General features: G+C 71.1%; 46 protein-coding genes. 24 read left to right on the top strand and 22 right to left on the bottom strand.

The features are described from left to right. Positions 1-122: 122 nt before the first annotated feature. A complete protein-coding gene (locus ACFW3L_RS25575; protein ID WP_378747810.1) occupies positions 123-1,715 on the bottom strand; it encodes an OmpA family protein in 1,593 nt (530 codons plus the stop codon). Between the two features lie 294 nt (positions 1,716-2,009). On the opposite strand from ACFW3L_RS25575, the gene ACFW3L_RS25570 reads away from it, so the two are divergent. The 5 genes from ACFW3L_RS25570 (at position 2,010) to ACFW3L_RS25550 (ending at position 6,653) form a co-directional block, all read left to right on the top strand. After that, a complete protein-coding gene (locus ACFW3L_RS25570; RefSeq protein WP_378747806.1) occupies positions 2,010-2,624 on the top strand; it encodes a fasciclin domain-containing protein in 615 nt (204 codons plus the stop codon). A gap of 112 nt (positions 2,625-2,736) precedes the next feature. Beyond that, positions 2,737-4,431, top strand: coding sequence for a molybdopterin-dependent oxidoreductase (locus ACFW3L_RS25565; RefSeq protein WP_378747803.1), 1,695 nt, complete (start codon positions 2,737-2,739; stop codon positions 4,429-4,431). Between the two features lie 83 nt (positions 4,432-4,514). Then, positions 4,515-5,177, top strand: a complete 663-nt coding sequence (locus ACFW3L_RS25560) for a fasciclin domain-containing protein (protein ID WP_378747797.1) — start codon at positions 4,515-4,517, stop codon at positions 5,175-5,177. A 145-nt stretch (positions 5,178-5,322) separates the two neighbouring features. After that, entirely contained in the window at positions 5,323-5,916 is a 594-nt protein-coding gene (locus tag ACFW3L_RS25555; protein WP_378747794.1) for a sigma-70 family RNA polymerase sigma factor, read from the top strand. 8 nt (positions 5,917-5,924) lie between these two features. Then, a complete protein-coding gene (locus ACFW3L_RS25550; RefSeq protein WP_352388059.1) occupies positions 5,925-6,653 on the top strand; it encodes an anti-sigma factor in 729 nt (242 codons plus the stop codon). Positions 6,654-6,863: 210 nt separating this feature from the next. Here ACFW3L_RS25550 and ACFW3L_RS25545 read toward each other — a convergent pair whose 3' ends face one another. Together ACFW3L_RS25545 and ACFW3L_RS25540 are read right to left on the bottom strand one after the other, a co-directional pair. After that, a complete protein-coding gene (locus ACFW3L_RS25545) occupies positions 6,864-8,147 on the bottom strand; it encodes an MFS transporter (protein WP_378747789.1) in 1,284 nt (427 codons plus the stop codon). Between the two features lie 256 nt (positions 8,148-8,403). Next, positions 8,404-9,681: a CynX/NimT family MFS transporter gene (locus ACFW3L_RS25540; RefSeq protein WP_378747727.1), complete on the bottom strand. Its 1,278-nt coding sequence runs from the start codon at positions 9,679-9,681 to the stop codon at positions 8,404-8,406. Between the two features lie 187 nt (positions 9,682-9,868). Between ACFW3L_RS25540 and ACFW3L_RS25535 the strand changes: the two genes are divergently transcribed. The 4 genes from ACFW3L_RS25535 to ACFW3L_RS25520 all read left to right on the top strand — a co-directional run bounded on the left by ACFW3L_RS25535 (position 9,869) and on the right by ACFW3L_RS25520 (position 14,004). Continuing rightward, positions 9,869-10,351, top strand: a complete 483-nt coding sequence (locus ACFW3L_RS25535) for an Lrp/AsnC family transcriptional regulator (RefSeq protein ID WP_378747701.1) — start codon at positions 9,869-9,871, stop codon at positions 10,349-10,351. A 213-nt stretch (positions 10,352-10,564) separates the two neighbouring features. Then, positions 10,565-11,404 (top strand): EamA family transporter, encoded by an 840-nt coding sequence (locus tag ACFW3L_RS25530; protein ID WP_378747693.1) that lies wholly within the window; start codon positions 10,565-10,567, stop codon positions 11,402-11,404. 78 nt (positions 11,405-11,482) lie between these two features. After that, a complete protein-coding gene (locus ACFW3L_RS25525) occupies positions 11,483-12,448 on the top strand; it encodes an amidohydrolase family protein (protein WP_378747689.1) in 966 nt (321 codons plus the stop codon). Next, positions 12,433-14,004: a long-chain-fatty-acid--CoA ligase gene (locus ACFW3L_RS25520; RefSeq protein ID WP_378747683.1), complete on the top strand. Its 1,572-nt coding sequence runs from the start codon at positions 12,433-12,435 to the stop codon at positions 14,002-14,004. The genes ACFW3L_RS25525 and ACFW3L_RS25520 overlap by 16 nt, the downstream gene beginning before the upstream one ends. A 44-nt stretch (positions 14,005-14,048) precedes the next feature. Here ACFW3L_RS25520 and ACFW3L_RS25515 read toward each other — a convergent pair whose 3' ends face one another. Further along, the gene (locus ACFW3L_RS25515) at positions 14,049-14,843 is read right to left on the bottom strand and encodes a VOC family protein (RefSeq protein ID WP_378747681.1); all 795 of its coding nucleotides are present in this window, start codon (positions 14,841-14,843) and stop codon (positions 14,049-14,051) included. A 105-nt stretch (positions 14,844-14,948) separates the two neighbouring features. Between ACFW3L_RS25515 and ACFW3L_RS25510 the strand changes: the two genes are divergently transcribed. Further along, positions 14,949-15,875, top strand: coding sequence for a PfkB family carbohydrate kinase (locus ACFW3L_RS25510; RefSeq protein WP_378747676.1), 927 nt, complete (start codon positions 14,949-14,951; stop codon positions 15,873-15,875). Positions 15,876-15,916: 41 nt separating this feature from the next. Here ACFW3L_RS25510 and ACFW3L_RS25505 read toward each other — a convergent pair whose 3' ends face one another. From ACFW3L_RS25505 to ACFW3L_RS25495, 3 genes are all read right to left on the bottom strand, one after another. Further along, complete coding sequence (locus tag ACFW3L_RS25505; protein ID WP_378747672.1) at positions 15,917-16,156, bottom strand: DUF397 domain-containing protein; 240 nt, start codon at positions 16,154-16,156, stop codon at positions 15,917-15,919. A gap of 171 nt (positions 16,157-16,327) precedes the next feature. Further along, on the bottom strand, positions 16,328-16,522 hold the full coding sequence (locus ACFW3L_RS25500) for a DUF397 domain-containing protein (RefSeq protein WP_378747669.1): 195 nt from the start codon (positions 16,520-16,522) through the stop codon (positions 16,328-16,330). Between the two features lie 17 nt (positions 16,523-16,539). After that, entirely contained in the window at positions 16,540-17,385 is an 846-nt protein-coding gene (locus ACFW3L_RS25495) for a helix-turn-helix domain-containing protein (protein WP_378747666.1), read from the bottom strand. A 438-nt stretch (positions 17,386-17,823) separates the two neighbouring features. Between ACFW3L_RS25495 and ACFW3L_RS25490 the strand changes: the two genes are divergently transcribed. From ACFW3L_RS25490 to ACFW3L_RS25475, 4 genes are all read left to right on the top strand, one after another. After that, positions 17,824-18,396: an ATP-binding protein gene (locus tag ACFW3L_RS25490; RefSeq protein WP_378747661.1), complete on the top strand. Its 573-nt coding sequence runs from the start codon at positions 17,824-17,826 to the stop codon at positions 18,394-18,396. After that, a complete protein-coding gene (locus ACFW3L_RS25485) occupies positions 18,396-18,914 on the top strand; it encodes a hypothetical protein (RefSeq protein ID WP_378747657.1) in 519 nt (172 codons plus the stop codon). The genes ACFW3L_RS25490 and ACFW3L_RS25485 overlap by 1 nt, the downstream gene beginning before the upstream one ends. 100 nt (positions 18,915-19,014) lie before the next feature. Then, positions 19,015-19,557, top strand: a complete 543-nt coding sequence (locus tag ACFW3L_RS25480; RefSeq protein WP_378747653.1) for an ATP-binding protein — start codon at positions 19,015-19,017, stop codon at positions 19,555-19,557. Between the two features lie 167 nt (positions 19,558-19,724). Continuing rightward, positions 19,725-20,009 (top strand): hypothetical protein, encoded by a 285-nt coding sequence (locus ACFW3L_RS25475; protein WP_378747650.1) that lies wholly within the window; start codon positions 19,725-19,727, stop codon positions 20,007-20,009. Between the two features lie 305 nt (positions 20,010-20,314). On the opposite strand, the gene ACFW3L_RS25470 is transcribed toward ACFW3L_RS25475, so the two are convergent. Beyond that, positions 20,315-20,878, bottom strand: a complete 564-nt coding sequence (locus tag ACFW3L_RS25470; protein ID WP_378747648.1) for a TetR/AcrR family transcriptional regulator — start codon at positions 20,876-20,878, stop codon at positions 20,315-20,317. 105 nt (positions 20,879-20,983) lie between these two features. On the opposite strand from ACFW3L_RS25470, the gene ACFW3L_RS25465 reads away from it, so the two are divergent. After that, positions 20,984-21,907: an NmrA/HSCARG family protein gene (locus ACFW3L_RS25465; protein ID WP_378747645.1), complete on the top strand. Its 924-nt coding sequence runs from the start codon at positions 20,984-20,986 to the stop codon at positions 21,905-21,907. Between the two features lie 140 nt (positions 21,908-22,047). Here ACFW3L_RS25465 and ACFW3L_RS25460 read toward each other — a convergent pair whose 3' ends face one another. From ACFW3L_RS25460 to ACFW3L_RS25445, 4 genes are all read right to left on the bottom strand, one after another. Then, positions 22,048-22,959: a MerR family transcriptional regulator gene (locus tag ACFW3L_RS25460; RefSeq protein WP_378747639.1), complete on the bottom strand. Its 912-nt coding sequence runs from the start codon at positions 22,957-22,959 to the stop codon at positions 22,048-22,050. 118 nt (positions 22,960-23,077) lie between these two features. Further along, positions 23,078-23,329 carry a Smr/MutS family protein gene (locus ACFW3L_RS25455; protein WP_049577193.1) on the bottom strand — a complete coding sequence of 84 codons (252 nt, stop codon included), beginning with the start codon at positions 23,327-23,329 and terminating at the stop codon, positions 23,078-23,080. 157 nt (positions 23,330-23,486) lie between these two features. Then, positions 23,487-23,972 carry a GNAT family N-acetyltransferase gene (locus ACFW3L_RS25450; RefSeq protein WP_378747628.1) on the bottom strand — a complete coding sequence of 162 codons (486 nt, stop codon included), beginning with the start codon at positions 23,970-23,972 and terminating at the stop codon, positions 23,487-23,489. Then, a complete protein-coding gene (locus ACFW3L_RS25445; RefSeq protein WP_378747617.1) occupies positions 23,953-24,777 on the bottom strand; it encodes a TIGR02452 family protein in 825 nt (274 codons plus the stop codon). The genes ACFW3L_RS25450 and ACFW3L_RS25445 overlap by 20 nt, the downstream gene beginning before the upstream one ends. A gap of 195 nt (positions 24,778-24,972) precedes the next feature. Between ACFW3L_RS25445 and ACFW3L_RS25440 the strand changes: the two genes are divergently transcribed. Next, on the top strand, positions 24,973-25,425 hold the full coding sequence (locus ACFW3L_RS25440) for a hypothetical protein (RefSeq protein ID WP_378747614.1): 453 nt from the start codon (positions 24,973-24,975) through the stop codon (positions 25,423-25,425). A gap of 12 nt (positions 25,426-25,437) precedes the next feature. Here the strand turns inward: ACFW3L_RS25440 and ACFW3L_RS25435 are convergent, their stop codons facing one another. From ACFW3L_RS25435 to ACFW3L_RS25415, 5 genes are all read right to left on the bottom strand, one after another. Next, positions 25,438-26,262: a class I SAM-dependent methyltransferase gene (locus tag ACFW3L_RS25435; RefSeq protein WP_378747610.1), complete on the bottom strand. Its 825-nt coding sequence runs from the start codon at positions 26,260-26,262 to the stop codon at positions 25,438-25,440. A gap of 26 nt (positions 26,263-26,288) precedes the next feature. Continuing rightward, on the bottom strand, positions 26,289-27,143 hold the full coding sequence (locus tag ACFW3L_RS25430; RefSeq protein WP_378747604.1) for an SURF1 family protein: 855 nt from the start codon (positions 27,141-27,143) through the stop codon (positions 26,289-26,291). Between the two features lie 222 nt (positions 27,144-27,365). After that, positions 27,366-28,403: a chaplin family protein gene (locus ACFW3L_RS25425; protein ID WP_378747600.1), complete on the bottom strand. Its 1,038-nt coding sequence runs from the start codon at positions 28,401-28,403 to the stop codon at positions 27,366-27,368. 555 nt (positions 28,404-28,958) lie between these two features. Next, positions 28,959-30,941, bottom strand: coding sequence for an amino acid transporter (locus tag ACFW3L_RS25420; RefSeq protein WP_378747594.1), 1,983 nt, complete (start codon positions 30,939-30,941; stop codon positions 28,959-28,961). A gap of 147 nt (positions 30,942-31,088) precedes the next feature. After that, a complete protein-coding gene (locus tag ACFW3L_RS25415) occupies positions 31,089-32,234 on the bottom strand; it encodes a GntR family transcriptional regulator (RefSeq protein WP_378747590.1) in 1,146 nt (381 codons plus the stop codon). Positions 32,235-32,513: 279 nt separating this feature from the next. On the opposite strand from ACFW3L_RS25415, the gene ACFW3L_RS25410 reads away from it, so the two are divergent. Then, complete coding sequence (locus tag ACFW3L_RS25410) at positions 32,514-33,686, top strand: DUF418 domain-containing protein (protein WP_378747581.1); 1,173 nt, start codon at positions 32,514-32,516, stop codon at positions 33,684-33,686. 41 nt (positions 33,687-33,727) lie between these two features. On the opposite strand, the gene add is transcribed toward ACFW3L_RS25410, so the two are convergent. Further along, positions 33,728-34,756 carry an adenosine deaminase gene (gene add / locus ACFW3L_RS25405; RefSeq protein ID WP_378747576.1) on the bottom strand — a complete coding sequence of 343 codons (1,029 nt, stop codon included), beginning with the start codon at positions 34,754-34,756 and terminating at the stop codon, positions 33,728-33,730. 164 nt (positions 34,757-34,920) lie between these two features. On the opposite strand from add, the gene ACFW3L_RS25400 reads away from it, so the two are divergent. Then, positions 34,921-35,550 (top strand): hypothetical protein, encoded by a 630-nt coding sequence (locus tag ACFW3L_RS25400; protein WP_378747572.1) that lies wholly within the window; start codon positions 34,921-34,923, stop codon positions 35,548-35,550. A gap of 231 nt (positions 35,551-35,781) precedes the next feature. Here ACFW3L_RS25400 and ACFW3L_RS25395 read toward each other — a convergent pair whose 3' ends face one another. Further along, the gene (locus tag ACFW3L_RS25395) at positions 35,782-37,242 is read right to left on the bottom strand and encodes an aldehyde dehydrogenase (NADP(+)) (protein ID WP_378747567.1); all 1,461 of its coding nucleotides are present in this window, start codon (positions 37,240-37,242) and stop codon (positions 35,782-35,784) included. 462 nt (positions 37,243-37,704) lie between these two features. Between ACFW3L_RS25395 and ACFW3L_RS25390 the strand changes: the two genes are divergently transcribed. From ACFW3L_RS25390 to ACFW3L_RS25380, 3 genes are all read left to right on the top strand, one after another. Beyond that, complete coding sequence (locus ACFW3L_RS25390) at positions 37,705-38,295, top strand: TetR/AcrR family transcriptional regulator (RefSeq protein ID WP_378747827.1); 591 nt, start codon at positions 37,705-37,707, stop codon at positions 38,293-38,295. After that, complete coding sequence (locus ACFW3L_RS25385) at positions 38,289-39,173, top strand: alpha/beta hydrolase family protein (protein WP_378747564.1); 885 nt, start codon at positions 38,289-38,291, stop codon at positions 39,171-39,173. Before ACFW3L_RS25390 ends, ACFW3L_RS25385 begins: the two co-directional genes overlap by 7 nt. Before the next feature lie 204 nt (positions 39,174-39,377). Further along, positions 39,378-40,001 (top strand): HD family hydrolase, encoded by a 624-nt coding sequence (locus ACFW3L_RS25380; protein WP_378747560.1) that lies wholly within the window; start codon positions 39,378-39,380, stop codon positions 39,999-40,001. 44 nt (positions 40,002-40,045) lie between these two features. On the opposite strand, the gene ACFW3L_RS25375 is transcribed toward ACFW3L_RS25380, so the two are convergent. The 3 genes from ACFW3L_RS25375 to ACFW3L_RS25365 all read right to left on the bottom strand — a co-directional run bounded on the left by ACFW3L_RS25375 (position 40,046) and on the right by ACFW3L_RS25365 (position 42,954). Further along, a complete protein-coding gene (locus tag ACFW3L_RS25375; protein ID WP_378747555.1) occupies positions 40,046-40,804 on the bottom strand; it encodes a sulfite exporter TauE/SafE family protein in 759 nt (252 codons plus the stop codon). Between the two features lie 163 nt (positions 40,805-40,967). Beyond that, positions 40,968-41,894: an SPFH domain-containing protein gene (locus ACFW3L_RS25370; protein ID WP_378747552.1), complete on the bottom strand. Its 927-nt coding sequence runs from the start codon at positions 41,892-41,894 to the stop codon at positions 40,968-40,970. A 274-nt stretch (positions 41,895-42,168) separates the two neighbouring features. Beyond that, positions 42,169-42,954, bottom strand: coding sequence for an ABC transporter ATP-binding protein (locus ACFW3L_RS25365; RefSeq protein ID WP_378747820.1), 786 nt, complete (start codon positions 42,952-42,954; stop codon positions 42,169-42,171). Between the two features lie 55 nt (positions 42,955-43,009). Here ACFW3L_RS25365 and ACFW3L_RS25360 point away from each other — a divergent pair, with 55 nt between their 5' ends. The 3 genes from ACFW3L_RS25360 (at position 43,010) to serB (ending at position 45,908) form a co-directional block, all read left to right on the top strand. Continuing rightward, on the top strand, positions 43,010-43,774 hold the full coding sequence (locus ACFW3L_RS25360) for a hypothetical protein (protein WP_378747545.1): 765 nt from the start codon (positions 43,010-43,012) through the stop codon (positions 43,772-43,774). Positions 43,775-43,949: 175 nt separating this feature from the next. Beyond that, entirely contained in the window at positions 43,950-44,606 is a 657-nt protein-coding gene (locus ACFW3L_RS25355; protein WP_378747542.1) for a DUF1707 domain-containing protein, read from the top strand. Positions 44,607-44,696: 90 nt separating this feature from the next. Further along, entirely contained in the window at positions 44,697-45,908 is a 1,212-nt protein-coding gene (gene serB, locus ACFW3L_RS25350; RefSeq protein WP_378747538.1) for a phosphoserine phosphatase SerB, read from the top strand. The last annotated feature ends 347 nt before the right edge of the window (positions 45,909-46,255 follow it).

Genomic DNA, 46,255 nt, shown 5'->3' with positions numbered 1-46,255 from the left:
CCAACCCGCCCCCGGTTCCGACCCGGGGGGCCCCCCCGCCCCACCGGGGGGCCCCCCGCGCCCCGCCCCGAACGCGCGGGGGGCCCCCCCCCCCGCGGGCCCCCCCCCCCCTCGGTCCCGGGTCAGTACTCGACCGGGATCTCCTCGAACTCACCGAACGGACCCGCGCGCAGGGTCAGTTCCTCCACGTCCACGGGGGGCGCGGGGTAGACCGCGACCAGCTCGTGGGTGTTGCCGGGCTGGATCATGTGGACCTCCTCGGCGAAGCTGCTGTAGCGCCCGTCCCCGAAGTCCATCTGGGCCACGTAGCGGACCAGGCCGTTCTCCGGCTCGAAGAGCTGGAAGCCGCCGAGGGTTCCCTTGTTGAACTGCTCGGGTCCGCCCGCGACCGTCTCGGAGCCCCCGAGTTCGGGGGTGAGCGGCTCGTCCGTGGTGTTGGTCATCGCCACCGTGCCGATGACGTACGCACCGTCGCGGCGGAGCGCGTGGATCTCCAGGCGGATGCCGTCCTTCTCCCCCTCGGCGACCACGGAGCCCGGGTCGTCGCTGTACGGCGCGGGCCACGTGACGTTGCGCTGGGCCACGCCCAGGCCGTCGTCGTCGTACTCCTCGTCCTCGGTGGCCTCGACGGTGGGGTTGAAGACGTACGAGAACTCGACGCGGCGGTTGCGGGCGCGGGCCTCCTCGTCGTCGGGACCGCCCTCACGGGCGATCGGCTCGCGCTTGCCCCGGCCCTCGACCTCCAGCTGGTAGTCGGTGCCGAGTTCCTCCGCGAGGAGGTTGCGCACGGTCTCGGCGCGCTCCACGGACAGGTTGTCGTTGTACGAGGCGTCCCCGATGCCGTCGGTGTGGCCGATGACGGTGATGGTGGGGTCGTCGGGGTCGACGTTGTTGGCCAGCGTGGTCGCGGCCCGGCGCACGACGTCGGCGGCGGTGTCGGTCAGGTCCGAGCGGTCGAACTCGAACATGACGTCCGAGTGCAGCGAGATGATCTCGCGGTCGCCGTCACGCGTGGTGGAGGCGATCTCGGAGTCCACGAAGCTCTGCACCCAGCCCTCGTCGGCCACCGCGTCCTCGTCGGGACGGCGGTTGGCGAAGGTCAGGTTCTCGCCGCGCCCGGGCGGGTCGTCGAGGCTGAGGTGGTCCGGCCCGTTCGGGTTCTCGGGGTCCGCCCTCTCCTCGTCCACGTCCTGGACGGGGATGCCGGTCATCGCGCCCAGACCGCTGCCGACGAAGGTCACCTGGGACACCTCGTCGGGGATCCGGGGGAAGTACCGGGTGTACTCGTTGGTCACACCGTCGTGCACGGGGTAGAGGCCGTCCTCGTTCGGGCTCTCGGATCCGTACTTGAGTCCCCCCTCGTCGAGGAACTGCCGGTACACGCGACCGGTCAGGGGGTCGACGAGCGTGTGGGCCATGCTCAGGTTCCGGTTGGGTCCGGCGAAGTCGTCCAGGTAGGTGACCTCGTAGTGCATGACCGTGTACTCGTCGGTGCGCTCCAGGCCGGTGATCGAGAAGCGCATCTCGGCGTCCTGCCCGGTGTCCTGGAAGATCCGGCCCTCGCGGACGTAGGGGAACTCCTCCTTCACCTCCGGCGGGCCCGACGCGTCGCCGAAGGTCTCCGACCACCAGTCGGACACGGGGGTACAGCCGCTGAGCAGGAGGCTGCCAGAGACCATGAGCGCGACCACGGTGAGGGGCGTCTTCCGCGCCATGTGGGGGAACTCCGATCGTTGAGGAGACGTACGGGCAACATCCTCCAGCACTCACGGGGTCGAACCGACCACTGCGTCCCCCTAGGGGCGCCGTCAACCTCCCTGGCCAGGGGTGACCCGTATGGGGGATTCTTCCGCCGTGGCACCGGGCCGCCGCCTCCACCGGGGTGGTCCGCCGGGCGGAGGCGCGGTGTGTTCGTGCCCGTGGAGCGTGAGTCGGGGGCCTCTCGACAACCTACCGACACGTAGCGTCGTATCTCGGTGACGGAAGGGCATCATTCGAAGGAGTGACGCATGCTCAGTTCCACTCTCGCCGCGACGACGACCGCCGTGGCACTCACCCTCACCCTGGGAGCCTGTGGCTCCGGGGGCGACGACGAGGAGCCCCGGGCGGAGCGGGAGACCGGGAGGGGCACGGCCGGTGTCGGGAGCGCGGCCGAGCACTTCGGCCCCGGATGCTCCGACTTCCCCTCCAAGGGCGGGGCCAGCCTCGACGCGATGGCCGACCAGCCCTTCGCCACCGCCATCACCGGAAGTCCGGTGCTGGGCCGCCTGTCCGACGCCCTGAAGCGGGCCGGACTCGACGGGGAACTGGACGCGGTGGAGGACATGACCGTGTTCGCCCCCACCAACGAGGCCTTCGACATGTACCCGGACCAGGAGATCGACGACCTCCTGGCCAACCCCGACGGCCTGGCGTACCTGCTCACCTACCACGTCGTCGCGGGCAGGGTGGGCAGCGCGGAGCTGGAGGGAGGCGTGTTCGACGCCCTCAACGGCGGCCGGGTGCGCACCTCCGGCACGACCGGCGAGTACACAGTGGACGACTACTCGCCCGTGGTCTGCGCGGACGTGCGGACCGCCAACGCCACCGTGCACGTGGTGGACATGCTCCTCCTGCCCTCCTGACCGGGGCTGGCCGGGGGGAGCGCACCGGGAGCACGGAGAACGCACCGGGGGCGCGGAGAAGAGGTCCCGAAAAACCCGCCCGTCGACCAATCCGGTTCCCTACCGGCCCCGAATGCCCCATGTGACTACCGGGACACGCGGGGAACAGCCCCCGCCACACGACGGGCGGCGCCGGGGCGCCGGGGCGGCTCTCGGCCTGCTCGTCGTGGGGGCCGCGCTCGGCTTCGGCGAACTCGCCGCCGGGCTCCTTCGCGTGACCTCCCCGGTGGTGACGGTCGGCGACGCGCTCGTCGACAACAGTCCCCCGTTCCTCATGTCATGGGCGATCGCGCTCTTCGGCACGGCCGACAAGGCCGTGCTGGTCACCGGAGTGCTGCTCGTGCTGGTCCTGTCCGGGGCGGCCCTGGGTGTCGTGGCTTCGCGCCGCCCCGTGGCGGGATACGTGGGACTGGGGCTGTTCACGGCGGCGGGGCTGACCGCCGTGGCCCTGCGCCGCGCCGACGACCTGGGGGCGGCCGCGGCCGTGGTCGTCGGCGGGGTCGCGGGTGCCGTCGCCCTCGCCCTGCTGCTGCGGCGCCTGGACCCGGCTCCGTCCCGTGCGCAGGGACCGGCCGCCGAGCCGGAGCACGGGACGGACGCCGAGCGGGCGCCCGCAGAGGGCGCTGAGGTCGACGATCAGGACCGGGAGCCGCACGGGAGGGATGACGCCCCCGGCGTCCCCCAGGCGGGTCCCGACCGGGGACCGGGCCGGAGGGGCTTCGTGCTCACCGCGGCCGGGGTCCTGGCCGCCTCCGGCACCGCCGGTGCCCTCGGACGCGCGCTGCCGACCCTCCTGGGAGGTTCGGGCTCGGGACCCCAGCTGTCCCTGCCCGCCCCGGCCGCCCCGCTGCCCGCCCTGCCGTCCGGCGCCGACCTCGGCGTTCCGGGACTGGCACCCTTCACCACCCCCAACACGGACTTCTACCGGATCGACACCGCCCTGACGGTCCCCCGGCCGGACCCCGCCCAGTGGACACTGCGCGTGCACGGCAGGGTGGACCGCCCGTTCGAGATCACCATGGACGAGCTGCTCTCCCGCGACCTCGTCGAGGCCGACATCACCCTGGCGTGCGTGTCCAACCAGGTCGGCGGGGACCTGGTCGGCAACGCCCGCTGGCTCGGCTTCCCCCTGGCCGACCTCCTGCGCGAGGCCGGGGTGCACTCGGGAGCGGACCAGATCCTCAGCACCTCCAGCGACGGCTGGACCTGCGGCACCCCCACCGAGGTGGTCATGGACGGCCGCGACGCCCTCCTGGCCGTGGGCATGAACGGGGAGCCGCTCCCCCACGAACACGGCCACCCCGCCCGCCTGGTGGTCCCCGGCCTGTACGGGTTCGTCAGCGCCACCAAGTGGGTCACCGACATCCGGCTGACCCGCTTCGCCGACGACGAGGCCTACTGGGCCCGGCGCGGCTGGGGCGTGCGGGCTCCGATCAAGACCATGTCCCGGATCGACGTGCCCGCCCCCCTGGGCCGGGTCGGGTCCGGCGAGGTGGTCCTGGCCGGGGTCGCCTGGGCCCAGCACACCGGGATCGCCGGAGTGGAGGTGCGCGTGGACGACGGCGACTGGTGGGAGGCCGAGCTCGCCGCCGTCCCCGGGATCGACACCTGGGTCCAGTGGGTCACCGAGACCACCGTCGACCCCGGCACCCACTCGGTGGAGGTCCGGGCCACCGACGCCACCGGCTTCACCCAACCCTCCGAACGCGTGGACCCGATCCCCGACGGTGCCACCGGCTGGCACCGGATCCGGTTCACGGCCACCTGAGGCGAACGGCTCCGAGCCGCCGCCCCCGCAGACCGACGTCCCTCCGACCGACAAGAACGCAGTCACCGACAAGGGAGTTCACGATGAACCGCATGACCGCCACCGCCCGCAGGAACACGCTCGCCGCCACCGCCGCGGCCGCCGCGCTCGCCTTCGGCCTGTCCGCCTGTGGCGGCATGGACGACTCCGGTGAGAACACGGACGCCGGGGCGGCCGAGGAGACCGAGGGCACCGGCATGGAGGAGGAGACGGACGAGGGCACCGCCACCGCCGGGGAGAACTTCGGTCCGGGCTGCGCCGAGGTCCCCGAGGACGGCGACGGCAGCTTCGAGGGCATGGCTCAGGACCCGGTCGCCACGGCCGCGTCCAACAACCCGCTGCTGTCCACCCTGGTCACGGCGGTGGGCGAGGCCGACCTCGTCGACACGCTCAACTCGGCTGAGGACATCACCGTGTTCGCGCCCACCAACGAGGCCTTCGACAAGATCCCCGAGGAGGACCTCAACGCCCTGCTGGACGACCAGGAGCAGCTCACCGAGGTGCTGACCTACCACGTGGTCGAGGGCGAGCAGGCTCCCGAGGCCCTGGAGGACGGTACCTTCACCTCGCTCCAGGGCGACGACGTCACCGCCGAGGGCTCCGGCGAGGACTTCACCGTCAACGGCGACTCGCGCGTGGTCTGCGGCAACGTGCAGACCTCCAACGCGACCGTCTACATCGTCGACACGGTGCTGATGCCCTCCTGATGAGAGGCTTTCCCGAAGGACACCCGGGCGGTCCGCGCGTTGAGGCCGGGCCGTCCGGGTCCCACGGGGGACCCGACCGGGCCTCCTCCCGGAGCCCGGTCGAGCAGTGAACGAGCACCACATCCCCGAGACGAGAAGGGTCCGGATGGACAGGGCAGCCGCTGTACCGCACGACGCGGCGCACGACGCCGACCCGCCCGGGTTGGAGGAGCTGCTGGGCCTCGTGGCGCGCGGCGACGAGCAGGCCTTCGGCCGGGTCTACGACCTCATCAGCCCCACCGTGTACGGGCTGGTGCGGCGCATCCTGCGTGATCCCGCCCAGTCGGAGGAGGTCACGCAGGAGGTGCTCGTGGAGGTGTGGCGCAGCGCCTGCCGCTACGACGCCCGCCGGGGCAGCCCCCAGGCCTGGGTGATGACCCTCGCCCACCGCAGGGCCGTGGACCGGGTGCGGTCCGAGCAGGCCAGCAGCGACCGGGAGGCCCGTGCGGCGGCGGCCGACACCCAGCGGCCCTACGACGAGGTGGCCGAGGAGGCCACCGACCGCCTCGAACGAGAACGGGTGCGCCGGTGTCTGGACACGCTGACCGAGCTCCAGGAGCAGTCGGTGCGGCTGGCCTTCTACGGTGGCTACTCCTACCGTGAGGTGGCCGGGCTGCTGTCGGCGCCCCTGGGCACCATCAAGACGCGCATGCGCGACGGGCTGATCAGGCTCAGGGACTGTCTGGGGGTGGACTGGTGAGGGGAACGATGGGTCAGGACACGCACACGTTGACGGGGGCCTACGCCCTCAACGCCCTCTCCCCGACCGAGAGCGTCCGGTTCGAGGACCATCTGGCCGACTGCGACTCCTGCGTCCAGGAGGTGCGGGGATTCGCCGAGACCTCCGCGCGGCTGGCCGCCGCGACCGTGCAGGCCCCGCCCGCCGAGCTCAGGGCACGGGTGCTGGAGGAGGTCGCCCGGACCCGGCAGCTCGCCCCGGCGCCCGAACGCCTCCCCGAGCCGCGTGCCCGTCGGACCTGGCCGTGGCTGCTGGGGCTGGCCCTGGCGGCGTGCGTGGCCACGATCATCGCGCTGGGCGCGGTGGTGCTGGACCAGGGCCGCCAGGTGGACGAGCTCCACGCCAACGAGCAGCGGATCGCCGCGGTGATCTCGGCTCCGGACGCGGTCTCCACCAGCGCCGAGCCCATGGAGGGCGTGAGCGTGACGGTGGTGAGCTCCGAGACCCTGGGCGACCTGGTGTTCAGTGCGCACGGCCTGGAGGACCTGCACGAGGAGGACTACCAGCTCTGGCTGACCCGCGACGACGGCAGCGTGTACTCGGCGGGCGTGCTCTCCGTGGACGAGGCAGGGTTCGTGCTGCCGGTCCTGGCGGAGCCGGACGAGGGCACCGAGGGTGTGGCGGTGACCGTCGAGCCTGAGGGCGGTTCGGACCAGCCCACGTCCGATCCGGTGATGGCGATGCCGGTCACCGGCTGACCGGAGTGGCCCCGCCGCCGTGCGGGGTCCGGAGACCGCGGCCCCCGTCCCCCCCGGCGGGGGCCGCACCGTGCCCGGGGAGCGTCGCGGCGTGCGGGCGCCCTGCGCGGCGGCCGGGACCCCACACCGGACTGCCTCCACGGGCGGGCAGGACACGCACGGCGGGGGCCGAGCGTGCACTGTCCGGTCCCGGGGAGCGGGCCGAGGACCTCACCACCGGGCGACGTCCTCCGGGCGGGGCAGGTCGCGCATGGTGGGGCCGAGCGTGAACAGGGCGGCCAGCGCCGACACCACCGCCATCATCAGGAACACCAGGGTGGGTCCGGCGAGGTCGAAGAGCAGCCCGACCATGAGGATCCCGATCGGCTGGGAGAGCAGCGACATGAACGTCACCGCGCCCAGGGCCCGCCCCTGGTAGCGGTCGGGGACCGACGTCGCGACGTAGCTGTAGAACACGGCGTTCACACAGGGCACGGCGGCGAACACGCACCCCACGATCAGTCCGAGCGGCAGCACCCCCGGGGCGACCAGGAGCGCGAGCGCGCACACGGGGGCCGCCCACGCCGTGCAGAGGAAGATCGTGCTGGGCCGCACCTGGCGCACGACCACCCCGGCGGCCAGGGCGCCGAGCAGCCCGCCGGTGCCAGCGAGCGAAACGGTGAGGCCGACCACCAGGTGCGAGGCGCCCCGGTCGTCGGCGGTGGCGATCAGCGCCAGGAACGCTCCCGTCTGTGTGAAGGCGAGGTTGAAGCAGACGATCCACGCGAGCATCGGCCGCAGGATCGGGTGCCGGGCGAGCAGCACGAAACCCAGCACCGCGCCGCGCGGGCCCATCCGCTCGGTCCCCTCGTGGCGGGCCTGCATGGGGCGCCGGATGCGCAGGATCAGCGCCCCCGACACCAGGTACAGGAGCGCCTCCGCCAGGAAGGGGTAGGCGCGGCCCAGGCTGAACAGGAACCCGGCGAGGGGCGCTCCCAGGGCGGTCGTGGTGAAGAAGCGGATCTGGTTCTGCGCGGCGGCTTCGGCCATCTGGGCGGGCGGCACCAGCTGTTTGATCGCGGCCATGGCGACCGGGTTGGACACACCCATGAACGCCGACGACACCACCGCCGTGCCGATCACCGTCGGCGCCGTGGCGTGCCCGCTGAGCAGGGTTCCGGCGAAGGCGAGCAGGAGCAGCAGGCGGCCGAGGTCGCACACCAACAGCACGGCGCGGCGGTTGACGCGGTCGGCGAGGGAGCCCCCGACGACCGCCGCGACCATGGTGGTGGCCACCTGCGCGGCGCCGACGAGCCCGGCCTCGGCGGCCGAACCGGCCAGCGTCAGCATGAGCAGGGGGTAGGCGACCTCGCCGCTCTCCTTGCCCAGCCCGGCGAGGAACCGGCTGGACCACAGGGACTGGAAGTCCTGGTTGCGCAGGAGCGGGGTCGTCGCGGCCGGTCCCGCCACTGCCGTGTCCGGTGGCAGGAGGGGGCGCCGGTGTTCGATCGTCATGGTGTCGGACCACCCGTCGTGATACCCGGTGGGTCCCGGGATGCCCCGAGGCCCCGCTCCGAGCGTCGCCTCGGGCACCCCCGTCGCGGAGTGCGTGCGGGTCGCGGGCGTCAGGAGGGGAAGGCGGGGATCACGAAGGAGGGTCTTTCGGGGGTGGGTTGCTCAGATCGACATTATGCGCCCGTTGGGGGCATTGCGAGCTTCTGAGGCACATCAGTCACATATCCGACTATGTGGCCACTACCGGCCGCACCGCTCACGCGTGGACGCGCGGGAGAGCGGACGGCGCGACCGGGCCCTGACGCTGGGCCGCAGCCTCGATCGTCCAGGGGGTGCGTTCCACGTAGGCGACCACGAGGGCCACCGCCAGCGAACCGCCCGCGATCACCGCGTAGGAGAGGGTCCAGCCGCCGGTCAGCTCGTTGAACAGGCCGAACAGCAGCGGGCCGCCCAGGGCGATCCCGCTGCCCGCGCCCTGCACGAAGCCGGACAGGGCCGCCGCGCCCTGCGGTGTGGAGCTGCGGGCGTTGATCATGGTCATGACGACCACGAACAGGCTGGTGCCGAGCCCGAGGAAAAGCACCCACAGCACGGCGTACCCGGGGGCCACGGCCACGCCGAGGTACCCCACGCCGTAGCCGGCCAGCCCGAGGGCGACGATCGGGAAGGTGTTGGCCGCGCGGAGGGTGACGACCGGCGCGACCAGGCCGAACATCAGGCTGGCGCCGACCATCAGGGAGACCAGGCTCCCGGCCAGGGCGGGGCTGTGACCGGCGTCGTCCAGCAGGGCGGGCAGCCACGTGAACAGCGTGAAGACGTTCCAGGTGACCATGCCGAACAGCAGCGCCATCCGCCAGGCCATGCCCACGCGCCAGATCGGGCGGGCCAGAGCGGGCCCTCCGGAGGGCACCACGGCGCGCGGGGCGCCGCCGGAGCGCCGCCACTGGACGGTCCACAGGAGCGCGGCGACCAGGGCCAGGACGGACCAGGTGCCGAGGGCCACCCGCCATCCGGCGACCTCGGCCAGGGGGATGGCGACCAGCGGCGGGAAGAGGGCGCCCAGGTGGATGGCGACCATCTGCACGGTGCTGAGGGCGGCGAGGCGGTCCGGGAAGTACTGCTTGATCAGCGGCGGCACCACGACGTTGCCCAGGGCGGCGCCGACGAGCGCGACCCCGGTGAGCGCCAGCAGGGTTCCGGTGTCGGGCGCGAAGGAGCGCATCACCTGGCCCGCTCCGGCGAGCAGCATGCTGAGCGCGGCCGTGGCCTCGGGGCCCAGACGGCGCATGACGGCCGGGGTGATCAGGCCGAACACGGCGAAGGCGACCAGCGGCAGGGTGCCGAAGACCCCCACGACAGTGGCGGTGAAGCCGAACTCCGCGCCGATGGTGGTCAGGAGCGGGGAGAGCGCGGTGACCACGAGGCGCAGGTTGAGCGCCGCGCAGACGATGGCGAGCAGGGCCAGGGTGCGGCCCCGCGCTTGCGGGCCCACCGACGGTCGGTCGGTGACGGCCACGACGGAGGAAGGTCTCACGGTGACGGACGTCCCTTGTGTTGCGGTGGTGCGACGGTGCACCAGTGCTGGGCCGACCGGCGGGCGACACTGCCGACCGGGAAAGGATCACTTCCCGGCGAGCCAAATACGACCTTTTCGCTCAGATGTTACGCATGCTCCGGAGTCAAACACAACAACCCGTATTAAATACGGGTAAACTCCGGTCATGGCTGATCTTGACGAACTAGATACGGCGATCCTGGCCGAACTCCAGTCAGACGCACGAAAAACCAACCGGGACGTGGCCGCGGCGGTCGGCGCGTCGCCCACGACGACGCTGGATCGGACCCGCGCGCTGCGAGAAAGGGGTGTGATTCGTGGCTCACTGCTGGACGTGGACCTCGAACTCATCGGCCGCCCCGTCCAGGCGCTCATCACCGTCAGCGTCGTGAAGCCCTCGCGCCACAACATCGAGGCCTTCCGCGACTGGGTGCGTGCACTGCCGGACACCCTGTCGGTCTTCGTCACGTCGGGCAACGAGGACTTCCTGGTGCACGTGGCGCTGCCGGACAACAACAGCCTGTACGCCTTCGTGGTGGACAAGCTGACCGAACGCCCGGAGGTGGCCGACGTGCGCGCGTCGATCGTCTACGAGCACCTGCGCAACAGCCGCATCGCCCCGACCAACGTCCGGGCGGACCGCCCCTGACCTCCGACGCCGCGCACAGGTGAGGGCAGGGGTGACCTGCCCGACCGAGCGGGGGTCGGGGCACCCCGACCCCCGGCGCCGCGTCCTGACCGCAACGGGACCACCGCCCCGACCTTCGGCGCGGCGAACGGGTGGGGCCAGGGGCGCCCCCGACCGCCGGAGGGGGTGGGGGCTAGCCTTGCGGGGTTCCCCATCCCCTCTCCGAGACATCCAATGACCACACCAATCGTCGTCGCGGTGCTGGTGGCGGCCCTGCTGCACGCGGCGTGGAACGCGATCGCGCACGCGATCACCGACCGCCTGCTCGGCTTCGCGCTCATCGGGCTCGGCGGGATGTTCGTGACCCTCCCGCTGCTGCTTGTGGTCGGGATGCCCCCGCCCGAGGCCTGGCCCCTCCTCCTGGGCTCCCTGGCCACCCACCTGCTCTACCTGACCCTGCTGATGGTGTCCTACCGGACCGGCGACTTCGGTCAGGTCTACCCCCTCGCGCGCGGCACCGCCCCCTGGGTGGTCGCCCTCATCGGGGCGCTCCTGCTCGGTGAGCACCTACCACCCCGGGAACTCGTCGGGGTCCTGGTCATCTCGGCCGGGCTGATGATCCTGGTGTTCGCGGGCGGCCTGCCGAAGCGGCACCACGTGCCCGCGCTCCTGGCCGCCTTCGCGACCGGCCTGGCGATCGCCTCCTACACCGTGGTGGACGCCTACGGCGTGCGCCTGACCCAGGACCCGCTCGGGTACATCACGTGGATCATGATGCTCCAGGGGCCCGTGTTCTTCCTCGTGGCCCTGGCCACCCGGCGGGGGAGGCTGGTCGAGCAGCTGCGGCCGATCTGGAAGGTCGGCCTGTTCGGCGGCGCGGTCAGCGCGGGCGCCTACGGGTTGGTCCTGTGGGCCCAGCTGTCCGGCGCGGTCGCCGGGATCGCCGCCCTGCGGGAGACCAGCATCGTCTTCGCGGCGCTGATCGGGCTGGTGTTCTTCAAGGAGCGCGTGGGACCGATCCGGATCGTCGCCTCGACGGTGGTCGTGGCGGGCGTCCTCCTCCTGACCCTCTGACACTCCCCTGCGGCGGCCCCGACCAGTGGGCCCGCCCCGGTCCCGAGCCCGGTTCGGATCGGTCGTAGGCTGGCGGATGTGACTGGAATCTCACCGCCCTCCGAGGGCGACGAGGAGGCCGAGCTCCGCCGGATCCTGGGCGGGCTCGGGCTCCCCGGCCTCGTGGACGTGCACACCCACTTCATGCCGGACAACGTGCTGCGCAAGGTCCAGGCCTACTTCGACGCCCTGGGCCCGGGGGTCTGGCCCCTGCACCCCCGTTACCGGGTGTCCGAGGAGGAACGGGTCGCCCTCCTGCGCGGGTTCGGCGTCCTGGCCTTCACCGCGCTCTCCTACCCCCACCGTCCGGCCATGGCCACCTGGCTCAACGGGTGGGCGGCCGACTTCGCGGAGCGGCACCCCGACTCCCTGCGCAGTGCCACGTTCTTCGCCGAGCCCGAGGCGGCCGAGTACGTGGCCGAGGCGATCCGTTCCGGCGCCCGCGTCTTCAAGGCCCACCTCCAGGTCGGCGCCTACGACCCGCGCGACCCCCTGCTCTCCGGCGTCTGGGGCGCCCTCGCGGACTCCGGGACACCCGTGGTCGTCCACTGCGGCTCCGGCCCGACACCCGGGAACTTCACCGGGCCCGGGCCGTTCTCCGAGGTGCTCCGCCAGCACCCGCGACTCACCGCCGTGATCGCCCACGCGGGCGCACCCGAGTACACGGCCTTCCTGGACCTCGTCGAACGGTACGAGCGCGTCCACCTGGACACCACCATGACGTTCACCCCGTTCACGGAGCGGCAGTCGCCCTTCCCCCGCGCCGAACTGCCGCGCCTCCGGGAGTTCGGACACCGCGTGCTCCTGGGTACCGACTTCCCGAACATCCCGTACCGCTACCTCGACCAGATCCGGAGTCTGGTCGGGCTGGACCTGGGCGACGACTGGCTGCGCGGGGTGCTGCACGACAACGCGGCCGCGCTGTTCGGCCTCCGCACCGGTTCCGACCAGGCCCCCGTCACCAGGCAGCACCACACAGAGAGGGCACGATGGAACTCACCCTGACTCCCCTGGAGTTCGCCCGCCGGACCCGCAGACTGCACCCGCACCGGGAGGCGGTGGTCGACCGGGAGCTCCGGCTCACCTACGAGCAGTTCTTCGACCGCTGCGACCGCTGGTCGACCGCGCTCCAGGGCATGGGGGTGGAGCAGGGCGACCGGGTCGCCTACATCGCGCCCAACACCCACGCGCAGCTGGAGTCCTTCTACGCGGTCCCGCAGCTGGGCGCGGTCCTGGTCCCGGTGAACTTCCGGCTGACCGCCGAGGACTTCGTGTACATCGTCAACCACTCCGGCGCCAGGGTGCTGTGCGTGCACGCCGACCAGCTCGACGCCGTCGACGGGGTGCGCGACCGCATGCCCGGCGTGGAGCGGTTCGTGGCCCTGGAGGGCGCCCGCGACGGGTGGGAGGACTACGAGTCCCTGGTCGCGGCCTCCTCCCCCGACTTCGCGCGCCCGGAGATCGCGGAGACGGACCTGCTCACGATCAACTACACCTCCGGGACCACCGCGCGCCCCAAGGGGGTGATGATCACCCACCGCAACGCGTACATGAACTCGGTGGGCACCCTGCTGCACCTGCGGATCGGGCTCGGTGAGCGGTACCTGTGGACGCTGCCGATGTTCCACGCCAACGGCTGGACCTACACGTGGACGGTCACGGCGGCCGGGGGCACCCACGTCTGCCTGCCCGCCATGGACCCCGAGCGGGTGTTCGAGCTCATCCGCACCGAGGAGGTCACCTGGCTGTGCGCGGCACCCACGGTGCTGATCATGCTCTCCAACACGCCCGAGGCCGTGCGCGGGGCGGTCCCGCCGGGGGTGCACGTGGTCACGGCCGGGGCCTCTCCCGCCGCCGAGACCATCGAGCGGCTGGAGGAGGACTTCGGCTGGACCGTCACGCACGTCTACGGCCTGACCGAGACCACGCCCTTCATCACGGTCTGCGAGCCCCGGCCCGAGCACCGGGACCTGTCCGTGCGTGAACGGGGCGCCCTCAAGGCCCGCCAGGGGGTCGAGCTCATCACCTCCGGCGAGCTGCGGGTGGTCGACGCGACCGGCGCCGAGGTGCCCTGGGACGGGGCCACCGTCGGGCAGATCACCGTGCGCGGCAACGTGGTGATGAAGGGCTACTACAACGACCCCGAGGCCACCGAACAGGCCATGGGCGACGGCTGGTTCCGGACCGGGGACGCCGCAGTCACCCACCCGGACGGCTACGTGGAGATCCAGGACCGCATCAAGGACGTGATCATCTCCGGCGGCGAGAACATCTCCTCCGTCGAGGTGGAGGGGGTGCTGCTCCGGCATCCGGCCGTGCTGGAGGTGGCGATCGTGGGCGTGCCGCACGAGCGCTGGGGCGAGACCCCGCGCGCCTCCGTGGTGCTACGGGAAGGGGCCTCCGCCACCGAGGAGGAGATCATCGCCTTCACCCGCGAGCACCTGGCGCACTTCAAGGCGCCGACCCAGGTGGAGTTCGTGGAGCAGCTGCCCAAGACCGCCACTGGCAAGATCCAGAAGTTCGTGCTGCGCGGCGGGGCCTCGGCCGTCTCACGCCAGTAGGAGCCGGTCCCCGCTCCGTGTGCCCCACGGAGCGGGGGCGCGGCCTACCCCGGGTTCGGGGTGAGCAGCACGTACCCGGCGCCGAACGGGTCGGCGCCCACGGCCAGGCGTCCCACGCCCGGGACGTCGTCCGGACCCATGTGGATGTGGCCGCCGGCGGCGGTCATCTCCGCCACGGTCGCGTCGCAGTCGGTGACGTGGAAGACGGGGTGCCAGTCGGCCGCGCCACGGGTGGCGGGCAGGTCGGCGGCGTCGACCCCCATGATCCCGCCGAAGGCGCGGTCGTCCCCCAGGCCCGCCGGGCGGGCCACGGCGTACACGCCCCCGTCGCCGGGGAGTTCGAAGTCGGCGAACTCCCATCCGAAGAGGCCGCCGTAGAAGTCCCTGGCGCCCTGTGCCGAGGGGGTCCACAGTTCGGCCCACACGAGGGTGTTCGGGTCGTCGGTGCGTTCCATGCCCGGGAGGGTTCCAGCCTCCCAGAGCGAGACCGAGCCGCCCTGCGGGTCGGCCACGTAGGCCATCCTGCCCAGGCCCATGACGTCCGTGGGTTCCACGTAGGGTGTGGCGCCCAGTTCCCGCGCGCGGTTGAACGTCGCGTCCAGGTCAGGGGTGTTGAAGTAGAGGGACCAGCTGACGGGCTGGTCCTCGGCCATCTTCGGCCCGAGGCCGCCGATCAGGGATCCTTCGTATCTGATCAGCATGTAGCCGCCGGTGTCCGGGCCCGCGGACTCCGTCGTCCAGCCGAACACGCGGCCGTAGAAGTCGGTCGCACGGTCCACGTCGGCGGTGGTCAGTTCGATCCAGCAGGGCGAACCGATCACGTAGTCGGTGGTGATCATGGTGCCTCCCGTCGTGACTCCACATTCGAGTCTGCTCCCGGGCGCTGACATACCGGGGCTGAGCAGGGCAAAGTCTTGACAACATGCCGAGGAAAGGGCCCAGGAATGACCGTTCGCCTGCACCATGTGGGACCGGTGATCGTCGACGTCGTCATGACCGTCGACCACCTGCCGGAGCGGGGTGGGGGTGTGCTCGCCAGCAGTGCGCGGTCCCTCCCCGGTGGGGGGTTCAACGTGATCGCGGCGGCGACGCGGGCGGGGATGGAGGTGGTCTACGGGGGTGCGCACGGGACGGGTCCGCACGGTGACCTGGTCCGGTCGGCCCTGAATGACGCGGGGGTCGCGTGCGCGCACCCGCCTCGTCCCGAGGACACGGGGTTCTGTGTGGCGCTGGTGGACGCCTCCGCTGAACGGAGCTTCGTCACTCGTCTGGGTGCCGAGACTGATCTGCCGCTGGCGGACCTGCGCACCCTGCGTCCGGAGCCGGGGGACTTCGTCTACACGGTGGGGTACTCGCTGCTGCCGGGGGCTCGCGCCGACGAGCTGGTCACCTGGATCAGTGAGCTTCCTCCCGGGGTGCGGCTGGTGCTGGACCCGGCGCCGGTGGTGGGCGATGTTCCGGCCGCGACGCTGGCGACGGTGCTGGGACGGACGGACGTGCTCAGCCTGAGCGCCGCCGAGGCCGTCACGGTCACCGGGACTGCTGACCTGCACGCCGCAGCGGCGATGCTGGTGGAGCGTGTGGCCCCTGGTGGCGTGGTGGTGCTGCGTGATTCGGCCGAGGGCTGCCTCGTCGCCACGAGGGAAGCGGAGCCCGTCCGGGTCCCGGGGTTCGCTGTGGCCGCGGTGGACACCACCGGCGCGGGCGACGCGCACGTGGGGGTGTTCACCGCCGCTCTGGCCTCGGGGAGTTCGGTGCGGGAGGCCGCCCGCCGGGCCAACGCGGCTGCGGCGCTCGCTGTCACCCGCCCCGGCCCCGCGACGTCCCCCGATCGGGAGGAGTTGGAGAAGTTCCTCAGTGCTCGGGGTTGAGGAAGGCCCCGGCAACCACGGTCGGGGCCTTCGGTGCCTGGCTACTCGGAGGCGCGAAGCAGCGCGGACCACTCGTGGGAGGGGAAGGTCAGCGTGCCGAGGTCCCTGTTCTGGGTGTCGCGGACAGCAGACATCCCAGGAGCGTCAGCTACCTCCACGCAGTTCTCGGTGCGCGCGCCGCTAAAACTCGACTTGCGGAAACGGGCGACTTCGACGCAGTTGCCGTTACCGCCGCTGTAGCTGGACTTGTTGAAGACGAGTTCGTCGGTGTGGGGGTGCATCTCGGGGACCTCCGCTGGGGGTGAGGGTACTGACTGACTCATACACAGGCCTGCCCGCTGTTTCACCCCGCGCCCAGGAGAGAACGTCCCGATCCCCTGTCCACCTGTGGACAGGGGATCCTGGACAAGGTCCGCGACTCAGTTAAGTCGGGGACCTTCCTCAATACTCAGCTATGGCTGGGTGGTGGACCGCAGCATCGCGGTCCACTCCTTCCCGGGGAAGACCAAGCAGGCCAATTCCCGGTTTTGAGTGTCGCGCACAGCGGCGCCAGACGGTAGATCAGCGACCTCGACACAGTTCTGCGGGGTGCTGTAGCTCGACTTGCGGAAGGCCAGCTGGTCAACGGGTGTGGGAGCTAGACGCATGGGATTTCGGCTTTCTTCTATGTGGTGAGACCGTGCATCAGTTGGACTGAGTCCTGAGGCCCCAAGGCGACGGACTGAGCCTGCTCAAAGAGCCTCCGATACCTGCTGACCTCTTCCTCGCGCTCCAGGTACAGCCCATCGGTGTCAGTCTCAAGGAACACGAACGGCGCAATGTCCTCATCGGCGTACTCCAGGATGACAAACGGCCCTACAAGTCCGCTGTGGAAGGACGTTGCGACCGGTAGGACTTGAACGGTGATCGCGTTGGTGAGGTCTTCGGAGACCGTGATCAGATGATCGATCTGACCCCGCATGACCTCCTGGTCAACCACCATGCGGCGAAGAGCGTTCTCATCGATGATCATCCACAGCTCTGGCGCTGAGCCCTGGAGTACTTCCTCTTGTCGCTGCACCCGTGCTTCGACGGTTCGGTCGATCTCGCTATCGACACGCGGAGCGGATGCCGACTGCATGTGCAGTCGCGCGTACTCCGGAGTCTGGAGAAGTCCAGGGATGACAATCGGCTCGTAGCTGGAGATCCGCGAGGCTTCCTCTTCAAGACCGGCGTACTCACCCGTAAGGACATCTCCGTACTGAGCCCAGCGGCCCCGCTGACGTGACTGCCTCACGAGAGCAAGGATCGCTCTGTCCTCGGGTGACCCCGCTGAGATGTCGTACACGCGAAGAAGTGCACTCACATCCGTCACTGATGGCTTCGCGGTCCTACCAGTCTCGAAGTTTGAGACCTTCGCGGTTGACCACTCCAGACGCTCAGCCACCTGCTCCAACGTCATCTGTCGTTCACGACGCAGGCGCCGGAGCACACCGGACAGCTGTCTCCTGCTGATCGTGGGACCTGCCAAGGTGACCTCCTCCTGAGATCTCTGATCGTATCGCCGTCGCCATCATTGGTCCCAACCTTCATCTTTCGGACCTAAATGATTGTGTGGCGAATTTCAGGCATGTACTTGAGATTCTAAATTTTCGAAACGATGATTGATGGTACGTCGAACTCCCGCTGGGCTCCCACCCGGCAACCGTCCCAGGAGGTGTGCGCCCGTGGCGCCCCGTTCCCAGAAGCTCTCCGCGCTGGCATGTGTGTGCCATCTCGCGGCCTTGGCGTTCCATCGCCGTCGTCCCAGGCAGGCCGCGCGAGTGCGAGCCTTCGCCACGAACCCCCGCACCACCACGTCTCGCTCTCGCGGACCGTTGATCCCCTCACCCCGAAGGCCGATCGACTCCGCACCCATGCAGGTCCTGGAGGTCGTCCTGTCCGGGCTGCGACGGTTGGCGGTGGCCACGTGAGCGTGTTCTCCCCCGAACTGACCGCCCGCGAGGCCACAGTCCCTCTGGCCAGCTTCATCAAGCCGTTCCACGCCCACTACTTCTCCCGGACCGTGGGCACCCCGTTCCGTAAGCGCAAGTACGCCTTCGCCGGTCTCCCCAGCCTGATGCCGCTGGTGCGGGCGTTCCTGGACACCAGCGCCGCCGAACGCAGCAAGGACTACCGGTACCTGTTCACCCTCCTGGGGTCGGAGTTGGCCAACAACGCCCTCGCCCACTCGCGCTCCAGCGACCACGGCCAGACCTACTCACTGACCGTGGACCGAGGCGCGACCGGCATGACCCTGACCTGCCAGGACCAAGGCGCCCGGCACCCCGTCGAACCGGGCCCGTTCACCGCTGCGACTCCCCAGGAGATCGGGTCGGGGACTGCGAAAGGCAAAGGGCTCGCTCTCATCGACGCCCTCGCGGATCGGTGGGGGGACAACGGCAACCCGAAGTTCCGGCAGGTGTGGTTCCACCTGTCCTACGACCTGACCGACAACCCGTGGTCGCGGATCGACACCGAAGAGGACGAGGTGGAGTGCTGATGTTGGATGTGGACACCCGGGACCTGCTGGCCGTGGCCGAGGACGCCCTCACAGCCCCGACTCATCTGACCCCGGCGCAGGTGGATGTGTGGCACAACCACACTCTGCGCAGCCGCCTCCCCTTGGTCCTGGAGGCTCTGCGGATCGCGCGGGAGGAGAGCGATGGGGAACTGGCGGTCCGGTTGATTGACCAGGCGATTCACGATCACCCCGCGCCCACCCGGGTGCCCGGCAACCGGCCCGTGGCAGGAAAGGTTCCGAAACACAAGGACTCCAATTCCGGGCTCCCGGTCCCTGAACACGTGCTCTGCGCCCTGCTGCACAAGCACTGGAACATGACCGTGGAGGGCCAGGTCCCCAACGAGACCTTCGTGGCCCGCCGCCCCCTCGGATGGACCGGTGACGGCGACCCCTACGAGCGCATCACCGCACCCAACCGCACCGAACTCCTTCGGCTGCTCGCTCACCGGCACCTGGGTGTTCACCGGAGCGACCCGGAACCTCCGCCCGCTGCCTGAGAGGCCCCGAAGCCAGTCCATGAAAAAGCTCTGGCGGGTGCAGGAACACCCCCAGAGCAGGCCGACAACAACCACACCTTGAAGAGAAGAGATTGCCGACATGGCCATTGTGCCGCACACCCCTGCCCTCAACCACACGAACAGCCCACCCTCCGAGTCCCGGTGGGAGTGCCGCGTCTATCCCGGGCACCTCTCCCAGACCAGCCGGGTCCGCACCGACCTCACCATGGACCTGGACCGGATGACCAGCCTGCCGGTCGAGGCTCGGGAGGACATGGTGTTGTGTCTGAGCGAGATGTTCGCCAACGCCTGCGAACACTCCCGCTCCGGACAGGACCCCGACGGCAGGGTGGTCCGCACCCTGGACCTGCCCCGGCCGGGCGCTGTGCGGGTCTCGATCATCGACGACGGCACCAACTCCAACACCGTTCCGAGGGTCCCGCGCAGGCGCACCAGGCGCCAGCAGGAGCGCGCCGAACGCGGACGCGGCCTGCTCATCCTCGACCACCTAGCCACCCGTTGGGGGTTCCGCCCGGTACTGGACTTCCCGTTCTGCGCCGGGCTCGGCACCGTCATCTGGGCCGAGTTCACCCACCCCACCCTCACCGCCGCTGGTGGGGACGCCTGTGGTGGTGTCCGATGAACCGGCCCCAGGTCAGGGAGGAGATCAGGTCGGTCCTGACCGCACCCCGAGGCCACCGCTTCCCCCGGACCAACACACGCCCACCCCAGCCAGGAGTCCCGGCCCTGGAATCAGCGTCCACCTGGACCGAGACCCACCAGGACCGACAAGAACGTCTCCTGCGTCAGATGGGCGACAACCCCCGAGTGGCGTACATGCTCGAACACGGGCCCCTCCCGCACTGGGTCAAGGTGGCCCGCCACCACCGCGAACAAGCCGCACAAGAAGCGGCCGAAGCCGCGTCCCACGCCGAATCCGAGCCGGAACCGGTTCCGCCCCGGGGCCGCCACCGCGCGCCCCGCCCCTGGTGGGGATGGCCCGCCACCGCCATCAGCTCCACCCTCCTCCTGGGCCTCAACGCCCTCGACGTCCTGGGCCAGAACCTCACCCACCACATCAGCTTCCTGACCTGAACCACCCACAAGCCGGGGCCCGACATACGTCGGGCCCCACGCATCCCCCGCAGTCGCGGGTCACAGAGCCTTGACGCGTGTCGCGTGATCTCGGGAGACGCGTGCGTGATCCGCCCGGGCCGTTGTAGCTGCTTGAGCGACCGGTGGCCGCCATCGAAGCTACCGAAGCCGAGACCCTTCGTTCGACGACAGGTGGTGCGCGGACACACCTCGGCCGCCCCCGCTGTCGGATCCGCTCCGGGGACCGCCCTCGTGGGCAGGTCACAGCACCGGGCCAGGGCTGTGACGGTGCCGCGCACGAGCGCTCAGGTGTCGTTGGCCCCGAGCCCCGCGACCACGAGCCGGAGAGCGCGGTCCGCCCGCATCGCCGGGTCGGTGTGATTCTCGGTGGCCAGAGCGATTCCGACGATCACTGTGAGTAGATCGTCCATGGTGATGTCCGTCCGGACAGTCCGGTCGTCAATGGCCCTGCGTAGCAGCGCGGCGCCAGCCGCACCGATGGATGCCGCACAGGAGTCCTGGGCGGCCTCGTCCTGGAGTGGCTCGTAGGAGAGGACGTCTGCCAGGCCGCGTGCGGCGAGTGCGTAGGCGAGCAGCTCGCGCAGCCATTCCTCCAGCGCGGAGCGGCTGTCGTGCTCGGCGCAGAGCGCGTGAGCGCGATCGCACAGAGCGCGGACGCGCTGCTTGAAGACGGCTTCGAGCAGGGCTTCGCGGGTGGGGAAGTGGCGCCGCACAGTGGCTGATCCGACGCCTGCGACGCGGGCGATCTGCTCCAGGGATGCCTGGGCTCCATGGGCCGCCACCTCGGCTTCGGCCACGGCGAGGATGCGCGTGTGGTTACGGCGGGCATCCGAGCGCTGGCCGGTCATGTTCTCTCCAGTATTGATAAGTGGCGGGCCCCGCCGTATTGTAGCGAACCTGAAACGGCGGGCCCCGCCGTTTGTGGTGTGCGTGACCACCGAGGAGATGTACACATGACCACTGCCGCAACACCGGTTCTCGTCGCCGGTGCCACTGGCCGCCAAGGCGGCGCCACCGCCCGCGCCCTGCTCGCGCAGGGGACACCGGTGCGCGCCCTGGTACGCGACCCGAGCACGCCGCGAGCACGGGCCGTGGAAGAACGCGGCGCCAGCCTGTTCGTGGGCGATCTCACCGAGCCCGCGACCCTTGAGGCGGCTGTGGACGGCGTGCGGGCCGTCTTCTCCGTGCAGATGCCCGCGTACACCGAGCAGGGGTTCGACTTCGCCGGTGAGGTCAGCCAGGCGGAGAACCTCATGAAGGCCGCTCGGGCCGCCGGTGTCGAGCAGTTCGTCCAGTCCTCCACCAGCGGCGTGGGACAGCACGTCGAGGCTCCAGGCTGGGCCGAAGGACGGTGGGCGGTGATGGAGGCCCCGCTCGGGACGAAGGCCGCGATCCAGGACCGGCTGCGGGAACTCGACTTCCCCTACTGGACGTTGCTCAAGCCGTCGTTCTTCATGGAGAACTTCGAGCCGTCCATGCGGTTCTACTTCCCCCGTGGCGTCGAAGGGGGTCTGGTCACCGTCGTCAAACCGAGCACGCACCTGGCACTCGTGGCAGCCAAGGACCTGGGCCGAGCAGCGGTGGCCGCCCTGTCCTCCCCCGCCGAGTTCCACCGCGTGGAACTGGAGCTCGCCAGCGACTACCTGACCATGACCGAGATCGCCGAGACCCTCTCGCGCGCCCTGGGTGTCCCACTGACGGCGCCGGACATGACGGAGGAACAGGCGCGCGCCGCCGGCATGGGAGACATGGGTGCCACGCACGAGTTCATGGATGTGGTCGGCCAGCCAGCCCGGCCACGGTTCGCTCGTGCGCTGGGCATTGACCTGACCAGCTTCGAAGAGTGGGCGCACGAACACCTGCGGCCCTCCGCCTGAGCAGGGCAGTGTGACGTCAGCCCGCCCGGACGCTCAGGACTCCCTCCGCCCGCGTCGATCGTCTCCGAGGATGGTGAACGGTTCCTCCATCGCCTCTGGTGCGAACCTCCGTGCCGCCCCTGGTCCTCCGGAACCATGCCTCAGCTGGCGGGCGAGCCCTGGAAGGAGAGTTCCAAGGCCAGTTCCATGCAGCGTTGGCGGGCCGGGGAGAAGTCATAGGGCATCTTGCCGACAGCTTCGACCGCACTCATGGAGCCTTCCTCCCGCCTGCCCGAGCCGGGGTCGTCCTCGTCCTCGCCGTCGTGAGCCGGATCGGGGTGCAGAGCGTCCCAGGCGTCGAAGAGGGCATCGTCGTCCTCGTCCAGGCCGGACTCCTCGATGACGGCGTGCAGGGCGCTTTCGAAGGCGTGCCGTTCGGCGGCCACCCGAGCCACCCGTGGATCATCGACAGCGACCCCGTCGTCGAGTGCCTCCTCGGCGGCGTCGACGCGGTCGGAGTCCTCCCGCAGAGTGGGATGCGTGGCCAGGGCGATGAAGCGGGTGGCCTGGACGGCCGCGCCGAGCGGGCCGAAGATCCGCTCCGTGACCAGCAGAGCGTCCAGGTCCGCCTGCCGCAGAGTGCCCTCGGGCAGGTTCCTGAGACGATCAGTGACGAAGTCGGAGAGCAGGCCCATCCGGCTGCCCTCGGTGCGCATCCGCTCCACAGCGGCCCGTTGCCGCCGCAGTTCCGCCTCCCGCTCCGTGAGTGTCTCCTCCAACCGCTCCAGGACGTCCGCGACCCCGCCGCCACCCTCAGCGCCGCCGGAGGTGGTACCGGTCTGGAGGGAGTCGCGGATGTCCTCCAGGGCGATCCCGGCGTCGGCCATCCTGCGAATCCACAGCAGGCGGATCATGTCCTCGTACCCGTAGCGGCGGCGGCCGTCGACGCCCCGCTCGGGCTCGGGGAGCAGGCCGATCTCGTGGTAGTGACGGATCGCCCGTGGAGTGGTGCCGACGAAGGCCGCCGCATCACCGATCCTGACCTGGCGGGGTGGCACGAAGGACGCGTGCATGAGCGGGGACCTTTCTCCAGGGGTCGGGGCGTGAATCCACCAGACCACATGCCGCTACGGAAGGTGCAACCCCCTGCTCACCGCCGACTTGGTCCGGTTGGCCGCTCCGTTGGACCTCTCAGTGCTTGAAGTGGACGAACAGGCGACCGAAGTTCTTCGAGTCCTTCTCGACGCGGTGGTAACGAGCCTTGACGTCCTTGCGGTCGAGGAAGCGCAGCACCCGCTTCTTCAACTGTCCCGAGCCCTTGCCCGGGATGATCTCGATGGTCTTGGCCCGCTTCCGTTCGGCCTCGTCCATGATGTCGTTCAGGGCCTTGTCGATGCTCGTGCCCTTGTTGAAGATGTCGTGCAAATCGAGCTTGAGTCGCACTCCCGCCCCTTCTCCGCCAGCCCGGATGACGTGCGGGGAGACGGCTGTCCTGCCTACGCCGACTCCCACGCACATCGCCACCTTCACCAAGCAGCCGGAAATCGTCAAGGCCCCGCTCCCGAAGCGCGGCGCCCCCTGTGGCGGCACGACCCCGAGCCTAGAGCTGGAGCGCGAAGCACACCCGGTCGTCGCCGGGGCCGTCGTAGTCCGCGAACGGGCCGGTCACCGCGAACCCGAGCGACCGGTGGAACGCGATCGAGCGCTCGTTGGAAGGCGAGGTGACCGCGCGCACCAGGGAACGCCCGTCGGCCCGGGCGGCGTCGGTGAACAGGCGGTACATCTCCCGGCCCAGTCCCGAACGCCGATGCCTCGGGGCCACCCCGGTGAAGTGCACGTAGGCCTCCTCCGCCCGGTCGGGGCTGCGGAACCCCACCAGGAAGCCAGCGATCCCCTCGTCGTCCTCGACGGCCAGGGACGTCCCGCCGAAGTGGTCGAGGAACAGCCGGGGCAGGATGTGCGCGACCGGCCTCCCCCACCAGTCGTCGCACACGGCGATGATCCGCCCGTGGTCGTCGGGCACCGCGTTCCGCACCGTGACCCCGCCGGGTCCACGGCTCTCGAACTCACCGCTCCATGCGTTCATCGAAGGCCTCCTCGAAGGGTCTGCGTACCCCGGGGTCCCGGTCCAACACCGCGAAGACCACCCGATCGAACACCCCCGCGAAGTCCCCCCTCAGGTGCTTGGCGAACGCCGCGGCCACCGCCTCGGGACGGTTGCCGAACACCCCGCAGCCCCACGCACCCAGCACGAGCCGGGTGGTGCCGTGATGGGCCGCCACGGCCAGCACCGCGCGGGCCCGTACGTCCAGGGCGGGCGGCACCAGCGGCAGGAGCTCGGGCTGGTTGCGCTGGACCATGCGCCGGTTGGGCGCGGCCGCGGTGAGGAAGTCCACCAGCACCGGCTCCGGCAGCCACCCCGCGCGGTCGTCGCGGAACACCGGCACGCTCGGTGACCAGATCACCCGGTCGCTGTAGAGCAGACTCCGCTCCGCCACATGGTGGTCGTAGTACTCGGGGCAGCGGATCAGCGAGTCGTAGAGCGCGCTGGACCGGGCCAGGCTCTCCTCCTGGGCCTTCGCACCGTTGGCCACCCCGCCCCCGGGCCTGCGGGCCGAGGCGAAGTTCAGCGCCGCCACCCGGCCCGGCTCCGCCGCGACCAGCCTGCGCGCCGCCGCCAGGGTGCTCTCCCCGGTGACCTCGAAGCGGGTGTCACGCCCCGCCGCCGGGACGGGCAGCTCCGCGACCTCCTCGGGCAGGTGGAGCCGCGTGCCCGCGCGCATCGCAGCCAGGGGCCCGGACAGATCCACCCGAGCGCCGTCGACCCGGTAGTCCTCCCGCTCGTAGGCGGCACGGGTCTGGTTCCACACCTCACGCAGTCGCTGGGACACACGGCTCCTCTCGTAGAGCCCCGAAGCTACCGCCCGACCCCGACCGCCCCCAAGGGATTTCCGGGCCGGGCCACAGGAGATCTTCGAGACCGCCACAGGAAGCGCCGCATCCTCGGCCGGACGGCCCACGCCTACGCGACCCCTGGGACCGTTGTGCGGCTGTCAGGGGCAGGGCCCTTCGCTAACCTGCTCCGCGTGACTGTCTACGTGCGCTTCCAGAGCGTGGCCCCCAACCGCAGTGGCCGGTTTCCAGGGGTCTTCGCCCTCGCGAACGGTCTGGCCCGCAGCGGTGGTCTGTCACCGGAGGACGCCGCCTGGCACCGCGCGGCGAACGGCCGCGCGAACGCGATGTACACCGATCCGACGACGGTCGAACCCGACTGCTACGACCCTGTTCTGCACCCCGGAGCCCGGGCCTGGTTCAGATCCTCCTCGGTGGATCTCCTGGACATGACCAGGGCGTATCTGGACCTGCTCGACCGCTACGGCGTCGGCTGGATGGAACTGCGGACCACCTCGCCGGGGCGCATCACCTACTCGGACGAGGTCCAGTGCGTCGCCGTGCCCCCGACCTTCGAGGAGGGCGGGCTCCTCGTCCCGGGGCCGAAGGTCCCCGGGTCCGCCCCGCCGGTGCACCCGCGCGGCTGAACGCGGGCGCGGCTACCCCGGCTTGACCGCCGAGAAGATCGCCGTCCCGGGGATCATCCGGCCGCGCTCCGGCCCCCAGCCGCCCCACACCTGGTCGTTCTCCTCCGGCCACTCCGGCTCGACCATGTCCCGGAGCTCCAGCCCGGCCGCCACGATCCCCCGCAGCCAGTCCCCCACGGTGTGGTGGTGCTCCACGTAGACCGCCCGGCCCTCGTCGTCCTCCTCCACGTAGGCGCGGCGGTCGAAGTAGGACTGCCGGACCGTCATCCCGTGCACGGTGGGGTCGTCCGGGAAGCACCACCGGATCGGGTGCGTCACCGAGAACACGAACCGCCCGCCGGGCCTGAGCACCCGCGCGGCCTCGGCCAGCGCGGTCTCGGCGGCGGGCACGAACGGGAACGCCCCGAACGAGGAGAAGACGACGTCGAAGGAGTCCGCGGCGAACGGCATGCGCTGCGCGTCGGCCTGCACGGCGGGCAGCCGGTACCCGGTCTGCTCGTCGATCCTCCGGGAGTGCTGGAGCTGCCGCCAGGCCAGGTCGAACCCCACGACCTCGCGCACGCCCCGGGCCCGCAGCCACCGGCCGCACTGCCCGGCGCCGCAACCGATCTCCAGGACCCGCTCGCCGTCCAGGTCCCCGAGCAGCCGCACGTCGGCCTCGTCCACGCCCTCGGGCGACCAGACGAACCCCACGTCACGCAGGAAGTCACCGTGTTCGGCCTGGTAGGCGTCGGCGGCGCCGTCCCACCAGAGCCGCCCGGCCCGGGCGCTCTCGTCGCCCCGCACCGTGCGCCGCTCCACCCAGCCGGGAGCCGGGTAGTCCCTCTGATCGTCCACGTCGCTCCTCGGGCCGCTGTCGGGGCTCAGGTCCGGGACGGCCGACCGCTCTGGGCCGGTGCGACCGGGTCGCGGGGCCCCTCCGGGTCCTGGGCGCTTGCGTCACCAGTCTCCCCGTTCCCCGGGCCCCTCGCGTCGGCCTCGCGGGCGTCGCGCAGCTCACGGCGGATCAGGACGACCCACCCCACCACCGCGACGACGCTGAACACCCACCACTGGAAGGCGTAGGACGCGCTCATCCCGGTGTTCTCCTCGCGCAGGGCGATCCGCTCGGGGGCCACCTCGGGCACCGGGTCCTGGTCGGTGAGCTCCACGTACCCGCCGTAGATCGGGTACGGCAGCTCCTCGGCCAACCGGTCCACGTCCACGAACATGATCTGGCCCTCGGGCATGCCGCCGCGCTCGCGCAGCCCGGTGTTCTCCTCGGTCTCCCCGAACTGGAGGCGGCCGGTCACGTGGACCTCGCCCTCGGGGACGGCGGGCGCCTCGGGGGTGTCCTGGGCGTTCTCGCCGCGCTCGATCCACCCCCGGTTGACCAGGACGGCCGTGCCGTCCCCGGTGACCAGCGGGGTGAGGACGTGGAAGCCGACCCCCTGGGAGCCGTCCCGGTTGCGGAGCAGGAGCTCGTGCTCCTGGTCCCAGGTGCCGGTGGCCTCGACGGTGCGCCAGCGGTCCTCGGGTGGGACGTCCGCGCCCACGGAGGTGAGCTGGTCCACGGCCACGGGCTCGGCGGCGACGTTGTCCCGTTGGAGGTTGACCGCGGCGCTGCGGGTCTCGGCCCGGTCCAGCTGCCAGAACCCCAGCCAGACGAAGGCGGGCACCAGGACCACGACCAGCGCGTGGAAGGCCAGCATGCGTGAGGAGAACAGGACTTTGAGCACGTCTTCGAGGTTATGAGACGTTCCCGGCCGCCCCGCACCGGCCCCGCCCACGCGGACGGGGCCGCCTCAGGGCGGTCCACCCGTCCCGCCTCGTCCCCTCCGGCCCGCCCACGCGGACGGGGCCGCCGGTCTCCCGGCGACCCCGTGGGTCGGGCGCTGGATGCGCGCCCCCGGCCCGGTGCTCCGGGCCGGCGCTCGGAGCAGGTGCTCCGGCGGGTGGGCCTACTCGTCGTCGGCGGCGGCGGTGGCCTTGCGCCTGCGGGCGAAGTACAGACCGGCGCCACCGGCGCCGATCGCGGCCACAGCGGCGGCGACGAGACCACCCAGGGCACCGCCGGTCACCGCCAGCTCCTCACCGGCCTCCTGCTGGGGAGCGGGCTTCTCGTCCGTCTCCTCGTTCTTCTCCGGGACCTTGGGCTTCTCCGACTCCTCGGGGGTCTTCGGCTCCTCGGGCTTCTCCGACTCCTCGGGGGTCTTCGGCTCCTCGGGCTTCTCCGACTCCTCCGGCTCCTTCGGCTCCTCGGGCTTCTCGGAGATGGTCTCCACGCAGGAGGCCTCCGCGATGCCGAGCACGGACACCGCGTTGCCGCAGATGTCGACGGCCGCGTTGACCGGGACCGAGACCTGGTTGCCGCTGGCCACGCCGCCGGAACCGCTCGTGGCGGGCCCGGTGGAGGCGCCCTCGTTGTCCGGGGAGGCGTGGATGAAGTTGATGATCGTGGTGCACTGCGCGCTGGAGGCGCCCAGGACGGCGATGGAGTTGCCGCAGATCTCGATGGCCGTGTCCACCGGGACGGTGATCTGGTTGCCGCTGGCCACGCCGCCGGAGCCGTCGGTGTTCATCGTGCTGGGCGCGTCCTCGGACTCCTTCTCCAGGACCTCGACCACCTCCACGCACTCGGCCTCGGAGATCCCGGCCACGGCGACGGAGTTGCCGCAGGCGTCCACGGCGGCGTCCACCGGGAGGACGATCTGGTTGCCGCTGGCCACACCACCGGAACCGTCGGTGGCGGCGCCCTGGCCGCTGCTCTCGTAGAGGACCTCGGAGACCTTGGTGCAGGTGGCCTGGGAGATGCCGAGCACCGCGAGCGAGTTGCCGCACAGGTTGGCCTCGACGTCGACGGGGACGACGACCTGGTTGCCGCTGAGCACACCGCCGGAGCCGTCGGTGGAGGTGTCGGCGAAGGCGGCGCTGAAGGGCGCCAGGACCAGCCCCGCGGTCAGTGCGGTGGCGAAGGAGTAACGGAACGTGTTTCGCATGGTGCGGCTTGGACCCTTTCACGAGGTGCTGCCAGGGGTTGCGCCGAGCGGCGCGTTGCCGTGAGCCCGAACCGGGCGGCCGTCGTCGCGGTCGCCCCGGGTCACACGGTCGGCGGACCCGTCCACGAAGACGTCGGGACGGCGGGGTGGCCCGCTTGCTCAAGACATGGGTGGCGGCCCGGTTATCACGGAGTTCTTTCCGACCGGAACTGCCAACGGACCGAAACGTTAGCAGTCGAAGAGGCCGCGCAGGCCTATTCCGGAAATGTTGCCGCGAATCATGAACACCCTACGCCCATAGGATATTACGTAGAGTCATTATGCCTGTTCAGAGATGCTTGTTCCAACACGCGGAGCGCAAACTCGATCACCATGCGCACCACATCTCCCAAGGAAGAACACGCGGAACCGCCCCGCAAAAGGGAACTAACCGACTTCGTAGATTCGTTTACGGACATCCATCCAACGCCGCATACCCTGCGCACCCAGATACGCAGTTCGCACTTTATGACCGAATAGTCCCGCCTTTTCGCGACCCTCCCGGAGACCCAGGGATCAGCTCACGTGCACCACGGGTCGGCGGTCGGCGTCCGGCTCGTTCTCCCGCAGGATCTCCCGCGTGAACCCGGCGGTGCCACCCGCGCCCAGCACCAGGAAGTGGAGGAACGCCCGCATCGGCGAGTACTCCGACCAGGCGAAGTAGCAGTGCGGAATGCTCCCCGTGGCGTCACGCACGCACAGGAGCACCGCCGCCAGCGCGTTGGGCACCGCCGGACTGCTCACCCTGAGCACGCGGTGCCCGTGGATCCAGGTCCCGTGCACGCCGAGCGTCCCCTCGAAGTCCGAGGGGTGGTGCACACGCACCTCCACGAACAGGGGGGAGACCCGCAGCGACACCGGGTTGAGCCGGTGCTGCTCCGCCTCGGTCGCCGCGTACTCGTCCGCCTCCCCCGAACGCGGCCGGTTCGCGAACATCAGGATCTTGCCGTGGCGGGCCGCCTCCCGGACGAACCGGAGCGCGGTCGGGTCCAGGTCCACCGAGTGTGCGCGCAGCTCGGTGCTGCGCAGGGTCCGGGAGACCAGCGACACCACGATGATCGCCAACACGAACAACAGGGCGATGGCCAGCCCGTCGGGGCGGCTCACGACGTTGTCCACCAGGGCGAAGCCGAACACGGCGGTCAGCACCGCGAACCCGGTCGTCGCCAGCCACGCCCGCCTGCGGTGCACGATGATGGTCACCGCCACGGCGGAGGTCACCAGCATCGCCAGGATGCCCGTGGCGTACGCACCGGCCTGCGAGTCCACGCTCGCGCCGAAGGCGACCGTGATCACCATCGTCACGACCGTGTACACCAGGACCACCGGCCGGACGGCGGTGCCCCAGGCCGGGGCCATCCCGAACCGGGGCAGGTAGCGCGGCACGATGTTGATCAGCCCGGCCATCGCGGAGGCCCCCGCGAACCAGAGGATGAGGATCGTGGAGACGTCGTAGACGGTGCCGAACCCCTGGCCCAGCAGGTCGTGCGCCAGGTAGGCCATCACCCGGTCGGCGGCCGGACCGCCGACCTCCACGTCCTCGCGGGGGACCAGCACGCCGGTGACGAACGTCGTCGCCAGCAGGTAGAAGCTCATGATGACGGCGGCGGTGGTGAGGAGCCTGCGGGTGCTGGCGACGCGCGAGCGCATCCGCTCCTCGGCCGTCTCCCCCTCCGAACGCACCAGCGGCATCATGCTCACACCGGTCTCGAACCCCGACAGCCCGAGGACCAGCAGCGGGAAGGCGAGCAGCACCACGGTGGTGGTCGGCCAGAAGCCGTCCCCGACCACGGACACCTCCCACTGGGCCAGGGTCTCCGGGTGCGCGGCGATGTGGGACAGAGCCGCCACCACGACCACCAGGTTCAACAGGAGGAACATCAGGACCAGGGGGATCGCCAGCCGGACCGCCTCCTTGAACCCCGCGAGGAACACCGCCCCCAGCAGCGCCAGGAGCACCAACGTGACCAGCACCGGGTGGTCGGCCAGCACCCGGGGCGTGTAGGGGTTGGCCCCCAGGTGCGCGGTGGCGTCGGCGGTGGACAGGGTGATGGTGACGATCCACGAGGTCGCCACGAAACCCAGGAGGCACAGGATCAGGAACTTGCCCCGCCACTCCGGCAGCAGGTGGGCCAGCATCGCCACCGAACCCTGGCCGTGCGGGCTGCGCTCGGCCACCCGACGATAGATGGGCAGCATGCCGAACAGGGTGAGCAGCACGATCAGCAGCGTGGCGACCGGCGACAGCGCCCCGGCCGCGAGGATGGCGATGCTGGGGAGGTAGCTCAGGGTGGAGAAGTAGTCCACGCCGGTCAGACACATCACCTGCCACCAGTGGTGCTGGCGTTCGGTGCGCGGACGGGACCCGGGACCGCCCACGTCGTCCACCTGGTGGGCCGTCATCCACCGCCCGAGGGACGCCGGCCAGCGCCCGCGCCGACGCCCCCGGCAGGGGACCTCCCAGTGGTAACCGTCCCGCGTGGCGTCCTGCTCCAACACGCCTCCCCCGACCGCACGTTCACCGCACAAGTCTGCGGGGGCGGACGGTCGAAGAGGGTCAGGTCACGGGTGTGTCGGACGGTCCGGACCAGCCCGGTTCGGGTTCGGGTCACGGGTGTGTCGGACGCTCGGACCAGCCCGGACGGTTCAGGTCGCGTCGGTACCCTCGATCCAGGGGGCGAGGCCGTCCAGGAGGCGCCGCATCCCGGACTCGAACATGCAGTCGACGTCGGGTGGACCGGAGACGCTCAACATGGTGGGGTAGCGCCCCTCCTCGGCGAACCGCTGGAACAGCGGCCCCCGGGAACGCCACCAGTGCTCGGCGTCCATGTCGTGTTCGTGCTCCTCCAGTGCCACCCGCGTGGCCTGGAGCGCCATGCCGGAGTTGTAGGCGGACACGATGGTGAGGATCTCCAGAGCCTCGTCGGGGGTGCGGCCCTGGGCGACGATCACCCGCATCATCCACTCACCGTTCCGCAGGAGCGCCGGGGTGACGACCCCGCCCGCCATCACTGTCAGCCGGGCGACCCAGGAGTGCCTGCGGTAGACCTCCCACTCGGCCACGAGGGCGACCTCCAGGGCCTCCCGCCAGTCCTCGGGCGGCGGTTCGGCCAGGGCGTGGACCGTGTAGAGGTGGTCGACCATCTCGGTGAGCAGCTCGCCCTTGCTCGCGACGTGCCGGTACAGGGCCATGGTGCTCACCCCGAGCTCGACCGAGACCCGGCGCATGGACAGGCCTTCGAGCCCCTCGGCGTCGGCCACGGCGATCGCGGCCAGGACGATGCCCTCGCGGGTCAGCGCCGACTCGGGCTGGGCCCGGCGTTCCACGGCGGGGGTGGACCGGGGGTGGTCGCGCGTGCCGGACTCCGACGCGGGTTCGGACGCCGGGTCGGGGTCAGGACCCGGTCCCCGCTCGGTCCTGGGCTCTGCGGCGGGAGCGGGCCCGGCGCCCCGCTCGGCACCTCGATCGACGCCCCGCCCGGCGGTGGGTGCGGACCCCGGGTCGGGCTCGGGCCCGAGGCCCCGGCCGCGCTCGGGCTCGGGCTCGGGCTCGGGTCCGTCGGGCCTCCGGACGATGGTGCCGACTCCGCGCACCACCTCCACCCGTCCCTCCCCGCGCAGTGTCGAGAGCGCCTTGGTGGCGGTGGCCATGGCCACGCCCCACTGCTGGGTGATCTCCCGGGTGGAGGGCACCCGGCTCCCCGGCGCGAGCTCGCCGGAATCGATGCACGCGCTGATGTCGGCGACGATCCGCCGGTAGGGCGCGAGCCCGTCTCCTGTGTCCATCGTCATCCTCTCCGAACCGGGCCAGGGGCGACCCAAGTGTACTAGTGCACCATCGCGACGAAGACGCCGCAGCCCACGGTGCACCAACGGCCGACACGCCTTCCACCACACCCAGGTGCACTAGTGCATCGTTGCCTTATTCCCTGACCAGTGGGGGTTTTGACAGATCGGCTTTCTTGTTTATTGTGTACGCACGGGTGCACTACCCACCGATCCCCACACCCTCCCACCCCGGCGTGTACATCGTCCACACGAACGTGACGCCCCACCCCACCGGAGACCACCATGGCCCAGCCGTCCACGTCCGCCCCTCCCGCACCGGACACCTCCGACCGCCCGCTGCCGCCGGACCGGCGCTCGCTGGCCCCGGACCTGGCGCGCGGGATCATGCTCCTGCTCATCGCGCTCGCCCACGCGCACCTGTTCACCCTGTTCATCGGTGGCACCGAGGTCACCACGACCCTGCTCGACCGGATCGCCACCGGCGGCACGGTCATGTTCGTGGACCTGCGCGCGTACCCGATGTTCGCGGCGCTGTTCGGCTACGGCCTCGCCCAGATCCACCGCCGACGGACCGAACAGGGCCACGAGTGGCGCCTCACACGGGGCCTGCTGCGCCGACGCGGTCTCTGGCTGGTCGTCTTCGGGGTGGCCCACGCCGCGCTGCTCTTCTTCGGGGACATCCTGGGCGTCTACGGGATCGTGGCGCTGCTCTTCGTCGGGGTGCTGCGGTTCCGGGACCGGACCCTGGTGATCCTGGCCCTGGTCTGGCTGCCGCTGGCCGCCGCCGCCCACGCCCTGCTGGCCGCCGGGGACGCCGTCACCGGGCAGAGCACCCTCCTGATGCCCGACGGCTTCGTGAACGAGCTCCTCTTCCGGCTGACCTTCTACTCCGTGCTCGTCGTGCTGATGTTCCTCAGCACCGTGGTCCCGTTCCTGGTCGGCGTCCTCGCCGCCCGGCACCGCGTCCTGGAGAGGCCGCAGGAGCACCTGCGCCTGCTCCGCGCGACCGCGTTCGTCGGCGTCCCGCTCGCCGTGCTGGGCGGGCTCCCCCTCGCCCTCACGAAGGTCGGCGTGTGGACCGACCCCACTCCGCTGGACGTCCTGATCATCTCGCCCCTGCACCAGGTGACCGGCTACGCGGGAGGCCTGGGCTACGCGGCGCTCATCGCACTGATCGCCACCCGCCTCAACGCCAGCCGCGGACCGGTGACCAACGCCCTGTCCGCCCTGGGCCAGCGCTCCATGACCTTCTACCTGGCGCAGTCGGTGGCGTGGACGGTGCTGTTCTCCTCGTACACCCTGCACCTCCAGCTCACGTCCCCGGTCGTCGCCGTCGGCATCGCCGTGGCCGTGTGGGCCGTCACCGTGGTCCTCGCGGACCTCATGCGCCGTCGGGGCCGGCGCGGCCCGGCCGAGACGGTACTGCGCCGCCTCACCTACGGCCCCACCCGCTGAGGGAGGTCCGGGCCCGGGAGCTCCCCGGGCCCGGACGCGGCTCAGGCCACCCCGTGCCGCTCGGCCACCGTGTCGATCTCCGCCAGCAGCGCGTGCCTGCGGGCCGCGCCCAGGTAGGAGGCGTGCACGCCGTTGCGGGCCAACCGCAGCAGCCCCTCGGCGCCCACCAGGTCGTGCGCGATCTCGTACTCACCGCTCAGGTCGCTGCCGAACAGGGTGGGGTCGTCGCTGTTGAGGGTCACCAGCAGGCCCGCGTCGAGCATGGCGGGCAGCGGGTGCTCCTCGATCCGGTCCACGACGCGGGTGCGGACGTTGGAGGTCGGGCTCACGTCCACCGGGATCTGGGCGTCCACCATCCGCTCCACGAGCGCCGGGTCCTTCATCGCGTCGATGCCGTGTCCGATCCGCTCGGCGCCCAGCAGGTCCAGCGCCTCCCGGACCCGCTCCGGACCTGCCTGCTCACCGGCGTGCGGAAGGCTGGCCAGACCGGCCGCGCGGGCCCGCCCGAACACGTCCGCGAACGGGCCGAGGGGGCCCTCCACACCGCCGACCCCGAACCCCACCACGCTGGGCGGCCCCTCCCTGAGCACCGCGTCCAGGGTGCGCTCCGCCGACTCCACCCCGAAGTCCACCGGGAAGTCCGGGATCCACCGCAGCCGGATGCCGTGCTCGCGTTCCGCCCGCGTCCGCGCGTGCTCGATCCCGTCGAACACCACCTTCGCCGGGACACCGCGCATGAGGTGCGTGTACAGGCTCACGTGCACCTCCGCGTAGCGGACGTTCTGCGCGGCCAGGCGCTCGGCCACCACCGACGCCAGCAGGTCGAAGTCGGCCTCCTCGCGCAGGGTGCGCACCGAGGCGAGGTACACCTCGATGAAGTGCGGGAAGTCGGTGAAAACGTACCACTCCCGGAGCTCCTCCAGGGTGGCCGGGAGGTCCTCCACCCGGTGTCTCCCGGCGAGCTCGAAGAGGGTCTCGGCGGGCATGGAACCCTCAAGGTGGACGTGCAGCTCGACCTTGGGCAGATCGCGGACGAGCGGTCGGAGGCGTGACGCGGAGTTCTGGTCCATGGCGCCAACCTAGGAGCCCGGCGCGACCAGTCGCCACCGGAGGCCGACAACCTGACGAAAGTTGGGGAACTCCACCTCCGAAGCCTGACCAAAGAGCATGGTGCCACCCGCCGCCACCTGCGTAGATTCTGGGACGCCACCCCGCAGCCCAGAAGGAGCAGACGATGAACGTGCGGCCCCCGGCCCTTCCCCGACCCACCGCCGCCCAGGTCTTCGGCGCCCGTGTCCGTATCCATGCCGCGCACCATCCGGCCGCCTTCGCGGGCGGCGGCGGACTCGTCGCCGGGGCCTTCGTCGCCCTCCTGGCGCTGCTGTCCGCCGCCCCCGGCCTGACCGACCCGACCGGCGCGCCGGGCTGGCTGCTGGCCGGGGTCGCGGGCGCGATGCTCGTGGGCGCCCTGGTGGTCGCCCTCCTCCTCGGCCTCTACGCCCGGAGCCTCCCGAAGGTGGCCGAGACCGACCCGGTCCGCTACGCCACGGCCCGGATCCAGGCGGCCTCGGGAGAGCTGGGGCCCGACCCGGAGACCAACCGCCTGGCCCACCGGATGTCCACCCACACGGGGTACGGGAGCGACCCCCGTCACCACCTCGCCCCGGTGCTGGTGATCCTGGCCTTCGTGACGGTCCGGCCCCTCGCGGAGATCATCGGGCCGGACTTCGCGCCCTCGATGCTGTTCCAGCTCACACCCGCCGTCCTGCTGGTGCTGCTGGTGGTCCCCGCACACCGCCGCGCCATGGCCCGGTACTCCCGGATCACGGCCTTCCGCGACAGGTACGAGTCCGCCCACTCCTGACGTCCGGCGCGAGAGCAGGGGCGTCGCTCCCGAGCGTGACGTGCGGCCGAGCACCCGGGCGCCGCTCACGAACGGAAGCAGGGACGTCGCTCCTGACGGACCTGCGGCGCGCGAGCCGGGGGCCGCTCTCGAACAGACCTGGGCGCGGCACTCGGGGCGTCGCTCCCGAACAGGCGTGCCGCCCGCCACCCGGGAGCGCCGCCCGGCACGTTCACCTGAGGGCGGGGGCGCTCACTCCGTCGGCAGAGCGCCGTTCACCCTCCGGGGGACGGACCTCGGGTTGCCGTCCCTCAGCTCCGGGGGCAGCAGCGGCTGCGGCACCGACTGGTAGGTGACCGGCCGCAGGAACCTGCGGATCGCGGTGCTGCCCACCGAGGTGTGCGCGGAGGCGGTCGTGGCCGGGTAGGGGCCGCCGTGGGTCATCGCGTGGGTGACCGCCACCCCGGTGGGCCAGCCGTTCCAGATCACCCGCCCGGCGACGGAGGCGCCCAGCGCCAGGAGCGCCGGCGCCATCGGATCGTCCTCCTCACCGTGGACGGTGACGGTGAGCTGGCCGTGCAGGGCCCCGCCCACCTCCAGCAGACGCCGTTCGTCGGGGTAGGTGACCACGAGGGCGGCGGGCCCGAAGCACTCGGTCAGAAGGTCCTCGGAGTGCTCCAGCAAGGAGTCCAGCCCGGTGCGCAGCAGCGTCGGGGACCATCCCTCGGCGCCCTCCCGGCCCCGGACCAGCACCTCCGTCGCCGGATGGGCGGACAGGGCGTCCACACCCCGCGCGAACCCCTCGGCCACCCGGTCGTTGAGCAGCGGGGCCGCGGCCCGGCCCTCGAAGTCGGCGACCAGGGCGCCCAGGTCGGCCCCCTCGGGGACGAACACCACCCCCGGCTTCGTGCAGAACTGGCCCGCGCCCAGCGTGGCCGAACCCGCGTACCCGTCGAGGATCTCCGCACCGCGGGCGGCCATCGCCGCGCGGGTCACGAAGACCGGGTTGACGCTGCCGAGCTCCCCGTAGAAGGGGATGGGCTCAGGACGTGAGACGGCGAGGTCGTACAGGGCGCGCCCGCCCGGGATGGACCCGGTGAAGCCGACCGCCCGCGTGAGCGGGTGCGTGACCGCGCGCCTGCCCGCCTCGAACCCGTTCACCAGGGCGAACACCCCCTCCGGCACCTCGGACTCGGCCAGCGCCGCCACGACCAGCTCCGTCGTGAGCCGGGCCAGCTCCGGGTGGCCGGGGTGCGCCTTGACCACCACCGGGCACCCGGCCGCCAGCGCGGAGGCGGTGTCGCCCCCGGCCGTGGAGAAGGCGAAGGGGAAGTTGCTGGCCCCGAACACCACCACCGGACCCAGCGGCACCAGCAGGCGCCGCACGTCCGGCCGGGGCGTGCCCCAGTCCGGGTCGGCCGGGTCGATCATCGCCTCCAGGTACTCGCCCTCCTCCAGGACGTCCGCGAACAGGCGGAGCTGGAAGGTGGTCCGGCCCAGCTCACCCCGGCAGCGCGCCTCGGGGTAGTGGGCCTCGGCCATCGCGACGGGGACCAGGGTGTCGGCCGCGCCGTCCAGGGCGTCGGCCACGGCCCGCAGAGCGCGGGCCCGTTCGGAGGCGGGCAGGGCGGCGAGGAGCGGGGCGGCGGCGGCCGCGCGCTCCAGCACGGCGTCGAGTTCCTCGGGCGTGGTGTCGGGGGCTGCGGTGGTCATGGCCAGAACCTCCTGGAGGGGTGCGTGCGCGGCGTCGGGCACGGGCCCCACGATGCCATGGGCGCCCGCGCGGGGCACGGCGGCGCCATTCGGGACGCGACAACCCGACTACCCAAAGCGACATCCGGGAACACAACCGACCAATGGGGCAACTCGGATCCCAGCTCCGCCCACCCGCCCCCACCTGGGAGGACACCGCCCCCACGACCCGCCCGCACCCCCGCGCGAGGTTCCTCCGAACGAAACTGGAATTTCCCCGGAACCAGGTGATTCCGGAAAGGCATCATAGGTTTCGTGACGACTAATTCCCGAAGCTCAACGCCCCCTCGCGCACGGCGGGCTCCCGGTGCGACCAACGGGACCGCCGCGACGCGTGAGGGCCGTGGGCCCTCCAGCGTCGCCAACGACGAACTCGCGTTCGCGCAGGCACCCCTGCGCAGGCTCCCGGCCCAACAGCGCAGCATGGTCCGGGTCCAGCGCATGCTCGACTGCTGCGCCGACCTCCTCGACGAGGTCGGATACGACAACCTCTCCACCACCCGGATCGCCGAACGCGCCGGAGTGGCCATCGGCTCCGTCTACCAGTTCTTCCCGGACAAGAAGGCCATCACCCAGGCCCTCGGGCTCCGCTTCCTCGACCAGTTCGGCGCCCGGGTCACCGAACGCCTGGCCGACACCTCGTTCACCCACTGGACCATCGCCGTCGACGCCATCATCGACGAGTACATCGACATGCACCGCAACGTGCCGGGCTTCCGCAGCCTGCACTTCGGTGACATCGTCGACCCCCGGCTCCTCAGCGGCGGCAGCGACAACAACCGCGTGATCTCGGTGCGCCTGCGCCGGATCATCGTCTCCGTCACCGGCATCCCCGACGACACCGAGCTCGACCGCGCCATCCACGTGGCCGTCGAGGCCGCCGACGCCGTCCTCAAGCTCGCCTTCCGCGACAACCCCGACGGCGACCCCGCCCTGGTCCACGAGGCCAAGCGCCTGGTCAGCAGCTACCTGTCCCACTTCTCCGAACCGGACGGAGGCAACCGTTCTTGGTAGTCGACACCACGACCGCACCCGTCACCGGCACCGTCGCGGGTGTCCCCTTCCTGGCCCTGCCCCCGGCCTGCGCCGCCCAGGCACCGGCCCCCCTCGTGGTCGGCCTGCACGCCTTCGAGCCGCCGCGCAGCCAGGCCGCCCTGGCCGGAGCGATCCCCATGGCGCCGCTCCCCGCCTGGCGGATCCACCTCGGGCTCCCCGAGTTCGGCGCCCGCCTGCCCGAGGGCGGCGTCGCGGAGATCAACCGGCGCGGTGAACAGGACTACCTCCTCGAACTCTTCGGCCCCATCGTGGAGGAGGCCGCCGCCGAACTGCCCCGCGTCACCGACGAACTCAGGGCCGTCTTCCCGGTGGCGGACACCCCCGTGGGCCTGGTCGGCGTGGGCGCCGGAGCGACCGCCGCCCTCCTGGCCCTGGCCGAGAACCGCCTCCCGGTGGGCGCCGCCGCGGTCATCAACCCCATCGTGGACCCCGCGCACCTGGTCGCCGCCCGCGAACACCGCACCGGCGTCCCCTACCACTGGAGCGCCCAGGCCCACCAGGCCCGCGGCTGGCTGGACCTGACCGCGCACGCCGAGACGCTCTCCCGCACCGGCGTCCCCGTCCTCATCGTCAACGGCGGCCTGGACGACGTCTCGCCGCCCGAGCACGGCCGCGCCCTGCACGACGCCCTCGCCCGTTCGGGCACCGACCGCGCCCCCGAACATGCGCTCCGTCACATCGTGGTCCCCGACCTCGCCCACGCGATCGGCCCCGAGCCCGGCCTCGAACCGGGCCCGCTCACCCCCGCCGGGGTCCTCACCGACCGCGCCCTCACCGAGTGGTTCCACCTGCACCTGACCGCTCCACGGCAGGTCCAGGCACCCACGCGCCCCTGACCGGGACCGACCCGCCCCCGGCCACACCCGTACGCACACGGTGAAGGACGGCGTTCACCCGCACCACCCCGCGACCTTCCCCCGCGTCCGTCTCCCGGACGCCGCCGCGACAGTCGGTACGCGTTCCATGGGATCATCCAGTGGCGACCGCGTCCGCGGTCCCACCTGATCCGTTTCGACTCATCCATCAGGAGGGCGAACCACGTGACGGAACCGGCACCGGTCATGGCCAGCGGGGTCGACAACGAGCGGTTGAACGCGCAGCTGCGCTTCATCCTCGAAGTGGACAAACTCAAGCGCGTCCTGCGGCAGAACCTGCTGGTGGACGGGTCCCGGCGGGAGAACTCCGCAGAGCACTCCTGGCACCTGGCCCTGTCCGCCCGAACCTTCGCCGAGTACGCTCCCGAGGGCACCGACATCGACCGCGCCGCCGAGATGCTCCTCATCCACGACATCGTGGAGATCGACGCGGGCGACACCTTCCTCTTCGACCCGGTCAACACCGAGACGCAGGACGAGCGCGAACGCGCCGCCGCCGACCGTCTCTTCCCGCTCCTCCCCGAGGACCAGGCCGCGCGCGCCCGCGAACTGTGGGACGAGTTCGAGGCCCGCCTCACCCCGGAGGCGCGGTTCGCCCGCGCCGTCGACCGTCTGGCCCCCATGCTCGCCAACTGGCACAACGAGGGCGGCGCCTGGGTGCGCTTCGGCGTCACCAAGGCCCAGGTCCTGGAGAAGGTGAAGCTGGTCTCCGAGGGCTCCGAGGCCCTGGGCGCCTACGCCACCGCGCTGATCGACGACGCCGACCGGCGCGGCTACTTCAAGGCCTGAGCCACCTCAGGGGCCGACCGGCTTCGGAAGGCGCCCGGCCGGGATCAGATCCGGCCCATGAGCAGCTGGACGGCGGCCGTCAGGCCGACCACGACCAGAACCATCCGCAGCGCGGTCGGGCTGAGCTTCCGGCCCCAGTTGGCACCCAGGTAGCCGCCGACGATCGTCCCGGCCGCGATCAGGCCCACCACGGGCCAGGCGGGCGAGGCGAGGACGATGTAGAAGACCGCCGCCGTGCAGTTCGCGATGGTGGCGAGGGCGTTCTTCAGCGCGTTCAGCCGCTGGAGGTCGTCGTCCAGGGTCGCACCGAGCAGGCTGACCAGGATGATGCCCTGCGCGGCGGCGAAGTAGCCACCGTAGGTACCGGCCCCGTAGGCGCCCAGCGGCATGAGGACGCCGCCGTTCTTGGAGGCGGGCCTGCGGGCCCGGACCCACTTGGTGATCCGGGGCTGAAGGATGATCAGCACGCAGGCGCCGCCGATCATGAACGGCACCACGGACTCGAACACGCCCGAGGGCAGGTAGATGAGCAGCATCGCGCCGGTCATCGCGCCGAAGAAGGACATGGTGCCGAACCGGATCAGCCGCGACTTCTGCCCCGCCAGCTCGCGCCGGTAGGCGATGGTGCCGCTGAGCGTCCCGGGGGCCAGGCCGATGCTGTTGGACACGGTCGCGGTGATCGGCGGGTAGCCGAGCGCGAGCAGCACCGGGAACGTGAAGAGCGTCCCCGAACCCGCGATGGCGTTGATCCCGCCGGCGGCGACACCGGCGAGCAGGATGGCCAGTGCCTCCCAGAGTTCCATCGCGGCGTCCCCCGATCCGTCGCTCCCCGACCGTCGAGGGCCAGAACAGACTACGAGACCCCGTCGGACGGCCTTCGGACCGGGGCTGGAGAGCCGGGGTGACCGGGAACACAAGCGGGCCCCGCCGAACGTGCGTCGGCGGGGCCCGCGTGGTCCGAACGGCTCAGTTCGGGAGCTTCACGACCTCGTTCTGGATGCGGTCGAAGGCGGTGCTGACGCCCTGGAGCGCCTTGCCCATCTCCGCCGGGACCACCCACACCTTGTTGGCGTCGCCCTTGGCGATCTCCGGGAGCTTCTGGAGGTACTGGTAGGCGAGCACGTCCGGGTCGACCCGGCTGGTGTGCAGCGCCTTGAACACCATGTGGATGGCGTCGGCCTCACCCCGGGCACGCAGGGTCTGCGCGTCCGCGTCGGCCTTGGCGGTGAGCATCTGCGCCTCGGCGCTACCCTGCGCCCGCAGCACGGACGAGGAGCGCTCACCCTCGGCCCGCAGGACGGCGGCCTGCTTCTCACCCTCGGCGCTGAGCAGCTGGGCGCGCTTCTCGCGGTCGGCGCGCATCTGCATCTCCATCGCCTCCTGCACGGAGGACGGCGGCTCGATGCCCTTGAGCTCGATCCGGCTGATCTCGATGCCCCAGTCGCGCGTGGCCTCGTCCAGGACGGTCTTGAGCTCGCGGTTGATCTGGTCCCGGGAGGTGAGCGTGCCCTCCAGGTTCATGCCACCGATCACGTTGCGCAGGGTCGCGAGCGTGAGCTGCTCGACGGCCTGGATGAAGTTGGCGACCTCGTAGGTGGCGCGGTAGGCGTCGACGACCCGGATGTAGACCGCGGAGTCGACCTCGACCGCGAGGTTGTCCTCGGTGATGGCGGACTGCGGCGGGAAGCTGACCACCTGGACTCGGCGGTCGATCCGTTCGCGGACCTGGTCCACACCGGGAATCACGATGTTGAAGCCGGAACTGAGCGTTCGGTGGAACTTACCGAAGCGCTCGACGACGTCCTCCATCGAGTGCGGCACGATACGCACGCTTCGCCAGAAGATGATCAGAAGTACGGCGACGAAGAGTACGACGATGATGATCGGGGCCATGGGTTAACCCACCCTCCCGACGTCGAACCGGGTAATGGTGTTCAACAGCGGCATCTGCGGCAGCTCCGGATCTCCTGACGGGGGTGGCAGGCAGCGTGGGAGCGGACCGCCGCACCCTCGCGGCTCGCCCCGGGGGAAGCTCCAAGCGCGCCGAAATAGAGCGATCCGCTCACTGAACGTTGACGCTACCCCATACCCCTCCGGGCCGACCACATCCGGACGGAAATAGGTTTTACGGACAATACATTCCGCGCATATAAACGTCCCCTATTTCCTAGGCGGCCTTCGCCGTCCACCGGTCGCCGTCCCGCTCCACCTTCAACGGCAGCCCGAAGGTCTCGCTCAGGTTCTCCGCGCTCATGACCTCGTCCAACGGACCGGCCTGCACGACCCGTCCGTCACGGAGCAGCAGCCCGTGCGTGAAGCTCGGCGGGATCTCCTCGACATGGTGGGAGACCACCACCAGCGCGGGCGCCGTCTCGTTGGCCGCCAGCTTGCTCAGCCGACGCACCAGGTCCTCACGGCCGCCCAGGTCCAGACCGGCCGCGGGCTCGTCCAGGAGCAGCAGCTCCGGGTCGGCCATCAGCGCCCGGGCGATCAGCACCCGTTTGCGCTCCCCCTCGGAGAGGGTGTGGAAGTCCCGTTCGGCCAGGTCGGCCACACCCCAGTGGCCGAGCAGGGCGCGCGCCCGCCCGTAGTCGGGGGTCCCGTACTCCTCACGGAACCGACCCAGGTAGCCGTAGGCGGCGCTGACGACCAGATCCAGGACCGGCGTCCCCCGCTCGATCCGGCCGGACACGGAGGCCCCCGCGTAGCCGATCAGCGGACGCAGCTCGAACACGTCCACCCCACCGAGGCGCTCCCCCAGGATCTCCACCCGGCCCTCGGTGGGGAACAGCTGGCTGGAGGCCACGTTCAGCAGGGTGGTCTTGCCCGCGCCGTTCGGGCCGAGCACCACCCAGCGCTCGCCCTCCAGCACCGACCAGTCGACGCCCTCGATGAGGCTCTCGCCGCCCCGTCGTACCGTGACCCCGTTCAGGCCCAGAACACGCCCGTCCATCATCCTCCTATCGTCACGTCCCACGCCGGTGCACGGGCCGCCCTACCCTGAAGTAATGCATCTGACGTCCGCACCGCTCGTCGCCTGGGGCAACGCCTGGCTGTCCGGCCACGTCGGGTTGGACGACGCCGTCGACGCCGTCGAGCGCCGGAGCGGCCCCAACCTGATCGGGACAGTACCCCCAGGCGACCTGCCGTTCGACGGCGGCGTACCGCTCCGGACGACACTGGTCCACCTGCGTGGACTGGGACTGTCCGGGTTCCGGCTGGCGCTGCCCACCTGGGGTGACCCGTTCGGTCTGGTGGGACCGGCCGAACTCAACCGGGCCGCCATCGAGGCACAGGAGGGGGTGCTGGTGCGGCTCGCCGAACGCCAGGTGGGACTGGTGCCCACCATCGATCGGCGTGGTTCATCCTACGTGGGGGTCTCGTGGACCCCGTATCCGGCGAACGCGACCGATCCCCAGGTACCCGGCCTGGCCGAGGCCGAGCAGCAGATGAAGCTGACCCTGCTCCGGGTCGTCCAGGAGATGGAGTCCGTGGACGACGTGGTCGGGTTCTCGCCCACCGTGCACGGGGAGCTGGGCGACACGGGAGCCCCGCTCCTCGCCCACGGCTACCCGGCGCGGGCGCACCGGGTCGCCGCGCAGGCGGTACGGCTCTCGAAGATCGTGGAACTGGCCGAGCCGGGATCGGGGCGCGGCCTCAACGCCCACCAGGCCGACGCACGGGCCCGTGCCCTGCGCGACCTCGACGCCGCGGCCCGCCGCGCACTCGTGGCCGCCCACGCCGCCCTCGACCACGGGCGGGGCCGACCGTAGACGGGCCGTGCCGGAAGACACGCGCCAGGCCCCGGCGGATGGACCCTGGGGGGTGCGCCGGGTTTTCTCGGGGTGAAGCCAGGGGATTCACCTGATCCACCGCGGGACCGTTCGGACCGATACTGGAGGGGAGGGGCCGTTCGTGGCCGACCCACCGAGGAGGAGAGCCGTCATCATGCAACCCGAGCACATCCGAGCTTCGGACGCGGACCGGGACCAGGTTGCCGAACGGCTCCGCGAGGCCCTCGCCGAGGGGCGGCTCTCGCCCGTGGAACACGAGGAACGGCTGGACACCCTGTACCGGGCCAAGACCATCGGGGAGCTGGCCCCGATCACCTCCGACCTGCCCGGACCCGGAGGCGTCGCCCACCCCGGCTTCACCTCCATGGACCGCAGCGACCCGGACAGCGGCATGGAGATCCTCGGCAGCGAAGCCCGTGACCTGGCCGGACAGAGCAAGGGCTCGGAGAACCTCGTGGCGGTCTTCGGCGGCTGCGAGCGACGCGGCCGGTGGCTGGTGGAGCCCCGGACCAACGTGTCGGTGCTCTGCGGCGGGGTGGAACTGGACCTGCGCGAGGCGGTGCTGAGCCAGCACGAGGTCACCATCCAGGTCGCCGTCATCATGGGCGGAGTGGACATCACGGTGCCCCACGGGGTCCGGGTGATCAACAACACCTCAGCGATCCTGGGCGGCACGGACCTCCACGGAACGGACCAGGTGACGGATCCGAACGCGCCGGTCGTGCGTCTGACCGGGACCTGCATGCTCGGCGGGGTGGACGTGAAGGCCAAGAAGGTCAAGAAGAAGCGCAAGGGCCGCCGCGACAAGTGAGCGCGGGGTGTCCACATAGTGAACTAGCTGCGAAAACCCCGGACCCTGCCCGTCACTTCCGCCCCACGGCCGAGTACCGTGGGTGGTGCCATGAGTGATGAATCCACGTTGTTGGTCACGATGACCGGGCGCGATCGCCCTGGCATCAGCGCACGCCTTCTGAGCACCCTCTCCGTCTTTCCCGTCACCCTCGTCGACCTGGAGCAGGTCGTCCTGGGCGGCCGCCTCGTCCTGGGTGCGGTCCTGGAGGTCGACCAGCGGGTCGCCCCCGGGGTCAGCGGACAGCGGGTCTTCGAGGAGATCCGCTCCGCCCTGGACAAGACCGCGATCGACCTCGACATGGAGGTCGAGTACGGCGGCGGCAACGGGCGCGTGAACGAGTTCGCCTCGGAGCGGCTCCACGTCACCGTACTCGCCGCGCCCCTGCGCCCCGGGGCCCTCGGCGCCATCACCTCGTGTGTGGCCCGGTCCGGCGCCAACATCGACCGGATCGAACGGCTCTCCGGGTACCCGGTGACCTCCGTGGAGATGGAGATCTCCGGAGGCAACCCGGACCAGCTCCGCGCGGAGCTGGCCATGGAGTCCGCCACCCAGGGCGTGGACGTCGCCGTGCAGTCCAGCGGGCTGCACCGCCGCGGCAAGCACCTCATCGTCATGGACGTCGACTCGACCCTCATCCAGGGCGAGGTCATCGAGCTCCTCGCGGCCCACGCCGGCTGTGAGGAGGAGGTGGCCCGGGTGACGGAGGAGGCGATGCGCGGAGAGCTCGACTTCGAGGAGTCGCTCCGCCGCCGCGTGGCCCTCCTCAAGGGGCTGGACGCCTCCGCCATCGACCTGGTCCGGGACGAGATCCAGCTGACCCCGGGTGCCCGCACCCTGGTCCGGACCCTGAAGCGCCTCGGCTACGAGTGCGGCATCGTGAGCGGCGGCTTCACCCAGATCACCGACGTGCTGGTGGAACGGCTCGGCCTGGACTACTCGGCCGCCAACACCCTGGAGATCGTCGACGGCGAGCTCACCGGCGAACTCCTCGGCCCCATCATCGACCGCAAGGGCAAGGCCACCACGCTCCAGCGCTTCGCCGAGGAGGCGGGCGTCCCCCTGGAGCAGACCGTCGCCGTGGGCGACGGCGCCAACGACCTGGACATGCTCCAGACCGCCGGTCTGGGCGTGGCCTTCAACGCGAAGCCGGTGGTGCGCCAGCAGGCGGACACCTCGGTGAACGTGCCCTACCTGGACACCATCGCCTTCATCCTGGGCATCACACGCGAGGAGATCGAGGCCGCCGACCTCCACGGCTGACCTCTGCAAGGACCCCCGGGACGCCCGACCAAGGGCCCCGGGGGTCCTTGATCCCCAGAGCAACCCCACCGCACCGCCACAACCCCGGTGCTTGAGGTCCTCCCACCTGGAGGCAGGGCTTCGCGCACACCCCAGCGCGCTCGTCAAGCCGCGCGAACGCTCAGACTCCCGGGCCAGGTGTCGAGTTGTCCACAGCCCCCCGTGGCGGCCCCTGACAGCCCCCACCCCAAGCGCCTAACCTCAATACCGGGGGAACCCACGCCTGCGCCCACACAGGGCTGCCCACACCAACATTCACAAACGCACAAACCCAGGCAACAAAAAAGAGGGAAGAGGAAGAACCCACC

Source organism: Nocardiopsis sp. NPDC058789 (assembly GCF_042745575.1).
In the GTDB taxonomy this organism is placed as follows: Bacteria; Actinomycetota; Actinomycetes; order Streptosporangiales; family Streptosporangiaceae; genus Nocardiopsis; species Nocardiopsis eucommiae.
The sequence above is the reverse complement of the archived record's forward strand: the minus strand, read 5'-3'. Positions and strand labels throughout refer to the sequence as shown.

Bases quoted from the DNA above. Each gene is read 5' to 3' on its own strand.
- ACFW3L_RS25575 (WP_378747810.1), bottom strand. From the start codon at position 1,715: ATGGCGCGGAAGACGCCCCTCACCGTGGTCGCGCTCATGGTCTCTGGC.
- ACFW3L_RS25570 (WP_378747806.1), top strand. From the start codon at position 2,010: ATGCTCAGTTCCACTCTCGCCGCGACGACGACCGCCGTGGCACTCACC.
- ACFW3L_RS25565 (WP_378747803.1), top strand. From the start codon at position 2,737: ATGCCCCATGTGACTACCGGGACACGCGGGGAACAGCCCCCGCCACAC.
- ACFW3L_RS25560 (WP_378747797.1), top strand. From the start codon at position 4,515: ATGAACCGCATGACCGCCACCGCCCGCAGGAACACGCTCGCCGCCACC.
- ACFW3L_RS25555 (WP_378747794.1), top strand. From the start codon at position 5,323: ATGGACAGGGCAGCCGCTGTACCGCACGACGCGGCGCACGACGCCGAC.
- ACFW3L_RS25550 (WP_352388059.1), top strand. From the start codon at position 5,925: ATGGGTCAGGACACGCACACGTTGACGGGGGCCTACGCCCTCAACGCC.
- ACFW3L_RS25545 (WP_378747789.1), bottom strand. From the start codon at position 8,147: ATGACGATCGAACACCGGCGCCCCCTCCTGCCACCGGACACGGCAGTG.
- ACFW3L_RS25535 (WP_378747701.1), top strand. From the start codon at position 9,869: ATGGCTGATCTTGACGAACTAGATACGGCGATCCTGGCCGAACTCCAG.
- ACFW3L_RS25530 (WP_378747693.1), top strand. From the start codon at position 10,565: ATGACCACACCAATCGTCGTCGCGGTGCTGGTGGCGGCCCTGCTGCAC.
- ACFW3L_RS25520 (WP_378747683.1), top strand. From the start codon at position 12,433: ATGGAACTCACCCTGACTCCCCTGGAGTTCGCCCGCCGGACCCGCAGA.
- ACFW3L_RS25515 (WP_378747681.1), bottom strand. From the start codon at position 14,843: ATGATCACCACCGACTACGTGATCGGTTCGCCCTGCTGGATCGAACTG.
- ACFW3L_RS25510 (WP_378747676.1), top strand. From the start codon at position 14,949: ATGACCGTTCGCCTGCACCATGTGGGACCGGTGATCGTCGACGTCGTC.
- ACFW3L_RS25505 (WP_378747672.1), bottom strand. From the start codon at position 16,156: ATGCACCCCCACACCGACGAACTCGTCTTCAACAAGTCCAGCTACAGC.
- ACFW3L_RS25500 (WP_378747669.1), bottom strand. From the start codon at position 16,522: ATGCGTCTAGCTCCCACACCCGTTGACCAGCTGGCCTTCCGCAAGTCG.
- ACFW3L_RS25485 (WP_378747657.1), top strand. From the start codon at position 18,396: ATGTTGGATGTGGACACCCGGGACCTGCTGGCCGTGGCCGAGGACGCC.
- ACFW3L_RS25480 (WP_378747653.1), top strand. From the start codon at position 19,015: ATGGCCATTGTGCCGCACACCCCTGCCCTCAACCACACGAACAGCCCA.
- ACFW3L_RS25475 (WP_378747650.1), top strand. From the start codon at position 19,725: ATGGGCGACAACCCCCGAGTGGCGTACATGCTCGAACACGGGCCCCTC.
- ACFW3L_RS25470 (WP_378747648.1), bottom strand. From the start codon at position 20,878: ATGACCGGCCAGCGCTCGGATGCCCGCCGTAACCACACGCGCATCCTC.
- ACFW3L_RS25465 (WP_378747645.1), top strand. From the start codon at position 20,984: ATGACCACTGCCGCAACACCGGTTCTCGTCGCCGGTGCCACTGGCCGC.
- ACFW3L_RS25460 (WP_378747639.1), bottom strand. From the start codon at position 22,959: ATGCACGCGTCCTTCGTGCCACCCCGCCAGGTCAGGATCGGTGATGCG.
- ACFW3L_RS25450 (WP_378747628.1), bottom strand. From the start codon at position 23,972: ATGAACGCATGGAGCGGTGAGTTCGAGAGCCGTGGACCCGGCGGGGTC.
- ACFW3L_RS25425 (WP_378747600.1), bottom strand. From the start codon at position 28,403: ATGCGAAACACGTTCCGTTACTCCTTCGCCACCGCACTGACCGCGGGG.
- ACFW3L_RS25415 (WP_378747590.1), bottom strand. From the start codon at position 32,234: ATGACGATGGACACAGGAGACGGGCTCGCGCCCTACCGGCGGATCGTC.
- ACFW3L_RS25410 (WP_378747581.1), top strand. From the start codon at position 32,514: ATGGCCCAGCCGTCCACGTCCGCCCCTCCCGCACCGGACACCTCCGAC.
- add (WP_378747576.1), bottom strand. From the start codon at position 34,756: ATGGACCAGAACTCCGCGTCACGCCTCCGACCGCTCGTCCGCGATCTG.
- ACFW3L_RS25400 (WP_378747572.1), top strand. From the start codon at position 34,921: ATGAACGTGCGGCCCCCGGCCCTTCCCCGACCCACCGCCGCCCAGGTC.
- ACFW3L_RS25395 (WP_378747567.1), bottom strand. From the start codon at position 37,242: ATGACCACCGCAGCCCCCGACACCACGCCCGAGGAACTCGACGCCGTG.
- ACFW3L_RS25390 (WP_378747827.1), top strand. From the start codon at position 37,705: ATGGTCCGGGTCCAGCGCATGCTCGACTGCTGCGCCGACCTCCTCGAC.
- ACFW3L_RS25375 (WP_378747555.1), bottom strand. From the start codon at position 40,804: ATGGAACTCTGGGAGGCACTGGCCATCCTGCTCGCCGGTGTCGCCGCC.
- ACFW3L_RS25370 (WP_378747552.1), bottom strand. From the start codon at position 41,894: ATGGCCCCGATCATCATCGTCGTACTCTTCGTCGCCGTACTTCTGATC.
- ACFW3L_RS25365 (WP_378747820.1), bottom strand. From the start codon at position 42,954: ATGGACGGGCGTGTTCTGGGCCTGAACGGGGTCACGGTACGACGGGGC.
- ACFW3L_RS25360 (WP_378747545.1), top strand. From the start codon at position 43,010: ATGCATCTGACGTCCGCACCGCTCGTCGCCTGGGGCAACGCCTGGCTG.
- ACFW3L_RS25355 (WP_378747542.1), top strand. From the start codon at position 43,950: ATGCAACCCGAGCACATCCGAGCTTCGGACGCGGACCGGGACCAGGTT.
- serB (WP_378747538.1), top strand. From the start codon at position 44,697: ATGAGTGATGAATCCACGTTGTTGGTCACGATGACCGGGCGCGATCGC.